This is a genomic window from Streptomyces sp. NPDC053542 (assembly GCF_044544685.1).
Taxonomy (GTDB): Bacteria; Actinomycetota; Actinomycetes; order Streptomycetales; family Streptomycetaceae; genus Streptomyces.
Window position 1 is genome coordinate 54,320 of the sequence record NZ_JBITXL010000015.1, and the last position, 57,671, is coordinate 111,990.

Here is a 57,671-nt window from a genome sequence, read left to right on the forward strand (position 1 = left end):
GTCGCCACGTATGCGCCCACCAGCGCGACCAGGGACATCGCGGCGAAGACGGCGGCGAAGGCGGCCGGGTGCCCGGCCGGATGCGCGGCGGCGGACGCACCGGCGTGCGCGCCGGGTTGAGTTGTGGCGACCGCGCCGCCGCCGAAGGCGAGGAAGAGGATGCCGCTGATGCCGACGAAGGTGATGTTGCCCAGCGCGTCGGACACCTGGAGCGAGGCGGAGTTCCGCCCCGCGTCCTCGGGGCGCGACAGCTTGAGCAGCAGCACGCTGCCGCTGGAGATCGTCAGCCCCATCCCGAACCCGGCGATGATCCAGGCACCCGCCACGACAACGGCGGGAACCGTCTCGACGAGCGCCAGCGGAACGAGCGCGACGGCCAGCGCCATCAGCAGCATCCCGAGACACATCAGCCGCTCACGGTAGGGCTCCAGCCGCGGGCGGCTCTGTACGTACGAGCCGAGCGCCCAGGTCAGCCCGCCGCCGGTGAGCGAGAGCCCGGCCAGCGTCGGGCTCAGCCCCCGCTGGGTCACCAGCATCAGCGGTACGAAGCTCTCCGCGGCGAGCAGCGCGCCGGCCGCGAGCCCGCGGATGAGGACGACGGAGGGCAGCCCGCGTGCGGCCCGGAACGTGCCCTTGGGGAGCAGCCGCAGGACGGACGGTACGAGGAGGGCCAGCCCGGCGGCCGCGGGCAGCAGCGCGAGCGGGCGCAGGTCCTGCCCGGCGTACTGCAGCAGTCCTGCCCCGGCGGCGACGGCGAGCGCGAGGAGGATGCGGCGGCGGTCCAGCGGCGCGGCCCCCTCGCCCTCCTCCGTCCGGGGCAGCTTCCGCAGCGCCGGAAGCATGACGGCGAGCGGCAGCAGCACCAGCACCGGTATGGACAGAAACACCCAGCGCCAGCCCAGCTGCTCGGTGACCGTCCCCGACACGACCGGCCCGACGATCACCGGCAGCACCCAGGCCGCCGAGAACGACGCGAGCACGGCCGGCCGCAGCCGCTCCGGATACGCCCGGCTCACGACCACGTACAGCGCGACGATCACCAGCCCGCCGCCCAGCCCCTGCACGGCGCGCCCCGCGACGAACGTCCACATCGTCGGCGCGGCCCCCGCCAGCACCAGTCCCCCGCCGAAGGTGAAGATCCCGCTGAACAGCGGCGCGAGCGGCCCGCTCCGGTCGCACCACGCGCCCGACAGCGCCATCGAGAACAGGCTCGCCGTGAAGTACGCGGAGAAGGCGAACGCGTACAGCTCGATCCCGTCCAGCGCCCGCGCGGCCACCGGCATCGCCGTGTTCACCGCGCTCGCCTCGAACGCGATCAGCGAGACGACGGAGATGATGCCGAGGGTGAGGGCCCGGTAGGCACGGCCCAGCACGCCGCTCCCGACGGGCGCGGCGTGCGACGGCACATCTGGTGCGGCGAGGTCACTGCAGTCACTGTCACGAGGCTCGGCGGTGGTCATCCCGCCACAGTAAGGGCCGCCGGCTTCCTACGCCCCTGTCATTCGCCCGAATTCCGCCTCCGCCGCTGGACCTACGACATGCCGGTACGAGCCGCCCGATCCGGGCACACATCCCCCATGCCCCACTACCGCTCGTACGACGGCATCGACCTGCACTACCGCGTCCTCGGCCCGGAGGAGCCCGAGTCCGGCCTGCCGCCCCTGATCTGCCTGGCCGGCGGCCCGGCGCGGGACGCCGCATACCTCGGCGACCTGGGCGGCCTCGACGCCACCCGCCAACTGATCATCCCGGACAGCCGCGGCACCGGCGACTCCCCGCCCGCCGAGGACCCCGCCGCGTACGCCTTCCCCCGCCTCGCCGAGGACCTGGAGGCCCTCCGCGCCCACCTCGGCCTGGAACGCTTCGCCCTCCTCGCGCACAGCGCCTCCGCGGCCACCGCACAGGCGTACGCGGCCGCCCACCCCCACCGCCTCACCCGCCTCGTCCTCGTCTGCCCCGGCTCCCGCCTCCAGGGCGAACTCCCCGACGACGCCCGCGAGATCTTCGAGTCCCGCGCCCACGAGGACTGGTGGCCGGACGCCTCCGTCGCCGTCCAGCGCCTCGCGGAGACCGGCGACATGGACGAGGTACGCGGCCTCCTCCTCCGCGCCGCCCCGCTCGCCTACGCCCACTGGGACGAGCCCCAGCGCGCCCACGCCGCCACCGAGGGCGCCCAGCTCAACCCCGTCCCCCGCGCCGGCTTCTGGCAGGCCGTCGACGACCGGGCCCGCGAAACCCTGCTGACCGCCCTCCGCGACGTCACCTGCCCCGTGCTGGTGGTGACCGGCGACCGCGACGCCCACTCCGGCATGCGCGCCGGCGAACTGGTCGCCGCCTCCTTCCCCCACGCCCACCTCCGCCCCCTCCACCTGGTCGGCCACTACCCCTGGGTCGACGACCCGCCCCGCTTCACCGCCCTGATCGACGGCTTCCTCCGCACCGGCGAACCCCCCACCACATGAACGGCAACATGAACGCGGTGTTTCCTCGCATTGCCTCGCATTGCTTCACATTGCCCCGCGTTACGCCGCATGACGGCTGCATGGCACCCCACCCCAAACCCTTGCCCCGCCCCCACACCCCCGCCCTACAGTCAAGACATCGCTCCACCTTGGCCGTGTGCCCGAGTGGCTCAGGGGCTCGCCTGCAAAGCGAGTTACGCGGGTTCAATTCCCGCCACGGCCTCCACTGTCAGTGCTCCGCCATAGTCTGGCCTCCTGCCGAAAGTCCTAGGGGGGGACAGATGCCGCAGGTGCCTGAGAGCCGACGCGTAGGACGGGTAGCCGTCAGCAAGTTGCGCTTGTTGCTGGAGGATCACGGCCACATCGTCCAAGAGATCGACGGCGCAAACGACCACGGCGAGGACTTGCACATCACCTTCGTCCAGGACGGGCAACGGACCAACGACTCGATTGCCGTGCAGGTGAAGGGTGGGACTTCGCACCGCACCCGCCGGGGCCACCGGGTCATGGTCGGTGACCATGCGGACAACTGGAGAAACAGCACCGTCCCGGTCCTGTGTGTGGTCCACGATCCGGAGCCCGATTCCCTGTTCTGGGCCAATGCCACCCGTCAGCTCCGCCGGGCCATGGCACAGCGCAAACCCCTAAAGTCCATCGTCATCAGCCGGGATTCCGTATTGAATGCCGCGACGGTGGACGGGTTCGTCAAGCAGGCACGCCGTTACGTCGCCCTGGAACGCGAAGGTCTCGGCAGGTGGGCTGACATGGCGGGAGTCGAGTTCGGCGAGAGAGACATCGTCAAGCCTTTCGAGAACGAGGCATTCGAGCCCATGGTCTTCTGGCAGCGCAGAGGCGAGCCGTTCGCCACCCTCTTGCATCATGACCTGGACTGGGAACCAGAGAAGATCACTCCTGACATGCTCGGCTTTGGTGTGGCTCCGGACCACTTGCCGCCTGAGATACGACCGACGGCGACCCGCCTCCTGCAAAACGTCCCCACGATTGGGAACGTGATCCTCGACATGGCGGAAGCCATGTGGCTGGCTGCGTGTTTCGACTCGACTGCGTGGTATCGCCGGTCCGAGACCGTCTGACCCCACTGCCCGACAGGTCAGGTGATGCCGCATGGCCCGTATCGAGTACTACGACGATTCCGATGCTCCGGAGCCGAACAGTCTGGTGGTGGCCGCCTCGGCCGTGGTGACCGATGACGCGGGGCGGATTCTGCTGCAGAGGCGGGCCGACAGTGGGTTGTGGGCTCTGCCCGGGGGTGGGATGGAGATGGGGGATTCGCTGCCCGGTACGGCCGTGCGGGAGGTGAAGGAGGAGACCGGGCTGGATGTGGAGATCACGGGGCTGGTCGGGACGTATACCGATCCGCGGCATGTGATCGCGTACAGCGATGGGGAGGTGCGGCGGCAGTTTGCCGTGGTGTTCATGGCGCGGGTGGTGGGTGGGGAGCTCGCGATGTCGGATGAGTCGACCGAGCTGCGCTGGGTGGGCCGGGAGGAGATCGCGGGGCTGGCCATGCACCATACGCAGCGGCTTCGGGTGAGCCACTATCTGGAGCAGCGGAGGGCACCGTATCTGGGGTGAGCACGGGCGCTCGGACATGATCGGCGGCGGGACGCGGTACCCACCCGTTGGACGTTCTGTTGACCAGCGGGAAGGACTGCGTGATGGGTGAGACGTATGGGCCTGGGGGGTCCAGTAGTGAGGCTGTTGAGGGGGTTGATGAGGAGGAGTTGGAGAGGCCGGTGAAGGACCGGCGGGAGGTGGAGGTCGCTCAGGAGGCTATTGGGGAGGATCCCCGGCATCCCCACCAGGCGCCGGACCAGCCGGGCGGGGAGGACGACGCGGAGGGCCCGTAGGCGCTCCGCGTCGGGCCTCGGCGGTCAGGTCAGGGGGGTGAGGGCCGCTGCCTGGGGGCGGATGGGGAGGCGGCCTATGGGGCGGCCGGTGGCGGCGCGGACGGCGGAGGCAACGGCGGCCGGGGCGGCGACCACGGGGGCCGCGGAGACCGGCTTGGCGCCGAAGGGGGCGACCACGTCGCGTTCCTCGACGAGTTTGACGATGCGGATGTCGGGGGCGTCGAGGGAGGTCGGGAGCGGGTAGCCGGTCAGGTCGGGGTGGCGGACGAGGCCGCGGGTGGTGCGGAGGTTCTCCATCAGCGCCGCGCCCAGGCCCTGGGTGACGCCCGCCTCGATGCGGGCGCGGAGCTGGGCGGGGTTGAGGACCCGGCCGACGTCCTGGGCGACGGACATCTCCACGACGCGGATGGTGCCGAGCTCGATGTCGACGTCCGCGACGCAGCGGATCGCGCAGAAGGCGAGGCCGACGAAGGCGTCGCCCTGGCCGGACTCGTCCAGCGGTTCGGTGGGGTGCGGGCGGCACTGGGCGGTGGCCCACAGCTCCTTGCCGTTCAGCGCCTCGGCGACGGTGGTGCTCAGTACGCCGTCGTACGAGGTGATCTTGCCGTCGGTGATCTGGAGCAGCTCGGTGGACATGCCGAACTTGTGGGCCAGGGGCTGGAGGAGTTGGGTGCGGACCATTTTCGCCGCGCGCTCGACCGCTCCGCCGGAGACCCACGTGTGGCGGCTGTGGCAGGCCGGGCCGGCCGGGGGCTGGTCGGTGTCGACCGCGGCAACGTGTACTTCTTCGACGCCCAGGGTCTCCTGGACGATCTGGCGGGCGAGCGTGGAGAAGCCCGAACTGGTCTCCACCGCCGCGCAGATGACGGTCGCCACCGAGCCGTTGACCTTGACCGTGGCCGTGGAGACCTCGTCCGCGCCCTCCGCGCCGAGCATGTGGACCATGCCGACGCCGTACCCGACGCCACGCCGCACCGCGGACGGATCGCCCGCGCCCTCCGGACCGCCCGGCAGCAGCCACTCCTCCTGCGGCGCGTCCTTCGGCAGGTCGGGCAGGGGCGCTTCCTGTACGGCACGCAGGAGTTCGGCGACCGGGGCCGGGCAGGTGACGGTCTGGGACGTGGGGAGGATGTCGCCGGTGGCCATGGCGTTGCGCAGCCGGATCTCGGCGGGCTCCATGCCCAGCTTGGCCGCCAGCTTGTCCATCTGGCCCTCGTACGCGGCGCACACCTGCATCGCGCCCTCGCCGCGCAGGTGCCCGGCGGGCGGGTTGTTCGTACGGACCGCCCAGCCCTCCACGAAGGCGTGCGGCACGACGTACGGGCCGCACGCGAAGGAGACGGCGGCGGCCAGCGCGTCGGCCGAGGTGTCGGCGTACGCGCCCGCGTCCATCAGGATCTGCGCCTCGACCTTGACGAGCTTGCCTTCGCCGTCGGCGTGGTGGCGGTAACGGAGGATGGTCGGGTGCCGGTGGGCGTGCGAGAGGAAGGACTCCTCGCGGGTGGCGGCGAGCTTGACCGGGCAGCCCGTACGCAACGCCAGGAGCCCGAGCGGGAGTTGGATGCCCGGGTCCTCGCGGTCCGCGGTCGCGCCGGGCACGCCCGTCACCACGACCTTGACCTTGTCCTGCGGCAGCCCGAAGCAGGCGGCGGCGAGGTCGCGGTCGGTGTGCGGGTCGGTGGCGGCGGTGTAGATCTCCACGCCGCCGTCCGGGCGGGGCACGGCCAGGCCCGCCTCGGCGCCGATCGGCGCCGGGTCCTGACGCCCGATCCGGTACAGCCCCTCGACGACCACATCGCCGGTCGCCTCCGGGTCGCCGAAGCGCAGCGGGATGTGCCGTACGAGGTTGCCGTCCGGGTGCAACGGCTCGGCCTCGAAGGCGAGTTGGGGGTCGGTGACCGGCTCCAGCACCTCGTACTCGACGGCGATGGCGGCGGCCGCGAGCCGGGCCGTGTCGGGGTGGTCGGCGGCGATCGCGGCGATCGGCTCGCCGTGGTGGCGCACCTCGTCCTTGGCGAAGACCGGCCGGTCGGGGGTGCCGCGCCCGTGCCCGGCGTCCCCGGGGACGTCCTCGTGCGTGACGACGGCTCGCACACCGGGCATCTCGGCGGCCTGCTTGGTGTCGATCGACAGGATGCGGGCGCGGGGGTGCGGGGACCGCAGGATCGCGGCCCACAGCAGGCCCTCGGCCCACAGGTCGGCCGCGTACGGGAAGGTGCCCTGGGTCTTGGCGGGGGCGTCGGCGGACGGCAGCGAGACGCCCAGGCCGTGCGGCAGCGGCTCGGCCTCGGCGGCCGGGGCGCTGCCGGGCGCGGGGCTGACGGTGACGGAGCCGGCGCCCTCGTGCGTGCCGGTCATGCGCGGCCTCCCGATTGCGGGTCGGCCCCCGGACCCTGGGTGTTCGGGTGGTGGGGGTGTTCGGGCTGGTGGGGCGAGTGCGGGTCAGGGTGCGGCTCGGCGTGCGGGTCGGGCTGCGCGCCGAGGCCCGGGTCCCCCAGGTCCTCGATCAGCGCGTTCCGGCCGTACGAGTCGTGCTCACGCTCGGCGGCGAGGGCGTCGCGGCCGTAGGAGTCGTGGTGACCGGCGAGCGCGTCCTGACCGTACGAGTCGTGGTGACCGGCGAGCGCGTCCTGACCGTAGGAGTCGTGCTGCCCGGCGAGCGCGTCGCGGCCGTAGGAGTCATGACCGTAGGCGTCGTGACCGGCGTACGGATCGCCGTTGTAGGCCGGGTCGCCGTTGTAAGCCGGGTCGCCGTTGTAGGCCGGGTCGGCGTACTGGTCGGGGGCGGGGCTGTACGGGTCCGGGGCGGCGCCGTAGGGGTCCGGGGCGCCGCCGTACGGATCGGCGGTGTACTCGCCCTGGGCGGCGTACTGGTCGGCGTCGGGACCGGCGTACTGGTCCGGAGTGGCGTACTGGTCGGGGGCGGGGGTGCCGCCTTCGGGGTACGTGCCTTCGGGGTACGTGCCTTCCGAGTACGTGCCCTCGGAGTAGCCACCGTCCGAGTACGGGCTCGCGGGGTCCGTCCGGCCGTAGGGCTGCTCGGCGGCGTGCGGTTCCCCCGCGTACGCTGCCGGGTCGGCCGGGCCTGCCTGGTGCGGGATGCGGGCGGCCGGCTCGTGCTCGTCCTGTACCTGGTCCGGAGCCTGGTCCTGGCTCTGGCCCTGGTCGTACGGCCGGTCGTGTTCCTGGTCGCGGTCGTCGGCGGCGGCCTGGACCGCCTCCGCACGGGAACGGGCGACCTCCTGCACGGCATCCAGGACGCCGCGGTACCCGGAGCAGCGGCAGAGGTTGCCGCACAGGGCCTGGCGGGCCTGCAGCTCGGTGGGGGCGTGGTTGCCCTCCAGGAGGTCGTGCATGGTCATGGCCATGCCCGGTACGCAGAAGCCGCACTGCACCGCGCCGGAGGCGGCGAGCGCGCGCTGCACATCGGAGGGCGCGCCGTCCTTGGCCAGGCCCTCGACCGTACGGACCTCGCTGCCTGCCGTGGTCGCGCCGGGCACCAGGCAGGACGCCACGAGGCGGCCGTCGACCTGTACGGAGCACGCCCCGCACTCGCCCTGGGAGCAGCCGTCCTTGGCCCCCGCGAGGCCGAGCCGCTCGCGCAGCACGTAGAGCAGGGACTCGCCGATCCAGGCGTCCGTGACCGGGCGGTCGACGCCGTTCACGGTGAGGACGTACGAAGTACGGGGGTGCTCCAGGTCGGCGTGCGGAGCGGCGTCAATGGGGGCAGCGGGGGCGGGGGCAGCGGCGGGCGCCTCCGCGGATGCCTCCGGCCCTTCGGGCTGCTCGGGTTTCTCGGATTCCTCGGACTTCTTGGGCTCCTCGAACTCCGCGGACTCGTCGGACTTCTCGGGAGCTTCGGAGACGGCGGACGCGGAGGACTCGGACGCGACGGACTCGGGCGCGGCGGACCCGGGCGCGGCGGACTCGGGCGCGGCGGGCGCCTCTTCCGGCTCCTCGGGGGCGGGGGCCTCCGGGCCCGTCGCTTCGGGAGCTGCGGGCACGTCGGCGTCGGCCTCGGCCTCGGCGTCAGCGTCGCTGTCTTCGCGGGTGGCCGCGTCGGTGGCCGCGTCGGTGGCCGCGCTCTCGGCGGCGGAACCGGCGTCCTCCGCCGGGGAGTTGGGCTCTGCGGGCGCTGCGGGCTCCGCGGGCTCCGCGAGCTCCGCCGGCGCCTCGGCCTCGGCCTGGACCTCGGCCTCGGCAGCGGGTGCCGCCTCCTCCGGGGCACTCGCCTCGGCAACCTGCGGCTCCTCGGCAAGCATCGGCGCCGGCGTCGGCTCCGGCGCGGCCTCGGGCACAGACTCGGCCACCGGCTCGGCGGCCCGCGCGTGCTCCTCCTCCGCCTGTGCGGATTCCGCCTGTGCGGACTCCGCCTCTGCGGACTCCGGGAGCGGCTTCGGGGTGGGCCGGGTGCCGGAGACGAGGGCGTCGGCCAGCGCGATGCCGTCCGCGATGCCGCCGCCACCCGGCGTGCTGAACAGGCTCTGGTACGACGGGGGTTGGCTGCTCTGGCCGGGGCTCGGCCACTGCTCGCCCTGGACCGGGGGCACGCCGTGGCCCGTGAAACCGGGGTGCGGGGCGTGCAGGTCGCCGGGCAGCGGCCACTGCACGCCGGTACCGGGCGCACCCGGCGCGTCGCTCACCCCGGGCGCGCCCGACGGCGCCATGCCCTGCGCGGCGGGATGCGGCCCCACGTGGTACGGCCCGACGTGCTGCGGAAGCATCTCCCCCGCGGAGAAGTCCCAGTGGCCGGTCGCGTCCGGCCCCTCGGCCGAAGGCTGCTGCGGCTGCTGCGGCTGCTGGGCCTGCTGCGAGTCCTGTGCCTGATGCGGCTGGTGGGCCTGGTGCGGCTGCTGGGCCTGCTCGGCTTCGTACACCGGGTAACCGCCGTGCGGGCCCTGGCGGTCGTCGCCGACCAGATACTCGCCGGACTCCTCCAGCACCTCGTCACCGGCGGTGGGGATCGTCCACCGGCCCGCGCCGCCCGCGCCCGCGACCGGCCACTCCACGGTGTCCGGCCCGTCGCTGTCCTTGTCCGCGGCGCCGCCGTGCCCCGTGGCACCGCCATGGCCCGCGGCGCCACCGTGCTCGGCGGAGCCGTACGGCATCGCCGCCGGCGCGTCCGCCGCCGGGTCCACGAACGGCATGGTCCACTGGCCGGTCGCCGCGGGGTCCATGCTCGCGCCGGCCGTCGGCGCCGCGTCGTACGGCGAGGCCCCCGCACCCGCGCCCGCACCCGCGATGCCCGACGTGTCCGGCGGGATGTAGCCGTGGCCGGGAGCCGCGAGCGGATCGGCACCGGCCTCGCCCTCCGGGCCCACGCCCGCGCCGTACGCGTCACCGGCGCCGCCGGCCGGCGCACCCTGGCCGCCCGCCGCGCCCTGCGCACCGTGCGTCCCGTAGATGGCCGCGCCGTACGCGCCGGAGGCGTAGCCGCCCGCGCCGTAAACGCCCGACCCGTACGCCCCGTTCAGCCCGTAAGCCTCCAGGTCGTCGGGCAGCTGGACGAAGGCCGTGGCCTCCTGGTCGTACTCGCCCTGCGGCAGCGGCTCCCAGCCCTGTCCGTGCTGGGGCTGACGCGGGGTGTCCCCGTCACTCATGCGCCGGCCTCGCTTCGCTCGGCTCGCTCGGCGGCCGCGCATGCCACGCGCGGGCGCCTCTTGTCGGTTCGCTCGCTGCGCTCACTCACGAGAGCGCCCTCCCAAGTGCTCGGCGCGCCAGTGCTGCCACCGTACGGCGCAGGTGCAGGGCGGCAGGGGGCAGGGTGGCCGCCTCCGTACCGTCCTCCGGAGGCGTGGGGTCCGGGATGCAGGCGGCGGCCACGTAGTCGCCGAAGGCGGTCAGCGCTTCGGGGGCCAGGCCGCGGTCGTTGTCCCAGTCGATGAGCGAGGCCACCCACTGCTCGGCGTCCAGCGGTCGCAGCGGCATCATCGCGACCGCGCCGACCGCGCAGCGCACGCCCCGGCGCGCGGGATCGAGCACCAGCGCGACGGATGCGGCCGCGCGCCCCGGCCCGGTCCGCCCGGTGGCCTTGAGGAACGTCTGCGGCGCGTGCAGCAGCGGCACGCGGACGAAGCCGACGATCTCGCCGGGGCGCAGCATCTCCATGCCCGCGAGCAGGTGGCTGACCGGGACCTCGCGGCGGGCGCCGCCCGGACCCGCGATGATCACGGTGGCTTCGAGGGCGGCCAGTACCGGCAGGGTGTCGCCGGTCGGCGCGGCCGTGACGATGTTGCCGCCGAGCGTCCCGGCATTGCGGATCTGCGGCGGTCCGGCGGCACGGGCCGCCGCGGCGAGGCCCGGGATCAGGGCCGCGAAGTCGGGGCGCCCCATGCGGGCGAGGGTGAGGCCGGCGCCGAGCAGCGCGTGGCCGTCCTGGTACTGCCAGCCGCGGATCTCGCTGATGCGGTTGAGGCCGACCAGCGCCGCCGGGCGCAGCAGCCCGGCGTTGACGGCGGCCATCAGATCGGTGCCACCGGCCACAGGCACGGCGGCGGGCATGGCGGCCAGCGCCGCCACGGCCTCGTCGAGCGAGGCCGGCAACGTCACGGAATGCGACGCCTGCGGTGCGTGCGTGGTCAACCCAGCTGCCCCTTCCCCGGTGTCCCGGCTGTGCTGTTCCGCCTCGCCGTACGGTACGTGCTCACGGCCCGGACGTGGCAACTCTGGCACATCTTCGCAGGCCCGCGACGCGAGGGTCCATGAAGGCAGGTTCCGTCACCGACCTGCGGGTTGGCGCTGGTTGGTCCTGGCACGTCCCGGACCTCCGAAGAGAGCGTATTGCCACCTTTCTCAAGCACTGTGCGTTACCGCACGTACCGCACGTGCCGTGCGCTTGACGCCACTTGACGTCTTATGACTGTCCGCAGGCAGGTTCTGTGCGGGTGTTCGACATTCCGGACCGGCATACCGGGCCGGCGTACCGGATCGGCGCACCGGATCGGCATGCGCGCGCCACGGCGTGGGTACACGGTGCCAGGGTCCCGGCCGTACCGCGCCCGCCTTTCGGGGGGCTCACACGTTTGGGGGCGGTCCGTCGATCGGGCGTCCGAGGCGCCGCCGCCGGGCAGCCGCGGGGCGCCGTGCGCCGACCTCCCGTAACTCCTCGCCGCACAGGCACGGTTACCCGCAGCAGCGGCGGGCCGCCGGAGCCGGCCGCCCGACACGCCACCTGCGGCCCACAATCAGCCGCGGGACACCACGACAGAGCTATCCATAAGGCGAGATGTCCGTCTCACCCAACTTTCAGCCCATCGTAAGGAATCCGCCATGCGCAAGAGACGCGTCCGCGCCGTCCTGCTCTCCGTCGCCGCCCTCGGCCTGCTGCCCCTGTCGGCAGCCGCGGCGCCGGCCGCCGCCGCGCCCCAGCGGGCGCCGGTCGGCGAGGCCAGCATCGTCATCCACCAGGGCACGAGCACCGGCGGCAGGGTGCTCGCCGCCGCGTACCTCCGCTGCTACCCCACCGGTGGCACCCATCCGCGCCCCTACTCGGCCTGCCGGGCCCTGACGCGTGCGGACGGCGACTTCCGGGCACTGGAGCCGGTCCGCCGACCCTGCACGATGGTCTACCGGCCGGTGACCGTCGTCGCGAAGAGCAGCTGGCGGGGCAGCGCCTCGTTCGTCGTGCGCGGCTACCCCAACCTGTGCGTGGCCGCCGCCGACAGCGGCGGGGTCTTCGACCTCAGCCGGCGCACGTACGGCTGACGCGACCTCGCGGAATGCGGAACGCCCGGCCCCTCCCCCCTGGGGAGCGGGCCGGGCGTCACCGTACGTACGGAGGACCGGGCCGGGGCTACTTCTTGCCGCCGCCCTTGCCGTCCTTGCCGCCCTTGTCCTTGTCGCCACCGGCGCCCATGGACTCGTAGATCTCCTTGCACATGGGGCAGACCGGGTACTTCTTCGGGTCGCGGCCCGGGACCCAGACCTTGCCGCAGAGCGCGACGACGGGCGTGCCGTCCAGCGCGCTCGCCATGATCTTGTCCTTCTGGACGTAATGGGCGAAGCGCTCGTGGTCACCGTCGCCGTTCGACACCTGCGGCGTCGGCTCCACGAGGGTGCCTGTACCTGCCCCGCGCTCGGGCTCAAGAGTGCTCATAACTGCCAAGGGTACTCACGCGCGCGCCGAACCGGGTGCCGCGGCCCGCCCGAACCCCCGCCGACGCCCGCGGCCTCAGTTCAGCGAAGGATCATCCGGATACGTCGCCACCATCGCGAGTTCGTTGCGCTGGCGGCGGAGGACGGCGCGCCAGAGGTGTTCGGGGGACGGGGAGGAGACGTCGCCGGGCTCGGATTCGACGACGTACCAGGCGCCTTCGACCAGCTCCTCCTCCAGCTGGCCCGGGCCCCAGCCCGCGTACCCGGCGAAGATCCGCAGCGAGCCGAGCTCGGCGGAGAGCAGCTCGGGCGGGGCCTCCAGGTCGACCAGGCCGATCGCGCCGTGGACGCGGCGCCAGCCCAGCGGGCCGTCGCCGTCCGTGTCGGCTCCGTCGGCGCCGACGTCCGCGGCCGGCGTGCCGGCGTGCTCGCCCGCCTCGCCCGGGACCACCGCCACGCCGAGCGCGGAGTCCAGCGAGACCGGCCCGCCCTGGAAGACCACGCCCGGCTCGCCGGCCAGCTCGGCCCAGGGCTGCAGGATGTCCGCCACGCCGACGGGCGTGGGGCGGTTCAGTACGACGCCGAGCGAGCCCTCCTCGTCGTGGTCGAGGAGCAGCACCACGGCCCGGTCGAAGTTCGGGTCGGCGAGCGCCGGGGTCGCGACGAGCAGCCGGCCGGTGAGCGAGGACACCTCGGTCATGGCGACATGATCCCGCACTTCGGGCCGGCGCGGGGCGCCAATGGCCGCACCGGTATGCACGTACTCCGGCCGGAGGGGACGCAGTACGACCCACCCGGCATCCGGGCCGTCTTGCACATCACGGTGCGTTCCGCCCGATAAACCGTACGTGTTGTGACAAAGCTATTACACGCGCCAGGGCCGCTCGACCCTACGGACTACCCCTGCACCGCCCTTACCATTTCAGCTTGGTCCCTGTCCGTCTCCAGGAACGCGAGATCCATGACCGACGACGTTTTGCTTGTCCACGGCGGCACACCGCTGGAGGGCGAGATCAAGGTCCGCGGCGCGAAGAACCTCGTGCCCAAGGCCATGGTCGCCGCGCTGCTCGGCAGTGAGCCGAGCCGGCTGCGCAATGTGCCCGACATCCGCGACGTGCGCGTCGTGCGCGGCCTGCTGCAGCTGCACGGCGTGACCGTACGCCCGGGCGATGAGTCCGGGGAACTGATCCTCGACCCGTCGCACGTGGAGAGCGCCAACGTCGCGGACATCGACGCGCACGCGGGGTCCTCCCGGATCCCGATCCTCTTCTGCGGCCCGCTGCTGCACCGCCTCGGCCACGCCTTCATCCCGGGCCTGGGCGGCTGCGACATCGGCGGCCGGCCGGTCGACTTCCACTTCGACGTGCTGCGCCAGTTCGGCGCGGTCATCGAGAAGCGGGCCGACGGCCAGTACCTGGAGGCCCCGCAGCGGCTGCGCGGCACCAAGATCCGGCTGCCGTACCCGTCCGTCGGCTCGACCGAGCAGGTGCTGCTGACCGCCGTACTGGCGGAGGGCGTCACCGAGCTGTCGAACGCCGCCGTGGAGCCCGAGATCGAGGACCTCATCTGCGTGCTGCAGAAGATGGGCGCGATCATCTCCATGGACACCGACCGGACCATCCGGATCACCGGTGTCGACAAGCTCGGCGGCTACAACCACCGCGCGCTCCCGGACCGCCTGGAGGCGGCCTCCTGGGCGTCCGCGGCGCTCGCCACCGAGGGCAGCGTGTACGTACGCGGCGCCTCGCAGCGCGAGATGATGACCTTCCTGAACACCTACCGCCGGGTCGGCGGCGCCTTCGAGGTCGACGACGACGGCATCCGCTTCTGGCACCCGGGCGGCCCGCTGAACGCCATCGCCCTGGAGACCGACGTACACCCCGGTTTCCAGACCGACTGGCAGCAGCCCCTGGTGGTCGCGCTGACCCAGGCGTCCGGCCTGTCGATCGTCCACGAGACGGTCTACGAGTCGCGCCTCGGCTTCACCTCCGCGCTGAACCAGATGGGCGCGCACATCCAGCTGTACCGCGAGTGCCTGGGCGGCTCGGCGTGCCGCTTCGGCCAGCGGAACTTCCTGCACTCGGCGGTCGTCAGCGGCCCCACCCGGCTGCAGGGCGCCGACCTGGTCATCCCCGACCTGCGCGGCGGCTTCTCGTACCTGATCGCGGCGCTGGCGGCACAGGGCACGTCCCGCGTGCACGGCATCGACCTGATCAACCGCGGCTACGAGAACTTCATGGACAAGCTGGTCGAGCTCGGCGCGAAGGTCGAACTGCCGAACGGCGCGCTCAAAAGCTGACCGCGGAACGGCTGAGCGTGCGGGGCCGGTGAACGGCTCCAGTGACGGCTCAAGCGCCTGACGCCGAAGGGCGGGCACCCTGGCCGGGGTGCCCGCCCTTCGGCGTTCTCAGGGCCGTACACGGGCCCTGCCGCGGTATGTACCAGCGGCCCGTACCCATGCGAAAGGCAGCCATCCGGCCGGGATGGCTGCCTCTCCTGGGATGCGGCCCGTGCTCCGTCGTCCCGGGAGCACGGTGCCGGATCACTTGCCCTTGGCGGCTTCCTTGAGCTTGGAGCCCGCGGAGACCTTCACGCTGTAGCCGGCCGGGATCTGGATCGGGTCGCCGGTCTGCGGGTTGCGCGCGGTGCGAGCGGCACGGTGGGTGCGCTCGAAGGTGAGGAAGCCGGGGATGGTGACCTTCTCGTCGCCCTTGGCAACGATCTCACCGACGGTCTCGGCGAGCGCGGCCAGAACGGCGTCGGCGTCCTTGCGGGTCACCTCGGCACGGTCGGCCAGAGCGGCCACCAGCTCACTGCGGTTCATGTATTACTCCCGTGTTCTTCTTGCCAATGGGCGTGCCACGCGGCGGAGCCGCATCAGGCACAGCGAAGCCGATGCTGCCAGGGCCCTCGGACAGTCCCCGGACCCGGGTCTGTGGTTCAGACCCTCGCGCCCGGTAACGCATCCTGCCCCCACCTGCGGCGGTAAAGCCAATCCGGCGCCCTGGAGGGTCACACGAAGAGCGCCATCGCTCCGAAAAGGTGACGCTACGGTGACGCTCCGCACCATGCTCGGGCCCGATCACCGAGTGGCGGCCAGCAATGCGCTGCCCGCCACCCTATGGGGGCCCTGAGGGCCCGGTGTCATGCGACGCGCCGTACTCAGGCCGTCGTGCCGCCCGTCACAGCCGTACCGGCGGCGTGCGCGGCGTCCCGGACGGCTCCGGCGACGGCGCCGGCGACCTTGTCGTTGAAAACGCTGGGGATGATGTAGTTCGCGTTCAGCTCGTCCTCCAGGACGACGTCCGCGAGCGCGCCGGCCGCGGCCAGCATCATCTCCTCGTTGACCGTACGCGACTGCGCGTCCAGCAGGCCGCGGAAGACGCCCGGGAAGACCAGCACGTTGTTGATCTGGTTCGGGAAGTCCGAGCGGCCCGTGGCCACGACGGCGGCGGTCTGCCGGGCCTCCGCCGGGTCGACCTCCGGGTCGGGGTTGGCGAGTGCGAAGACGATCGCGCCGTCGGCCATCCGGGACACGTCGTCGCCGTCCAGGACGTTCGGCGCCGAGACGCCGACGAAGACGTCCGCGCCGACGACGGCCTGCTTGAGGGTGCCGGTGATGCCCTCGGGGTTGGTGTTGTCCGCGATCCAGCGCAGCGGCGAGTCGGGGTCGGCGTCGACCAGGTCCTCGCGGTCCGCGTGCACGACACCGTGGATGTCGGCGACGACGGCGTGCTTGACGCCGGCCGCGAGCAGCAGCTTGAGGATGGCCGTACCGGCGGCGCCCGCGCCGGACATCACGACGCGGACGTCCTCGATGTCCTTGCCGACCACGCGCAGCGCGTTGGTCAGGGCGGCGAGCACGACGATGGCGGTGCCGTGCTGGTCGTCGTGGAAGACCGGGATGTCCAGGGCCTCGCGCAGCCGCGCCTCGATCTCGAAGCAGCGGGGCGCGGAGATGTCCTCCAGGTTGATGCCCGCGAAGCCGGGGGCGATGGCCTTGACGATCTCCACGATCGCGTCGGAGTCCTGGGTGTCCAGGCAGATCGGCCAGGCGTCGATGCCGGCGAAGCGCTTGAAGAGGGCCGCCTTGCCCTCCATGACGGGCAGTGCGGCCTTGGGGCCGATGTTGCCGAGGCCGAGGACGGCGGAGCCGTCGGTGACCACCGCGACGCTGTTGCGCTTGATGGTCAGGCGGCGCGCGTCCTCGGGGTTGTCGGCGATGGCCTGGCAGACGCGGGCGACGCCGGGGGTGTAGACCATCGAGAGGTCGTCACGGTTGCGGATGGGGTGCTTCGACGACATTTCGATCTTGCCGCCGAGGTGCATCAGGAACGTACGGTCGGAGACCTTGCCCAGCGACACGCCCTCGATCTCGCGCAGCTTCTGGACGATCTCGTCCGCGTGCGAGGTGGACGTCGCGGCGATGGTGACGTCGATCCGGAGTTTCTCGTGGCCGGAAGCGGTCACGTCGAGGCCGGTGACCGACCCGCCGGAGGACTCCACGGCCGTGGTGAGCTGGCTGACGGCGGTGCCGCTCGCGGGAACTTCCAGTCGCACCGTCATCGAATACGAAACGCTAGGCGCCGTTGCCATGGCCGACTTCCTCTGCTTTCCCTTGCTTCCCTATGCGCTGTCCCAGGAGCTCGGATGCCCTGCGCATCGTCCGATCGTCCCACCTACCGGCTGGTACACGGTAACCAGCCACAAGTTTCGGAAAGACACTTCCACAATACGAGAGCTGGTCAGCTCGGCGGAACCCCCCACTCCTTTGCCTGAAAAACGGCCTGAATAGGGAGGAAATCTGGCGTACCGCCCTTAGTATCTGGCGCGCAGCACCCCAAGACACACGCAAGGACGGGCAAAATGGCTCAGGGCACCGTGAAGTGGTTCAACTCCGAGAAGGGTTACGGATTCATCGCGCAGGAGGACGGCGGGCCGGACGTCTTCGTCCACTACAGCTCGATCAAGGGGGACGGATTCCGCAATCTGGAGGACACCCAGAAGGTGGAGTTCGAGATCGCCCAGGGGCGCAAGGGCCCGCAAGCAGAAGAGGTCCGCGTCATCGGCTGACCTTCCGGCCGAACCTCTGACACGGACCTCTCCGTGACGCTTTAGGTGGCACCGACCCGCCATGCTCGCCTCGCGGCAAGTGGTCGCTCGCAGCGACTATGGTTGGGCCCGGGGGCTTGGATCGGGCCGGTGCCACATACAGGCTAACAAACCTTCCCTGTAAGCGATTCCCGTCGCGGGAGTCCGCCGGAAATCCGTCCGGGGTCAGTCCCGCAGCAGGTCCGGCACCCCGTCCGCGTCCGGCTCGTCACGGGCCCCGGAGACCACCGTCAGCCGCTGCGTGGCCCGGGTCAGCGCCACGTACAGCACCCGCAGCCCGGCCGGCGACTCGTCCGCGATCTCGGCGGGCGAGACCACCAGCGTCGCGTCGTACTCCAGCCCCTTGGCCTCCAGCGAGCCCAGCGCCACCACCCGGTCGCCCAGGTCCGCGAGCCAGCCCCGGGCCTCCTCCCGGCGGTCCATGGCCACGACCACGCCCACCGTGCCGTCCACCTCGTCCAGCAGCCGGCGCGCCTCCTCCCGTACGGAGTCCCCCAGCCGGTCCCCCGCGACGGCGAACCGCGGCCGCAGGCCCGTGGAGCGCACCGCCTCCGGCGCGACCATGCCCGGCATGGCCAGCGCCAGCACCCGGGCCGCCAGCTCGGCGACCTCGGCGGGGTTGCGGTAGTTCACGGTGAGGGTGAAGCGGCGGCGCGGGCGGGTGCCCAGCGCCTCGTCCCGAGCCTCGCCGGCCTCGTCCGGGTCCGACCACGAGGACTGCGCCGGGTCGCCCACCACGGTCCACGTCGCGTGCCGGCCGCGGCGGCCGACCATCCGCCACTGCATGGGCGTGAGGTCCTGCGCCTCGTCGACGATGACGTGCGCGTAGTCCGTGCGCTCCTCCGCGAGCCGCTCGCGGCGGCTGCGCCCCGAGGAATTACGGTCCGCAAAGGTGGTCAGCTCCTCCAGGCCGGTGAGCTGGTCCAGCGGGTCCGCCTCACGGGGCCGGGCCGGGCGTGCCGGGGCGCCGAGGATCAGCTGCAGCTCGTCCAGGAGCGCGACGTCGTGGACGGAGAGCGGGCCCTGGCCCTGCGCGTCCAGGCGGCCGCCCAGCGAGCGGGCCAGCAGCCGCGCCTCGCGGTTCTGCAGCACCCGGCGCGACCAGCGGCCCAGCAGCTTCTCGTCGGTCATCGCGGCCAGCACCCGGCGCGGGGTCAGCTCCGGCCACCAGGCGTCCAGGAAGTCGGCGAAGTCCTGCTCGGTGGTGATGTCCTCGTCGAAGCCGGAGCGCGCCTCGGCGGCCAGCTCCGGGTCGCTGTAGCGGCGGTCGCCGCCGGTCTTCGCCCACAGCGCGTCCAGGATCAGCCGGCGGGCGCGCGGGCGCAGCAGGTTGACCGGCGCGGTACCGCCGAGCACGGCCTGCCGGATGCGGCGCAGCTCGGCGGCGTCCAGCTCGACGCGGGCCCCGAAGGCGACGACGCGGAGGCGGTCGGTGCGTACGGCCGGGGCCGCGTCCTCCTCGTCGTACCCGAAGGCCAGCTGGCCGTCCGGCTCCCCGGCCGGAGCGGCGTCCGCGGACAGCTCCAGGGCGCCCCGGGCCGCCTTGCGCAGCACCTTCACCATCCGCGAGGAGCCCTTGATGCGGGCCACCTCCGGCGGGTCGTACGCGGTGGCCTCCGCGCCCTCCACGAGGGAGCCCAGCGCGCGGATGGCGACCTGGCCCTCCTCGCCGAGCGAGGGCAGCACGCCTTCGGTGTAGGCGACCAGCAGCGGGGTGGGCGAGACGATGAGGATGCCGCCCGCGTAGCGGCGCCGGTCCTGGTAGAGCAGGTAGGCGGCGCGGTGCAGGGCGACCGCGGTCTTGCCCGTGCCGGGGCCGCCCTCGACCTCGGTGACGGAGGCGGCGGGCGCGCGGATCACCAGGTCCTGCTCGGCCTGGATGGAGGCGACGATGTCGCGCATGGAGTGGCTGCGGGCCCGGCCGAGGGCCGCCATCAGCGCGCCGTCGCCGACCGCCGGCAGCTCCTCGCCGGCCAGGGTGGCGGTGACCTCCGGGCGCATCAGGTCGTCCTCGACGCCGAGGACCTTGCGGCCCTTGGAGCGGATGACACGGCGGCGCACGACGCGGCCCGGGGAGACGGGCGTGGCCCGGTAGAACGGCGCGGCGGCCGGTGCCCGCCAGTCGATGACCAGGGGCGAGTAGTCCGCGTCCAGTACGCCCAGCCGCCCGATGTGCAGCGTCTCGGCGATCTCCGCGCGGTTGTCCTCGGTGATCGCGCCGTCGGCGGGCTCGACGGAGGTGTACGCGCCGTCCGGGCCGCGCTTGCCGTCCTTGCCCAGGAGCAGGTCGATGCGGCCGAAGAGGAAGTCCTCGTACTCGGAGTTGAGGCGGTGCAGATGGACGCCGGCCTGGAAGACCTGCGCGTCCCGCTCGGCGAGCGCGCCGGGCGTGCCGACCTGGCCGCGCTTGGCGGCGTCGGCCATCAGGAACTGCGCCTCGTCGATCTTCTCCTCGAGGCGCCGGTACACCCGGTCCAGGTGCGACTGCTCGCCCGCGATCTCGCGGGCGCGTACGGAGTCGCTGTCGGGTACTACGGAATCCGGCGCGTGCGTGGAGTTCTCCGGCGCGTGCGTGGCGTTCTGCGCGGCCACCCAGGCCCCCTTCTGCTGTGCGTAGGGCAGCCGTCAACCGTACGCGAAGCAGGTCGCGGGCGCACCTGTGAGGCGCGTGAAGGAGCCGGTCAGACGTCGACGGCGGCCAGCCGCTCGCCGTTCAGGGTGCGGATTTCGAAGCGGTCGATGTCGGCGCGGTGCAGGGCGGCGCCGCCATTGGTGTAGAGCGGCTGCCGGCTCCACTTCGTGGTGCCGCCCTTGATGCCGTACCCGTCGTAGGGCACCGCCCAGGTGGTCACGGTCTGCCGCTCGCCGTCCTTGCCGACCGCGATGAGGGAGCAGCTCAGCGGGCCCTTGACGTTGCCGAGGCGGAGGGCGACGGAGGTGCCCCAGGGCCGGTCGGTCATCGTCACGCCCGCGGTGACCTTGGTGACCGGGTCGACCGCGGTGTGCTTGCGGCCGCCGCTGTCGTACATCTGCTCGGCCGGGCTCGCGGTCTGCCGCGGCGGCCGCGGCTCGCCCCCGGTGACGGCCAGGGTGGCGAGCGGCCCGCCGACGATCAGCGCGGCGGCGGCCGCGACGAGCGCGAGGCGCCGTCGGCGCCCGCGCCGCCGGGTCGCGGCGACCTCGCCCAGCAGGCCGCTCAGGACGCGCCGGGAGGGCGTCGGGGCGAGTGTGGCCTCGGACGGCGGGGCGCCCGTGCCGTCGTCGGCGAGGCCCGCCAGCATCGGCGCCAGGCCCAGCAGGCCGTCCAGCTCGGCGGCGCAGCGGTCGCAGCCCGCGAGGTGTTCCTCGAAGCGGGCGGCGTCCGCGGCGTCCAGGACGCCGAGCGCGTAGGCGCCGACATCGGTGTGGTCCGCCGGCTCGGCGGGCGGATGGGGCCGGTTCACGCCGTCACTCCTCGTTCTTCCAGCGAGAGCTTCAAGGAGCGCAGCGCGTAGAAGACCCGCGACCGTACGGTCCCGGGCGGTACCCGCAGCACCTCCGCCGCCTCGTTGACCGTACGTCCCCTGAAGTACGTCTCGATCAGGGCCTCCCGGTGCGCCGGGCTCAGGTCGGCCAGCGCCTCGGAGATCGTCATCAGCCGCAGCGCGCGGTCGATCTCGTCGGCGGCGGGCAGCGTCTCCAGGGGCGCGGCGTCCACCTCCTGGGGGCGGGCCTGGCGGCTGCGGTGCCCGTCGATGACGATCCGGCGGGCCACGGTGACCAGCCAGGGGCGTACGGAGCCGGTCGCGCGCTGCAGCTGGTCGGCGTTGCGCCAGGCGCGCAGCAGGGTCTCCTGTACGACGTCCTCGGCGCGGTGCCGGTCGCCGGCCACCAGCCGCAGGACGAACGCGAGGAGCGGTCCCGCGTGCTCCTCGTACAAGGCCCGCATGAGCTCTTCGTCGGGCGTCGTCCGGTCGGCCACGACGGCATCCTTGCGCAACGCCACTCCCCGGTCGACAGTACGGACAGCTTTCGCTGACGGGCTGGTCCAGGGGAGTACGGACGCGGGGGCTCCGGTGTTCAGCCCGTGACGCGGGAGGCCGGTCCGAGGGTGGCGCGGCGGCGGTGGCGGGCCACCCGTTCGCGGTTGCCGCACACCTCGCTGGAGCACCAGCGCCGCCGGCGCCCGCGCGAGGTGTCCAGGTAGATCCGCGAGCACGCCTCGCCCTCGCACTGCCGCAGCTGGCCGCGGGCCACCGCGTCGGTCAGCATCGCGACGGCGTCCCGGGCGACCGCGGACATCAGTCCGGCACAGTCCGGCGGGCGGGCCGGGCGGCGCTCCAGTACGCCGTCCACGCGTACGGCACGGTCGGGCGGGGGCGGGGCCTCGGCGGTGGCGTTGAGCAGCGCCAGGTCACGGTCGGCCGCCCGGCCGCGGATCTCGTCGTGCACGATGCGCCGCAGCAGTTCGCGCAGCGCCCGGAAGCGCGCGACCCAGCTGCCGTCGACGGCGTCGAGCGCGGTGCTGCGCGGGACGACGCCCGCGCCGACGAGCCAGGCCCGCAAGTGGTCGGGGCCGAGGAGCCGTTCGGCCGGCGGCTCGCCGGCCGTGGCCACCAGGTCCAGGCAGATCCGCCCGCAGTCGAACCGCAGGTCGTAAGGGGCCGCCATGTGCCTGTCACTCCTTCGGGGACAACGTCTCCCTCCAGAGTGCCCGGCCCGGCGCCCGGCCGGAACCCTCGGTACCGTCCTCTCATGCGCGCCGCCGCCGGCCCGCCGGTACGGTCAACGCCCTTACGCGTCCGCGTACTTCGTCTCCGCGTGCGGGTCCAGGGACAGTCGGTAGCCGCGCTTGACCACCGTCTGGATCAGCTTCGGCGCGCCCAGCGCGACCCGCAGCCGGGCCATCGCGGTCTCCACCGCGTGCTCGTCGCGGCCCGCGCCGGGCAGCGCCCGCAGCAGGTCGCCGCGCGAGACCACCCAGCCGGGCCGTTTGGCGAGCGCGCGCAGCAGGGACATGCCGGCGGGCGGCACGGGCCGCAGCTCGCCGTCGATGAGGACCGCGTGCCCGCGGATCTCCACGCGGCGCCCGGCGACCGGCAACGGGCGGACTCGGCCCGGCAGTTCGTGGCAGAGCAGCTGCACGAGCGGGCCGAGCCGGAAGCGCTCCGGCTGGACCGTGGCGACCTCCTCGTTCTCCAGGGGCAGCGCGGTCACCGGGCCGACGCACGCGGGCAGTACGTCGTGCCGCAGCGCGTCCAGCACCTCGCCCCGGACGCCCCGCTCCTCGGCGCGGCGCAGCAGCGAAGCGGCGGCCGGGGCGCTGGTGAACGTCACCGCGTCCACCGTGCGCGCGAGGATGCCGTCCAGGAGGCGGTCGACGGGGCCGATGTCCTGCGGCGGCATCCAGCGGTAGACCGGGACGCCGACCACCTCGGCGCCCGCGGCGCGCAGCGACTCCACGAAGCCGGGCAGCGGCTCGCCGTGCAGCTGGACCGCGATCCGTTTGCCGGCCACGCCCTCCTCCAGCAGCCGGTCCAGCACCTCGGCCATGGACTCCGAGGCGGGCGACCACTCCTCGGTGAGGCCGGCGGCGCGGATCGCGCCGCGCACCTTCGGGCCGCGGGCGAGCAGCTGGACGCCGCCCAGCCGCTCCAGCAGCGGCGTGCCCAGGCCCCAGCCCTCGGCGGCCTCCACCCAGCCGCGGAAGCCGATGGCGGTGGTGGCCACGACGATGTCCGGCGCGTCGTCGATGAGCTGCTTGGTGGCGGCCAGCAGCTCGGCGTCGTCGGTGAGCGGCACGATGCGCAGCGCGGGCGCGTGCACGACCTCGGCGCCGCGGCGCTCCAGCAGCGTGCCGAGCTCGGCGGCGCGCCGGGCCGCGGTCACTCCGACCGTGAACCCGGCCAGCGGCAGCCCGCCGCCCCGCTCGCCGCCCTGCTGAGGCGGCCCGCTGTCGTCCCGCAGTTCGTTTCGCTGTCCGTCGTGCATAGTGGCTCTCGTCCCGCTTCGCAGTGTTGTGCGCCGGCTCAACGGCGGCCTGGCCTCACCGGCTCCGGGCCGCCCGTCCCGGGGCGGGCCAGTGGACCGGATGGGTTCTTGATGCTGCCAAGGGTCCGTGACGACCCGGGTTCACCGTTATTTCCCCAGTGTTACGCCCCGGAGGCCCCGGACGTTCCCTCCGGGGCCACTCCTCGGGTGCGGCGGGTCACACCTCCGCGTATGCCGGGCGCTGCGCCTCTTCGGTCGGCGAGTGCGGCTCCGGTGCCGGGCGCCGGAGGTATACGGCCCAGGTCACGGCCACGCACAGGGCGTAGTAGACGAGGAAGGACACGAAGGCGGGGGTGCCGGAACCGGCCGTCATGAACGCCTGCCGGAAGGCCAGGTTGATCCCGAGGCCGCCGAGCGCGCCGACCGCCCCGATCAGCCCCATCGAGGCCCCCGAGAGCCGCCGCCCGTACGAAGCGGCCGCCTCGCCGGTCAGCCCCTTGCGTACCGCCTTCGCCTGGAAGATCCCCGGGATCATCTTGAACGTCGACCCATTGCCCAGCCCGCTCAGCACGAACAGCGAGATGAACCCGACGAGGAAGAGCGGCAGCGACTTCAGCACCGACGCGTAGATCACGACGAGCGTCGCGGCACCCATCGCGGCGTAGTTCCACAGGCTGATGCGCGCGCCGCCGAAGCGGTCGGCGAGCTTGCCGCCCACGGGCCGGATCAGCGAGCCGAGCAGCGGCCCGATGAAGGTGAGCGAGGCCGCCTGCAGCGGCGTCTGCGCGAACTGGTTCTGCAGGACGAGCCCGAAGGCGAAGCTGTACCCGATGAACGACCCGAAGGTCCCGATGTACAGCACCGACATGATCCAGGTGTGCGGGTCGCGGGCCGCGTCCTTGGCGGCACCCGTGTCGTTCTTCACCGGCGCGAGATTGTCCATGAACAGCGCGCACAGCACCGCGGAGACCACCGCGAGCGGGATGTAGATCCCCAGCACGATGTGCGGCGAGGCGGCCCCCGCCGTCCCGATGACCAGCAGCCCCACAAGCTGGATCACTGGCACGCCGATGTTGCCGCCGCCGGCGTTCAGCCCGAGCGCCCAGCCCTTCTTCCGCAGCGGATAGAAGGAATTGATGTTGGTCATCGACGAGGCGAAGTTGCCGCCGCCGACACCGGTGAGCGACGCCACCAGGATGAACGTGAGGTACGACGTCCCCGGCTCCATCACCAGCCACGCGGCGGTGGTCGGCACCAGCAGCATCAGCGCGCTGATGATCGTCCAGTTCCGTCCCCCGAACTTCGCCACCGCGAAGGTGTACGGCACCCGCAGCACGCCGCCGACCAGCGTCGGCACGGCCACCAGGAAGAACTTGTCCGCCGGGTCCAGCCCGTACTCGGGCCCCATGAACAGGACCATCACCGACCACAGGCTCCACACGGAGAACCCGATGTGCTCGGACAGCACGGAGAACCACAGGTTCCGCCGCGCGATCCGCTCCCCCTTACGCTCCCAGAACGCCTCGTCCTCGGGGTCCCACTCCTCGATCCACCGCTTGCCCGTGCGTGCTGCCGTCATCGCGCCTCCCAGCTCTCAGGTTCCTCCGGTCCGAAGCTAGGGACGGCGCGTTTCGCCGCCGTGCCGCCAGGTGTCACCGACGCAATATCGCGCTCACCCGGGGCCGCGGAGCACGGTGAGTACTGTTCGGGGCACGCTGCGCGGCGCTCAGGCCGCCATCAGCCGGGCGTCCTCGGGCGGCAGCCAGGCGCCCTCGGGAAGGGTCAGCCAGCCGCCCTCCCGGCCCAGCTCGCGCGCCGCGGCCAGCAGCGCGTCCAGCCCCGGGTGGCGCAGCCCCCGCCGCCAGACCACCGACACCGGGGACAGCGGTACGGGGTCCACGAGGGGCCGCAGCACCATCCCGGGCACCTCGATGAACTCGACGCTGGCCAGTACGGACCAGCCGCGCTTCCGTACGACGCGGAGGAATTCGGCCGGGCCGTCGATCTCCGGGTACGGCGCCGCCGCCCGGATGCCGCGCCCCTCGAAGAGCCGCGCCGCCAGGGCGGTCCACTCCGCGGTGTGCGCGTTGCCCGCCCCGGTGTACAGCGTCTCCCCCGCGAGCGCGTCCACGGGCACGGCAGCGCGGGCGGCGAGCGGGTGCTCAGCGGGCAGCAGGACGGCCATCGGCTCGTACCGCACCGGGTGGTGGGCCAGCCGGGTCCGCACGCCGCGGGGCAGCCCCCCGACCCGCCCGAAGGACACGTCCAGGCCGCCGGTCAGCAGCCCTTCGGCGGCGCCGGTCAGGCCGCTGTGGAAGCGCGCGGCGAACTCCAGGCCGGGCGCCGCCGCCCGGGCCCGCTCCAGTACCCGGTGCGCGGTGCCCACGGGCGCGCCGACGTCGACGAGCAGCGGCTGCTCGGGCGCGGCCGCTCCGTGGAACGCCGCGGACAGCTCGTCGTGCGCGGCCAGCACGCGCTGCGCATACGGGAGCAGCCGCTCGCCTTCGGGGGTGAGGCGCACCTGACGGGTGGTGCGCAGGAACAGCACGGTGCCGAGGTCGCGCTCCAGGCGGCGGATGTCCCGGCTGAGGGCCTGCTGGGCGACGTACAGACGGGCGGCGGCACGGGTGAAGTGCAGCTCGTCGGCGACGGCCGTGAAGGCCCGCAGGAGTCGCGGCTCTATGTCGTGGGGCACGCGCCCATGGTGACAAAGACCAAGTGGCGGCACGGGGACCGTCCGGCCAACGGATTGACAACGGGAGACGGTGAATGCGTGGTGAAGAGGTGTTGGACGGTGCCAGGCGGCCTGCCCGACCGTGGACGGGTGATCCTCTTCCTCGCCTCCCGGCCCGTGACCGCCCCGCCCGTTCCCGCCCGCCCGCGCCGCCGCCCGCCGGCCGGCGTCCCGCGACTGCCGTTCCTCCGCCCGTACGCCCGGATCTTCGCCGTCCCCGGCACCCGGGCCTTCACCGCGGCCAACCTCATGGCGCGGCTCCCCATGGGCATGTTCAGCGTCAGCGCGGTCCTGATGATCGCCGGATCGCGCGGCTCGTACGCGCTGGCCGGGGCCGTGACCGCCACCGGGCTCGCCGCGACCGCCGTCGTCGGGCCCTGGACCGCGCGGCTGGTCGACCGGTACGGACAGGCCAGGGTCGCGCCGCCCGCCGCGCTGCTCGCGGTGGCCGGCTCGCTCGCCCTCGTGCTGTGCGTACGGCTCGACGCGCCCGCCTGGACGCTCTTCGCCGCGTACCTCTGCACGGCCACCACGCCCAACACCGGCGGCATGTCCCGCGCCCGCTGGGCGCACCTCTTCCGCGCCGACCCCCGCGCCCTGCACACCGCGAACTCCTTCGAACAGGCGGCGGACGAGGCGTGCTTCATGCTCGGCCCGGTGCTCGCGGCCTTCCTGTGCACGGCGCTGTTCCCGGAGGCGGGCACGCTCACCGGGGCCGGGCTGCTGCTGACCGGTGTGCTGCTGTTCGCCGCGCAGCGCCGTACGGAGCCGCCGACCGCGCCCCGTACGGACCGTGCCCGCTCCCTGTTGCGCAGCCCCGGCCTGCCGCCGCTCCTGCTGACCTTCCTCTGCACGGGCGCGGTCTTCGGGTCCCTGGAGGTCGTCACGATCGGCTTCGCCGACGGGCACGGGGTCCGGGCGGCGGCGGGCGGCATCCTGGCGCTGCAGGCGGCCGGGTCGTGCGCCGCGGGCCTGCTGTACGGACTGCTGCCGCCCTCGGGGCGGCCCGCGGCGCGCTTCACCGGCTGCGTGGCGGCCATGGCCGCCCTGATGCTGCTCCCGCTCCTCGGGGCGGCGAGCGGCAGCCTCGCGGTGCTGGCGGGCGCTCTGCTGGTGGCCGGGATGGCGACCGCGCCGACCATGGTCACCGGCATGGGCCGGGTGCAGGCCCTGACGCCCGCCGGCCAGGTCAACGAGAGCCTGACGCTCGCCGTGACCGCCCTGCTGGCCGGCATCGCGGCCGGCTCGGCGGCGGGCGGCTGGGCCACGGACCATCTGGGCCCGGACGGCTCCGGATACGCCGTACCGGCCACCGCGGCGGCGCTGGCGGCGGCCGTGGCGCTGCTGGGACGCCGCCGGGCGGCCCGGCGGAGCTGATGCCGCGCCGGGGCCGCGCACTGTCCGCGGCACCCCCTAGCGTCGGCCCCATGACCGCTGACCGATCGCACACCGAAACCGGCGCCGCCGTCTCCCCGTCCCGTATCGACATCCCCGACGCCGACCTCACCGACCTGCGCGAACGCCTCGCCCGCACCCGCTGGCCCGATGAGCTGCCGGGCGTCGGCTGGAGCCAGGGCGTGCCGCTGGAGTACCTCAAGGACCTCACCGCCTACTGGTGCGACCGGTACGACTGGCGGAAGCACGAGGCCGAGCTGAACGGCATCCCGCAGTTCACCACCGTCATCGACGGCACGACCGTGCACTTCCTCCACGTCCGCTCCGGCGCCCCGGACGCGCTGCCCCTGGTCCTGCTGCACGGCTGGCCCGGCTCGGTCGTCGAGTTCCTCGACCTCATCGGACCGCTCACCGAGGCCGGTTACGACGTCGTCGCGCCCTCCCTGCCCGGTTACGCCTTCTCCCCGCCGCCCCGGCAGCCCGGCTGGGGCGTCCAGCGCATGGCCGCCGCCTTCGCCGGACTGATGCGGCGGCTGGGGTACGCGCGGTACGGGGTGCACGGCGGCGACTGGGGCGCGATGATCGCCCGCGAGTGGGGCCGGCTGCACCCGGAGGCGGTGGCCGCGGTCCATCTGACGCTGCTGCCCTCGGCCGTGGCCACCGCCGAGCCCACCGAGGAGGAGCGCGCGGGCCTCCTCGAGGACCAGCTCGCCGAGGTGCACGCCTCTCTGGAGCGACGCGCGCAGGTCCAGAAGGAGGAGATGGGCTACGGCATGCTGCAGTCCACCCGTCCGCAGACCCTCGGGTACGCGCTCACCGACTCCCCCGTGGGCCAGCTCGCCTGGATCACCGAGAAGTTCAAGGCGTGGACCGACTCCCGGGACACGCCCGAGGAGGCGGTCGGCCGCGACCGCCTCCTGACCAACGTGATGCTCTACTGGCTCACCGGCACCGCCACGTCCTCCGCCCGCCTCTATTACGAGGCGATGCACTCCGGGGCGGGCTGGGGCGGGAACACGGTGCCGTCCACCACCCCGACCGCCGTCGCGGTCCTCCCCGCCGACCTCGCCCTCCCGGTACGCCATCTCGCGGACCGGTCGGACGCGGTGGTGCGCTGGACGGAGTACCCGCGCGGCGGCCACTTCCCGGGCCTGGAGGTGCCGGACCTGCTGCTGGACGACCTGCGGGAGTTCTTCCGCGCCTTCCGGTGAGCCGGCCGCTTTCCGGTGGGACGGGCGCCTTCCGGTGAGCCGGGCGGGGCCTGCGCGCGGGCTCAGGCGCCCAGGCCCCAGCCCCTGCCCATCTCGTACGCGGCGCAGAGGTTCACGTCGAGCATGTAGGCGCCGGCCGTGCCGCACTGCGCGGGGCCGGTACCGGGGTCCAGCGGCTGCCCGTGCCCCATGCCGGTGATCTCGTACGTCTCCACGGCCACGGCGCCCGCCGCGTCCCGGTACACCGCGTGCGGATAGCCGCCCACCGTGTCCTTCGCGTCCGCCGTCTGATCGGTGCCGTGCACGTTCGTCCACTGCTCGACGAGATCGGCCATGTTCACCGGCTTGACGGTCGTGTCGGACGTGCCGTGGAAGACCGTGAGCCGGGGCCAGGGACCGGTGTATCCCGGATTCTGGGCCCGTACCCGGTCGCCCCACTGCGCGGGCGTCTGCGCGGCGCCCACGTACATGCAGACGTACGGCGAGCCCGCCGCCTGCGCGCAGCCGTACGGGAGGCCCGCGACCACGCCGCCCGCCGTGTACATCTCCGGGTACGCGGCCATCATGACCGCCGTCATGCCGCCGCCGGCCGACAGCCCGGTGACGTACGCCCGGGAGCCGCCGGCGTCGGCGAGCTGGCGGGCGGTCATCTGCTGGATGGAGGCGGCCTCGCCCCGGCCGCGCTCGATGTCGCCCGCCTGGAACCAGTTGAAGCAGTTGTTGAGGTTGTTGGCGCTGGTCTGGCCCGGCAGCACCACGGAGAAGCCCCAGCGGTCGGCGAGCTCGGTCCAGCCGCTCTGCCGGCCGTACGTGGCGGCGTTCTGGGTACAGCCGTGCAGCGCGACGACCACGGGGCGGCCGGCCGGCAGCCCCTCGGGCACGTAGCGGTACATCCGCAGCGCCCCGGGGTTGGTGCCGAAGCCGGTGACCTCCTCGAGGGTGCCGGTGGCCGCGTGGGCCGGGCCCGACGGCAGGAACAGGGCGGCCAGGACGGCCGCGAGCAGGGTGCTCAGCGCACCTTTGATTGTCTTGTACATGCCCGAGGACGGTAGGAGCGCGCCGCGGTGCCCGGTATGGCGCGGGACGCCACATCCGGCGGCTCCGCCATGGGCCCGGCATGACGAAAGCCCCGCTGCCTGACGGCAGCGGGGCTTCGCCCACATGGGACGTCGGGGGCCTGAGCCCCCGCTCGGTGGAGATGGCGGGAATCGAACCCGCGTCCAACGGTGCAGAATCAGGGCTTCTCCGAGCGCAGTCCGCTGCGATTTTCTCGGCCCCGGAGATCACGCGGACAAGTCTCCGACGGGCTCAGTCACTGTTTGATGTCTCCACAGAACCCCGTGACCGGGCTCAGTGGATAAGACCCCTAGCTGATGCCAGGAACCGGGTCGGGATCATCCCCGGGCTGACACTTCGCAGGTCGCTACTTAGGCAGCGAGGGCGAAGGAATCGCGCTTGGTGTTGGCGATTATTGGTTGCGACATATGGTTAACGAGATCATTGCCGCTTCCTCGGCTCGCTTCCCCTGCTTCGACATCCGCTGTCGAAACCGATCATCCCCATGTTGTTTTTTCAAAGGTGGCCCCCCGCTCGCGCGGGAGTCCGTGCACCCCGTCCTGCGGGGTACATGTGCCATCGTACGGGAACAACGTGGCACCGTGCCAGCATATTCCCAGCGGCTTTCGCCGGGCCTTCCGCGCAGGTCAGGCCCGCTGCCGCCGGCGCACCGCCGAGATCGCGCGGTCCGCCTCGCGACGGTCCTGCTGCTCGCGCAGGGTCTGCCGCTTGTCGTACTCCTTCTTGCCCTTGGCCAGCGCGATCTCGACCTTCGCGCGGCCGTTCAGGAAGTACAGCTGGAGCGGGACGATCGTGTGGCCCGTCTCCTGGGACTTCGACGCCAGCTTGTCGATCTCCTCGCGGTGCAGCAGCAGCTTCCGCTTGCGGCGCGCCGCGTGGTTCGTCCACGTGCCCTGCGCGTACTCGGGGATGTGCACGTTGTGCAGCCACGCCTCGCCGCCGTCGATCTGGACGAAGCCGTCCACCAGGGAGGACCGGCCCTGCCGCAGCGACTTCACCTCCGTACCCGAGAGCACGAGGCCGCACTCGTAGGTGTCGATGATGAGGTAGTCGTGCCGCGCCTTCTTGTTCTGCGCGATGAGCTTGCGCCCGGCCTCCGCGGCCTGCCGCTTCGCCTTCGTGTTCGCGTTCGCCTTAGCCATAGTGCGGCCATTTTCGCACTACGACCCGCCTCCGAGGCCACTCATTACTGTCCTGGCCCGGCTCTCCGCCCGGTCGTCGGCGGGGATGTCGGGGACGATGCCGCGGCCGTCGACGCCTCGCCCCGACGGCGTGCGGTAGTGGCCGACGGTCAGCTCGGCGACCGAGCCGTCCGGGAGCTTGCTGGGCATCTGGACCGAGCCCTTGCCGAAGGTCGGCGAGCCGATCACCACCGCCCGGCCGCGGTCCTGCAGCGCCCCCGCCAGCAGCTCGCCCGCGCTCATCGTGCCGCCGTCGACCAGCACGACCAGCGGCGACTTCGTGGCCCGGCCGCGGTCGGCGTAGAGCGCGCGCTGGCTGCCGCGCACGTCGTACGTGGCGACCAGGCCGCCGTCGAGGAACGCGGCGGACGCCGTGACCGCCTCCGCGACCAGCCCGCCGGTGTTGCCCCGCAGGTCCAGCAGGATGCCGCCGGGCGGCGCCGAGCGGACCGCCTCGCGCACCTCCTCGCCGGTGCCCTTGGCGAACGCCTCGACCTTGATCCGGGTCATGCCCCCGGGCGCCGCCGGCCGCTCGACCGTGACGTTCGCCGTGCGCAGCCGGGCGCGGTGCAGCGTCGCGGACCAGTGCAGGTCCGCACGCTGGAGCTGGAGCCTCACGGGCGTACCGGGGGCCGCGGCGGCCCGGGGGTGCGGCCCGTCACCGGCGTCGCCGCGCAGCCGGGCCACGACCTCGGTGACCGGGCGGTGCCGGGTGGGGTGGCCGTCGACGGCGAGCAGCGCGTCACCGGGCGCGATGCCGGCCCGCGCCGCGGGGCTGTCGGGGCGGACGCGGGAGACCCGGACGTGGCCGCCCTCGGCGTGGCGCAGCCAGAGGCCGACGCCGACGTACTCGCCGTCGAGCTGCTGTCTGAAGTCCTCGTACTCGCCCGCGGTGTAGACCGTCGACCAGCGGTCGCCGCTGCGGCTGACCACGTCGGCGGCGGCCTGGGTGCCGGACTTGCCGGCCTTGAGCGCCTCGCTGGCGGCCTCCTCGACGGCCTCGCGGTCCGCCGTGCCGTTCCCGGCTGAGTGGTCGTCAGCGACAGTACGTACCGGTATCCGGTGCCCCGTCCCTTCTCGGCCTTCGCCGCTCCAGCTACCGGCTGCCGCGCCGGTGCCGAGCACGCTCGCGATGGCCAACGTCAGGGCCGCCCCGCGGCGGATGCGGCGGGGCCGGACAAAGTGCAATCGGCCCGACATGCCGGTGAGTCTAGGCCAGAAAGAAGCGCCGTACGGGCAGTTGCCCGTACGGCGCTCTTGGCATAACTCACACCTTCAGATACTTGCGGAGCGCGAAAAACGCGGCGAGCGCCGGCATCAACAGGCCGATGAGCAGGACCAATGGGAGGACCGCCACCACGGAGTCCCAGCCGATGAAGTTGATCACTTGGATCTTCTCCGCCAGCCAGTTGTTCACGAGGATGAACTTGCCGCCGACGATCAGGACACACGCGAACGCGGCGCCGATCAGGCCGGCGATGGCGGCCTCCAGGATGAACGGCATCTGGATGTAGAAGCTGGAGGCGCCCACCAGCCGCATGATCCCGGTCTCCCGCCGCCTGCTGAACGCCGACACCCGTACGGTGTTGACGATCAGCAGCAGCGCAACGACCAGCATCAGCCCCATCACGCACAGCGCGGCGATGTTCATGCCGTTGAGCAGGTTGAACAGCGGCTCCACGGTGTCCCGTTGGTCCTGGACCTCCTGGACGCCGGGCCGCTCGCTGAAGGCCGATTTGATGACCGCGAACTTGGTCGGGTCCTTCAGCTTGACCCGGAAGGACTCGGGCAGCTGGTCGGGGGTGACGAGGCCCGCGACGGGCGTGTCGCCGAACTGCTCCTTGTAGTGCTTGTACGCCTGGTCACTCGACTCGTACTGGACCTTCTCGACGATCGGCAGCCGGTCCAGCTCGGCGCGGATGTCGTTCTTCTGCTGCGTGGTGGCCGCACCCTTGGCGCAGTTGGCGCCGGAGTCGGCGTCGTTCTTGTTGCAGAAGAAGATCGAGACGTTGACCTTGTCGTACCAGTAGCCCTTCATCGTGCTGACCTGGTCGCGCATCAGCAGCGAGGCGCCGAAGAGGCCGAGCGAGAGAGCCACGGAGACGATGACGGCGAAGGTCATCGTGAGGTTTCGGCGGAGACCGACGCCGATCTCCGACAGGACGAACTGGGCGCGCATGGCGTCCTTTCAGTACTGGGGGCCGTACACGCTTAGTGCTGGTAGCCGTACACGCCGCGCGACTGGTCGCGTACGAGCCGGCCCTTTTCTAGTTCCATGACCCGCTTGCGCATCTGGTCGACGATCTGCTGGTCGTGGGTCGCCATGACCACCGTCGTGCCGGTGCGGTTGATCCGGTCCAGCAGCTTCATGATGCCGACGGAGGTCTGCGGGTCGAGGTTGCCGGTCGGCTCGTCGGCGATCAGCAGCATCGGGCGGTTGACGAACGCCCGGGCGATCGCCACGCGCTGCTGCTCACCGCCGGACAGCTCGCCCGGCATCCGGTCTTCCTTGCCGCCCAGGCCGACGAGGTCGAGCACCTCGGGGACGGTCTTGCGGATCTGGCCGCGCGGCTTGCCGATGACCTCCAGGGCGAACGCGACGTTCTGCCCGACGGTCTTGTTCGGGAGCAGCCGGAAGTCCTGGAAGACGGTGCCGATCTGGCGCCGCATCTGCGGGACCTTCCAGTTGGACAGCTTCCCGAGGTCCTTGCCAAGGACGTGCACCGCGCCATGGCTGGCCCGCTCCTCGCGCAGGAGCAGCCGCAGGAAGGTGGACTTACCGGAGCCCGAGGACCCCACCAGGAAGACGAACTCGCCTCGTTCGATCTCGAGCGAGACGTCCCTGAGCGCGGGGCGGTTCTGCTTCGGGTAGGTCTTGGAGACGTTGTCGAATCGGATCACTGATGCACCACGGTCGACCTGGGTAGGGGCACGGGTTGCCGAGTTGCGGCTCCCGTCGGTGAGCGTGACCATACGCGAAGCACGAGCCGCGGCGCAGTCGGCGTCCGGTCTTGGTGCGTTTATTCACGGCACCTACGGGGACAAAACGAGCACATTCCGGCTCCGGAAGAGGGCCCGCTCACGGCCTGAATACGCTGTGCGCTGCAAGGATTCCGGTACGCGCGCCGTGGGACCGGCGAGCTGGCACAGTAGAAGAGGGAACCAATGCGCCGGCCCGCGCGTTGGAGCTGGTGAGAAGGAGGTCGCATGACGTACGACCGACTGGTGTGCGCCAACTGCGCGGCCCCCGTGAGCGAGGGCCGCTGCCCGGTGTGCCGGGCCAGCAGGGAGCGGCTGCAGCAGCAGAGCGGCCTGACCGGGCTCTTCGCGCAGGTCACCCCGGCGACCCTTGTGGTGCTGCTGGTGGCGCTGGTCGCGGTGGGCCTGTTGGCGACGGGTGGGCTGACCCCCGGCTGATCCCGAGAGATCACCTGATCCCGAGAGATCACCTACGGACTGGACAGATACGCGAGCGAGACGCATACGCAAAGGGGCCCGGCGCGGGTTGCGCCGGGCCCTCTGCTGTGCGTCACGCTGCTGCGGCACGTTTTACGGTGCCGCGCCGGGCCTGGATCAGGCCGCGGCGGCACCGCCCTTGTTGATCAGGCGCGGCATCATGCGGAAGCCGATGCCACCGGCGATCATCGTCGCCGCACCGATCAGCAGGAAGGTCGTACCGGACGAACCGGTTTCGGCCAGCTCGCCGTTGGCCTGCTGCTGACCGCCCTTGGGCGTGTCCTGGGCCTGACCGGGCGTGTTGGCGATGTCTTCCTTGGAGTCGCCAGGCTGCTCGACCGGCTTGGTGCCCTCGTTGTCGGTACCGGTGCCCTCGTCGCCGCCGCTGACGTCGCCGGTGCTGCCGCCGGTGGCGCCGTTGTCGCCACCGTTGTCGCCGCCGTTGCCGCCACCGGTGCTGTCGTCGCCACCGTTGCCGCCGTCGCCGCCACCGATGCCGTTGTCGCCACCGTTGCCGCCGTCGCCGCCACCGATGCCGTTGTCGCCACCGTTGCCGCCGTCGCCACCGCCGATGCCGTTGTCGCCGCCGTTCTGGCCGCCGTTGTCGTCACCGCCGATCGCGCCGCCGTTGTCGTCGCCGCCGATGACGCCGCCGTTGTCGTCGCCGCCGTTCTGGCCGCCGTTGTCCTCGCCGCCGATAACGCCGCCGTCGCCGCCGCCGTTCTCCTCGCCGCCGTCGGCACCGGCGATCAGGCCACCGGCGCTCTCGTCGCCGCCGTCCTGGCCGGCGTCCTGGCCGCCGTTGTCGTCGCCGTCGTCGCCGCTGCCGCCGAAGATGCCGCCGATGAGGCCGACACCGTCGTCGCTCGTGGCGTTCGGCTGGCCCGCCTCGGTCGCCGAAGCGGCACCCGTCACGGTCAGCGAAGCGCCCAGCGCTATCACCGCACCGGCCGCAACGCGCGCCACGCGCACCCGCGTCTTCTTGGTCATCTGGTTGCTACCCCCAGTAGCTCATGTGTCATTGGGGCATTTCTGTGCGGGGCGAGGCCGATGGGGGTACGCGACTCGCGGCCCGCTTCGCGGGCGGTTCGCTCGATCCCCCGTTTCACACGCGCCCCAGACATACGCATGCCGCGCACTACCCTTCCCAGATCCCAACGGACCGTCAAGGTCAAATAAAGAGCGGATGACCGTATTGCGGGGCTTTATGGGGCTCGGCGGCGTACGACTGTAACCAAATCACCACAACAAAAAGCAACCGCCGCCCCGAAGGCGACGGTTGCTGCGGGAGTTCCCGGCTTACTTCCCCTGCTCCTGCTGCTTGCGCCAGCGGATGCCGGCCTCCAGGAAGCCGTCGATGTCGCCGTCCAGCACCGCCTGCGGGTTGCCGACCTCGAACTCCGTCCGCAGGTCCTTGACCATCTGGTACGGGTGCAGGACGTACGACCGCATCTGGTTGCCCCAGGAGTTGCCGCCGTCGCCCTTGAGGGCGTCCATCTTGGCCTGCTCCTCCTGGCGGCGCCGCTCCAGCAGCTTCGCCTGGAGGACGTTCATGGCGGTGGCCTTGTTCTGGATCTGCGAGCGCTCGTTCTGGCAGGAGACCACGATGCCGGTGGGGATGTGCGTCAGGCGGACCGCGGAGTCGGTCGTGTTGACGCCCTGGCCGCCGGGGCCGGACGAGCGGTACACGTCCACCCGCAGGTCCGACTCGTCGATCTCGATGTGATCGGTCTGCTCGACGACGGGCAGCACCTCGACGCCGGCGAACGACGTCTGGCGGCGGCCCTGGTTGTCGAACGGGGAGATCCGGACCAGGCGGTGCGTGCCCTGCTCCACGGAGAGCGTGCCGTAGGCGTACGGCACGTTGACGGCGAAGGTGGTCGACTTGATGCCGGCCTCTTCGGCGTACGAGGTCTCGTACAGCTCCGTCTTGTAGCCGTGCCGCTCGGCCCAGCGCAGGTACATGCGCTGCAGCTTCTCGGCGAAGTCGGCGGCGTCGACGCCGCCCGCCTCGGCACGGATGTTCACGACGGCCTCGCGGGAGTCGTACTCGCCGGAGAGGAGCGTCCGCACCTCCAGCTCGTCGACCGCCTTGCGGACCGCGGTCAGCTCGGCCTCTGCCTCGGCCTGGGTGTCCTCGTCGCCCTCGTCGGCGGCCAGCTCGAACAGCACCTCGAGGTCGTCGACGCGGCCTCGCAGCTCCTCGGCCTTGCGCAGCTGCCCCTGGAGGTAGGACAGCCTGCTGGTGACCTTCTGGGCGTTCTCCACGTCGTCCCAGAGGTCGGGGGCCGCTGCCTGCTCCTCGAGCACAGCGATATCGGCCCTCATCTTGTCGAGGTCCAGGACGGCCTCGATCGACCCCATGGTCGAGGAGAGGGACTTCAGCTCTTCGGATACATCGACGACTGCCACGACTCCAGCCTAACGGCTGGGGGAGCCGACGTGAGCCGTGGCCGTCTCCGGCCGTCTTTGTACGGTCCCGGGCGGACCGGGCGGTGGGCCCCTGCGGCGCCGTCTCGGTTGCTCGCGCAGTTCCCCGCGCCCCTTACGGGGCGCTTCGTGCGCTACGGGACGTCCGGAGCTGTCTGCTCCGTGCCCGGGCGGGCGTCGTCCGGGGTGTCGTCGCCGGAGACGAGCCAGGTGGTCAGGCCCGCTACGGCCACCAGGCCGGCCGCCGCGACGCCGAGCCGGACGCGGCGCTTGCGTACCCGGTGCCGGGCCGAGCCCGCCCGGCGCTCGCCCGCGGCGCGCGGCGTGCGGGCCGTGCCGTGCGCCCCGCCGGCCAGCTCTTCGGGGCCCGGTACGCGCATGCTCGTGTGCGTGTCCCGGTTGGAGTCCGGGGCCGCGCCGTGGACCAGCGGCACCGCGCCGCGGACCCGGCCGCCGTCCTCGGGCGCCGCCGGGTGGTACGGGCCGTCCTCCCGGACCGCGTCCTGGCCGGCCGTCTCGTCCGCCTCCTCCTCGCTCTCCGGCTCGTCGATGTCCAGCGGCGGGATGCCGACCAGCGAGGGCTGGATCTCGCGCAGCCGGGCCGCCAGCTCGGGGGCGCGCAGCCGGGAGGCGGGGGCCTTGGCCAGGCACTGGACGAGCAGCTGCCACAGCTCGTCCGGGATGCCGGGGAGCGGCGCGACCCGCTCGGTGACGTGCCGGCGCAGCACCGCGCCGGGATGCCCGCCGCCGAAGGGGGTGAAGCCGGCGAGCAGCTCGTACAGGACCGTGGCCAGCGCGTACACGTCCACGGACGCACGCGGCGGCAGGCCCTCGATGATCTCCGGGGCGAGGTAGTCGGGGGTGCCGATGACGCGGGTGGAGCGGGTGCGGCGCGGCGAGTCGACCAGCCGGGCGATGCCGAAGTCGGTGAGCAGGGCGGGGTGCGCGCCGCCCGGGCCGAGCGGGCCCTCCATGTCGAGCAGGACGTTCTCGGGCTTCACGTCGCGGTGCACGATGCGCGCGGCGTGCGCGGCGGCCAGGCCCTCGGCGACGTCGGCCACGATGGCGACCGCGGCCTCCGGGGCGAGGCGGCGCTGGGCGTCCAGCCGGGTCCGCAGGTCGGTACCGCGTACGAGGTCCATCACCAGGGCGAGGTCGTTGCCGTCCACGACCAGGTCGCGGACGCCGACCACCCGCGGGTGGTCCAGGCTGAGCAGGGCGGCGCGCTCCTGTACGAAGCGGCCGACCAGCTCCTGGTCGGAGGCGAGGTCCTCGCGCAGCAGCTTGATCGCCACGGCCCCCTCGGGGCCCTCGCCCAGCCACACCGTGCCGGCGCTGCCGCGACCGAGGATCTGGTGGGCGGTGTACCGGCTGCCGATCTTCCGTGCCAAGACTGCTCCGACGGGTCTTGTCCGACAGGTGACGGCCCGCGGCGCGGATGCGCGGGGGCCGCGGCCCGGGGCGCGGGGCGCCCGGGGCCGGTGCTGGCGACAAAACTACGCGGACGGCGGCGCTTTCGGCGCCCCGGACGCCGTCAAGCGCCACTTCTCCGCCGGAAAATCTGCCGGGATGTCGACAAATCTCCAGGGTCGCCCGCCCGGAGGACGGGTGGCGGGCCGGCGGGTCCGAGTGCGGCGGGCGGCTACTGGCCCACCGACTTCTTGGCCTCGCCGATCGTGGACATCCAGTCCGAGACGTCGGTCCACCACTGGCTGATCTGGTTCCAGAAGCTGCGGCCCTGGCCGATCCAGTCCTGGAGCGGGGTCAGCTCCCAGATGAGCCAGCAGCCGACCACGATCAGCAGGATCATGATCAGACAGCCCTTGAGGCAGCCGAGGCCCGGGATGCGCACCGGGTTGGCGCTGCGCCGGCGCGGCTCGCGCTCGCGGCGGCGGGGCTCCGGGGCGGGCGGCCGCTGCGGTTCGTACCGCTGCGGCGGGGGCTGCCGGCGCTGCGGCTGCTGCTGGTACGGAGGCGGCTGCTGCCGGCCGTACTGCTGCTGCGGGGGCTGCTGCTGGTACTGCGGGGGCGGCGGCTGCGCGGGCCGGCGCTGGGGACGGTGGCGCAGCGGGTCGTCCTCGGGGCTGAGGTACTGGACCTGGGTCTGCTCGTTCCGGTCCCGGGCGGCGCGCAGCTGGTTCTCCCAGGGGTGCGGTCCCTCGGGCTGCTGCGGGTCGCCGCCGGGCGGGCCCGGCGGTACGGGCGGCATGGCGCGCGTCGCGTCGGCGCTGCCCGGCGGCTGCCCGGAGTCGGCGCCGAAGCCGGCGGCCGCGGCACCGGCTGCGGCACCGGCCGCGCCCGCCGCACCGGCCGCGCCCGCTCCCGTGGTCGGCATGACGTTCGTCGCCGCCGAGGGGTCGTACTGGCCGCCGCCCGCCCCGGTGGAGGGCAGGACCTGCGTGGCGTCCGCGTCGCCGCTGCCGCCGCCGGCACCGGTGTCGGGGACCGGCGCGGGCGCCGGGTCGGGCGCGAGCAGCGCGGCGACGCCGAGCGCGGCCTCGGCCTCGGCGGGCGAGGCGTGCACGCCGATGCCGGCCGCGACCACGCGCAGCGCGCGGGCGAGGTTCTCGGCGCTGGGCCGCTCCTCCGGGCGCTTGCGCAGACAGCGCTCTATGACGGTCCACAGCGGCTCGGGGACGCTGCCGGGGCGCTGCGGGTCCTCGCTGAGGTGCCGGTGCAGCACTTCGAGGGCGGTCGCGCCGGCGAACGGCGGACGGCCCGTGACCAGCTCGTACAGCAGGATGCCCGCGCCGTAGATGTCGACGGCGGAGGTCTGCGGGCGGCCCTCGGCGGACTCCGGCGCGACGTACGCGGGCGTACCGACGAACTCCTGGGTGCGGGTCAGCCCCGGGGAGTCCGCGAGGCGGGCGATGCCGAAGTCGGTCAGCATCGGGTGCATCTCGGCGGCGCCCTCGGCCCCGGCGAGCAGTACATTTGCGGGCTTGAGGTCACGGTGCACGACGCCGTCGGCGTGGCTGGCGGCCAGCGCGTCGGCGATCTGCGCGGTCAGCAGCGCGGCCGCGACCGGGCTGAACGGACCGTTCTGACGCAGGTATTTGTGCAGGTCAGGGCCGTCGACCAGATCCATGACCAGGGCCAGCAGATCGCCCTCGACGACCAGGTCACGGGTCCGGACGATGTTCGGGTGGGTGAGCCGCAGCAGGACGGAGCGCTCGCGCAGGAAGCGCATCACCACGTCCGGGTCGTGCGCCAGCTCCTCCTTGAGGACCTTGATCGCGACCGTCTCGCCGGGCTGTCCGGCCACGGCCGCCTCGGCGCCTGCCGCCTCCCGCTGGCTGGCACGCCAGACGGTGCCCGTGGCGCCGCGTCCGAGCGGCTCCTCGAGCAGGTACTTGCTGCCTACCGGCCGCACGTCATGCGCTCCCTGGTCGTCACTGAGCAGCTGCCTGATCTGCGCTGTCTGTCGGGCTGTGGGGGATGTGAGGCCGCTGGTCGTACGCACGGCCCCGTCCGCCCCACCATAGTGCCGTGTTTCGCGGCGGCGGCCGGGCGGATCCCGTGGTCCGGGGCGCGGCCGGCCGGCCGGTCCGGTCGGGACCCGGCGGGGCTCCCCGGGAAGACGCCGCTCATGCCCGGATGGTTGCCCTCCCACCCGATCACTGACCGGTCCCAGGGCGATCTTTGGCCGATCATGCGTCGCAAGCAGCCACTTTTGCATACATCGGTGACCGAACAAGATCACTGAACGACAGTCGCCACGCGTCTTGTCGGTGGCAGGTGCGAGGATGCTCTCCAGCACGGCAGCGGTGGGGACGGGGGCGCTGCGCCGCGGCGTGCGGCGTGCGCATGCACGCGGACTTGGACTTGTACGTGCCGACGTGTCCGGGCGCGGTGGGGGGAGGTACTGGGCCCCGCCGCATTGCCGGGCGGAAGGGACCGTTGACGGCGATGCAGATCCGGCTGACCGTCCTCGGGCCGCGCAGCGGCCACTCCACCCGTGCCTGCGACGTGCTCGTGACGGCCCCTGCCGGTACGGCGCTCGCAGCGGTGGCCAGCAGCCTCGCGGCCGCCGTCGCGGGGGCCGGCGCGGACGTCGGCGGTGGCGGCGCCGGCAGCGGCCCCGTCGTGCTCTACGCGGGCCAGGAGCGGCTCGACGTCCAGCGGGCCGCGCTCGGCGAGCCGCCGCTCATAGACGGTGCGGTCCTCTCCCTCCAGGGGCCGGGGCCGGCCCCGGCGCACGGCCTGCCGGCCGGCCCGGCCCGGCTGCGGGTCGTCTCGGGCCCGGACGCCGGCGGCGTCCACCTGCTGCACGGCGGCCAGATCCGCATCGGCCGCTCCACGGACGCGGACGTGCCGCTGGACGACCCCGACGTCTCCCGGATGCACTGCGCGGTCACGGTGGCGCCGGACGGCGCGGTGACCGTGGCCGACCTCCGCTCGACGAACGGCACGGCCGTCGACGGCGCCGGCCTCGACGACCGCCCGGTGCCGCTGCCGCCCGGCGCGCTGCTCCGGATCGGCGAGTCGGCGCTCCGCCTGCAGCCCTCCCCCGGCGCCCCCGACCCCGTCCTCGCGGCCACTCCGGACGGCGAGGGCCAGTTGCGCGTGCATCCGGCGGGCGCCGGCGCCCCGGCGTCCGAGGACGGCGCGGGCCCGGATCACCCCGCGCACGGCCACGACCCGGCGCCGGGCGGCACCGGTCCGTACGGCGCGGTGGGCCACGGCGCGGAGGCGCAGGCGGCGATCCCCTCCTCCAGAGCGGGAGCCCACGACGCGCCCGCCGCGGGTCCGTACGCCGCGGGCACCCCCGGCGCGGAGGCGTATGCCGCGGGCGCACGGTCGGCGGAGGCGTACGCCCTCGACGACCGGGCGCCGAGGCGCGCCCCGGAGAGCTCCCGCACCACCGCCGGGCTCCACGAGCAGCAGCACGGATCGCCGTACGCGGAAGTCCCGTACCACCCCGAAACGCCGTACGCCCACCCCGCTCACCCCGCCGACCTCGGGGACAGCGCCGGCAGCGCTCCCGCCTCCGGGCGCCGGGGCACCCCCCTCCGCGGGACCCCCACCGCCGACGCCGGTTCGGCCGCCACCCACGGCGGCCGGCAGAGCCTGGCGCCTCCGGAGCCGCCCGCGTACGCGGAGGCCGAGGACTCCGCGTCCCGCAAGCCCACCCGCCGCGGCGGCTGGGGCGCGTGGGCGCGGCGGCTGGCCGGCGGGCGGGGCAGCGCCGAGGAGGCGGCGGAGGTGGCGGCCGCGCGGCAGGCGGCCGGGTACGGCCCCGGCCCGCAGCCCGCGGCCGGTGCGGCCCCCGGTGCCCTGCCGGGCGACGCCCGCACCCCGGCCGCGTACGGCCGCTGGCCGGACGCCGCCACGATCCTGCTGACCGCGCTCGGCCCCGGCCCCCGCCTGTGGGAGCGCGACGCCGCGCATCCGGACGCGCTGACCGTCCGGCTCGGCACCGCCGACCGCGACAGCGGCCGCAGCGCCGTGCCGGTGACCGTCGCGCTGCGCTCGGCCGGATCGCTGGGCCTGGCCGGGCCGCGCCCCCGCCTCTCCGGCCTGGCCCGGGCCGCGATCGCCCAGTTCGCGGCGCTGCACGCGCCGGGCACGCTGGAGATCGTCCTGCTCGCCGCCGACCGGGCGCGCGGCACGGCGGAGCGCCTGGAGGAGTGGTCCTGGCTCGGCTGGCTGCCGCATGTGCGCCCGGCGCACGGCCAGGACTGCCGGCTGCTGCTGGCGTACGACAAGGAGCAGGCGGAGGCGCGCACGGCCGAGCTGGTCCGCCGCCTGGACGACGGGCCGCTCGGCCCCGGCTGGGCGAGCGCCGACCGGTCGGCGGTGGGCGCCGCCGCGGCCCGGCACCAGGGCCCGTACACGCTCGTGATCGCCGACGGCGACCCCGGCACGGCCGGGCTGCGGGAGACCGTGGCCCGGCTGGCGGCGGGCGGCCCGTCGGCCGGCATCCATGTGCTCGCGCTGGCCGAGACCCCGGCCGCCTCGCCCCTGTATCCGCTCACGGCGACGTACGAAGCGGCCCGTGCCGCGTCCCCGGCCTTCGGGGAGTGCGGCGCGGTCGCGGTGCTCAGCGGCGACGTGGCCACGGCGCTGCGCGTCGTCCAGCCCACGGCCCCGCTGGCCCCGTCCGCCACCATCGCCGTCAACGGCGTCCCGCAGAACGGCTCCGGGGCGTACGCCTCGGGGGCGAACGGCACGGTCGCGACGGTGGACGCGGTCTCCGCGCCGTGGGCCGAGCGGTTCGCGCGCGCCCTGGCACCGCTGCGGGAGGCCGACACGGCGCGCGCGTACCGCAGTGCGCGCAGCGCCGCCGTGCCGCTGCCCGACAGCGCCCGGCTGCTGGACGAGCTGGGACTGGCCCGTGCCACGCCCGCGTCCCTGATGGCCCGCTGGGCGGCCGCGGCGGACAGCGAGGAGCCCGTGGCGGCCGCGGTCCTGGGCGCGGGCCCGCACGGCCCGGTGCACGCCGACCCGGCCGCCGACGGCTGCCACTTCCTGCTGGAGGGCGGCCCGGGCACGGGCAAGACCGAGCTGCTGCGCTCGATCGCCGCCTCGCTGGCCGCCGCCGACCGCCCGGACCTGCTCTCGCTGGTCCTGGTCGACGGCGCGGGCACGGAGCGCGGTGACGGCCTGCGGCTGTGCACGGACCTGCCGCACGTCACGGCGCATCTGGCCGCCGCCGACCCGGTACGGATGCGGGAGTTCGCGCAGGCGCTGGTCTCGGAGCTGAAGCGGCGCGCCGAGATACTGGGCGGCACGGGCTTCGCCGAGTGGCGCGCCAAGCATGTGGCCGCGCCCCGGGTGGTCGCCCCGCGCCGGTCCGCCGAGGGCCGTACGGCAGCGGCCGCGGGCGCCGCCGCCGAGGTCCCCGGCTCCGCGGCGCCCGGCATGCAGGAGTCCGGCCTGCTGGACACGCCGGCGACGCACACGCTGCGGCTGCGTCCCCGGGAGCGTACGCAGGGCGCGCCCGGTGCCGAGGCGGCCGAGCGCCCGGCGGCGGGCGAGGGGCTCGCGGCCGTGTCGCCGATGACCCGGCTGTTCGTGATCGTCGACGACTTCGACGCGCTGGTCGCGCCGGCGCTGGGCAGTACGGGGCGGCCCGCCGCCGGGTCGGTCGTGCGGGCGCTGGAGGCGGTCGCCCGGGAGGGCGCCGCGCTCGGCGTGCACCTGATCGCCTCGACCGGCCATCCGGAGCGCACGGCGGCCACCGCCACCGCCGAGCGGGCCGGGCTGCGGGCTCGGCTCGGCGCGGAGGGCGACCCGGACGAGGAGCCGCTGCCCGTCGGGCGCGGCCGGCTGTACCGAGCGGCCGACGGCTCCACCACGCCCTTCCAGGCGGGCCGGGTGACGGGCCGGATACCCCGGACGTCGACGCTGCGGCCGACGGTCGTCCCCCTGGAGTGGCACCGCATGGGCGATCCGCCGGCCCGCCGTCCGCTGCGCGAGCTGGGGAACGGCCCGACCGACCTGGCCCTGCTGGCCAGCGCGCTGCAGAAGGCCGCCCGGTCCCTGCCGTGACACAACGCCGCGACATATAACGCGGCGACACACAACGCGGTGACATACAACAAATCGGTCGCCGTACGGACAAGAGGAGTCACCCACTGCGATAACGGCACGGTCACGACGGGGAGTTGCGGTCGAACGCGGTATTGCTCGGGCCTCCCGGCACGGGTAGGACTGTCGCACGGCCAACGGGAGGGCGACGGATGCGTCACGCAACGCTTCGTACGGCAACGGCACTTGTCGCGGTGGGTGCGCTGGCACTGACCGGCTGCGGCGGCGACAGCGGCAAGAAGAGCGAGGGCAAGGGCGGCGGCGAGAGCGCGCCCACCGTCCGGCTGCCGAAGCTGAGCGGACAGACCCTCCAGGTGACGGCCGTGTGGACCGGCCCCGAGCGGGAGAACTTCACCAAGGTCCTGGACGAGTTCGAGAAGCGCACGGGCGCCAAGGTGGAGTTCGTGCCCAGCGGCGACGACATGGCCGGGTTCATCGGCTCCAAGGTCGCCGGCGGCGGCGCGCCGGACGTGGCGATGCTCCAGCAGGTCGGCGTGCTCCAGGAGTTCGCCAAGAAGGGCTGGGTCAAGCCGCTCGGCCCGGCCGCCAAGAAGGAGCTGTCGGAGAACTTCTCCAAGGGCTGGCAGGATCTGGGCAGTTACGGCGGCAAGAGCTACGGCGTGTACTTCAAGGCCAGCAACAAGTCGCTGGTCTGGTACAACACCCAGGCGTTCGAGAACGCGGGGGTGTCCGAGCCCAAGGACTGGAAGGGCTTCCTGAAGACCGCGCGCACGCTCGCGGACTCCGGCGTGGAGCCGGTCTCGGTGGGCGGCGCGGACGGCTGGACGCTCACCGACTGGTTCGAGAACGTCTACCTCTCGCAGGCCGGGCCGGAGAAGTACGACCAGCTGGCCAAGCACGAGATCAAGTGGACCGATCCGTCGGTGAAGCAGGCGCTGACCACGCTCGGTTCGCTCTTCGGCGCCAAGGGGCTGCTCGCGGGCGGCAACTCCGGTGCGCTGCAGACGGCGTTCCCGCAGTCGGTGACGCAGACGTTCAAGGACGAGCCGAAGGCCGCGATGGTCTCCTCGGCCGACTTCGCCGCCGCCAACATCGGCGAGACCAAGGCGAAGGTCGGTACGGACGCCAAGGTCTTCCCGTTCCCGGCGGTCGGCAAGGAGTCGCCGGTGGTGACCGGTGGCGACGTGGCGGTGGCGCTGAAGGACAACAAGGCGTCGCAGGCGCTGCTGACCTTCCTGGCGTCCCCGGACGCCGCCCGGATCTGGGCGGGCCAGGGCGGCTTCGTCTCCGCCAACAAGAAGCTGGACCCGGCCGTCTACCCGAACACCGTGTTCCGGGAGATCGGCAAGGCTCTGGTCGCGGCCGGTGACGACTTCCGCTTCGACATGTCCGACCAGGCCCCGGCGTCCTTCGGCGGCAAGCCGGGGCAGGGTGAGTGGAAGGCCCTGCAGGACTTCCTGAAGAACCCGAAGGACGTCGCGGGTACCCAGGCGCAGCTGGAGAAGGACGCCGCCAAGTCGTTCGGGAACTGATGCCATGACCTCCGGAGGCACGGCGGCCGCCGCGCAGGCGTCCGGCAAGGGCACGAGAAAGCCCGGCAAGAGCGTGACGGGGACGCGCCCGTGGATCGCGGGCGTGTTCCTCCTCCCGGCGCTGCTGCTGCTCGGCGCGCTGGTGGTCTATCCGATCGGGTACTCGATCTGGCGCAGCCTCTTCGACACGTCGGGCAGCGGCTTCGTGGGCCTGGGCAACTACGTCGAGATGTTCACCGACGACCGCATCCGCACGGCGCTGAAGAACAACGTCATCTGGGTGGTGGTCGCGCCGACCGTGTCCACGGCGCTGGGCCTGATCTTCGCCGTGCTGACCGAGCGGGTGCGCTGGGGCACCGCGTTCAAGCTGGTCGTCTTCATGCCGATGGCGATCTCCATGCTGGCCGCGGGCATCATCTTCCGGCTGGTGTACGAGCAGGACCCGGAGCGCGGCGTCGCCAACGCGGTGTGGGTGGGCGTGCACGACACCTTCGCCGAGCCCGCGCCGTATCCGGGGGCCAATCCGCGGCCGAACGGCGACCTCACGGCATCCGGCGGCGGCGCGTTCACCGCCAAGGAGCCGGTGAAGACCGGTACCGCGGTGAGCCTGCCGCTGGTGGCGGTGCAGCCGGACGACCTCAAGGGCGCGCAGCGCGCGAAGCCCGCGGCGCCGCGCCCCGGGCAGATCACCGGCACCGCGTGGCTGGACTTCACGCGCGGGGGCGGCGGCACGCCGAACAGGATCGACAAGCAGGAGAAGGCGCTGGCCGGCCTGAAGGTCGAGGCGGTGAAGGGCGGCAAGGTCGTGGCGTCCGCGACCACCGCGGCGGACGGGACGTACGCGCTGCCCGCGCGCGCCGAGGGGGCGAAGCTGCGGCTGCCCGCGTCGAACTTCGCCGAGGCGTACAACGGCGTCGACTGGCTCGGCCCGGCGCTGGTGACGCCCGCGATCATCGGCAGTTACGTCTGGATGTGGGCGGGCTTCGCCATGGTGCTGATCGCGGCGGGCCTGGCGAGCGTGCCGCGGGAGCTGCTGGAGGCGGCCCGGGTGGACGGCGCGAACGAGTGGCAGGTCTTCCGCCGGGTGACGGTGCCGCTGCTGGCGCCGGTCCTGGTGGTCGTCCTGGTCACACTGATGATCAACGTGCTGAAGATCTTCGACCTGGTGTACATCATCGCGCCGGGCGCCAGCCAGGACGAGGCGAACGTGCTGGCCCTCCAGCTGTACCAGTCGTCCTTCGGCCCGGACGCGCAACTGGGCATCGGCTCCACCATCGCGGTGTTCCTGCTGCTCCTCGTCTCACCCGTACTGATCGTCAATATCCGGCGTCTGCGGAAGGAGCGGCAGCGATGACGGCGGTGGCCGACGAGCCGGTAGGCGCCCGGCAGTCCCTGGCCGCGCGGCTCGCGGCCCGTACCGGCGGCGGCGTGCTGCGGGTGTTCCTGATCCTGGTCGGGCTGTTCTGGCTGATGCCGACGGTCGGGCTGCTGATCTCCTCGCTGCGCGATCCGGCGGACATCGCGGAGAGCGGCTGGTGGCAGGTGTTCACCCAGCCCGCGCAGCTCACCTGGTCCAACTACAGCCAGCTGCTGGGCAACGCCAAGATCATGGACTCGCTGGTGACCACCGCGCTGATCACGGTCCCGGCGACGGTCCTGGTGGTGGTCATCGGGGCGCTGGCGGGCTATGCGTTCGCCTGGATGGACTTCCCGGGCCGGGACGCCTGTTTCATGGTCGTGGTGGGGCTGCTGGTGGTGCCCGTACAGGTCGCGCTGATCCCGGTGGCGAGGCTCTTCGGGGCGGTCGGACTGTTCCAGACGACGGCCGGCGTGGTGCTCTTCCATACGGCCTTCGGGCTGCCCTTCGCCGTGTTCCTGCTGCGGAACTTCTTCGCCGAGATCCCGCGCGAGCTGCTGGAGGCCGCCCGGCTGGACGGGGCGAGCGAACTGCGGCTGTTCACCCGGGTGGTCATGCCGCTGGGCGGCCCGGCCATCGCGTCGCTGGGCATCTTCCAGTTCCTGTGGGTGTGGAACGACATGCTGATCGCGCTGATCTTCGCGGACAGCGGCAACCCGCCGATCACGGTGGCGCTCCAGCAGGAGGTCCGCCAGTTCGGCAACAACATCGACGTACTGGCCCCCGGTGCCTTTGTGTCGATGATCATCCCCCTGGTGGTCTTCTTCGCCTTCCAGCGGCAGTTCGTGTCCGGCGTGATGGCGGGCGCGGTCAAGTAGGGGCGAGCCGGCGGCGGCTCACTCGAACGGGTGCGAGTCCTCTGCCACCCGGGCGTAACCGGCGGCCGCGCCGCATGAGGGCGCGGCGCGGCCGGGAACGATCGCTGACCGACAGCGCAGCCGGCCGCCGACTCATGGAAGTGCCCTTGCCACGGTTCAGCGTCATCGTTCCCGCTTATCAGGTCCAGGCGTATCTGCCGGAATGCCTGGAGTCCGTCCTCGCCCAGGAGTGGCCGGACTTCGAGCTGATCGCGGTCGACGACGGGTCGCCGGACGGCTGCGGGGCCCTCATCCAGGACTTCGCCCGCCGCGACCACCGGGTACGGCCCGTGCACCTGCCGGCCAACACCGGCCTCGGCCCGGCCCGCAACGCCGGCATCGCCCACGCGCGCGGCGACTACCTGCTCTTCCTGGACGGCGACGACACGCTCACGCCCGGCGCCCTGCGGGCCGTCGCCGACCGGCTGGCCGCGACCGGCGACCCGGACGTGCTGGTCTACGACTACGCCCGCACCACCTGGTCGGGCACCGCGGCCCGCAACCAGTACGCCCAGCTGCTCGCCGAGCACGGCCCGCCGGCCTTCCGGCTCGCCGACCGGCCCGCCCTGCTGCGGCTGCTGATGGTGGTGTGGAACAAGGCGTACCGCCGGGACTTCGTCCAGCGGCAGGGGCTCACCTTCCCGCCGGGGTACTACGAGGACACGCCCTGGACGTTCCCGGCGCTGGCGACCGCGGAGTCGATCGCGGTACTGGACCGGGTCTGCGTGCACTACCGGCAGCGGCGCCGGGGCAACATCCTCGGCACCACGGGGCGCGGCCACTTCGACATCTTCGACCAGTACGACCGGGTGTTCGCCTTCCTCGACTCCCGCCCGGAGCTGGCCCGTTGGCGGCCGCTGATGGTCCGCCGGATGACCGACCACCTCACGGCCGTCTACACGGCGCGGGGGCGGCTGCCGCGCGACAGCCGGGCGGAGTTCTTCCGGCGGGCCGCCGCGCACTGCCGCCGGTACCGCTGCGCCGACCCGGCCACCAGCGCTGACGACGGGGCTGTCGACGGCGCCGACGGCGGCCCGCCGCGGCTCGCCGTGCGGGTCCGGCACGGCCTGGTACGGCTCGGCTGGCACCGCCCGTTCCGGCTGCTGGCGGGCGCGCAGCGGCTGCGCCGGGCCACGGCGCGCCACGCCCGGTGGCTGCTGCGGCGGACGCGGCGCGCCGCGCTCGGTCTCCACTACCGGCTCCAGCGGCGGCTGCCGGTACGGCCCGACCACGCGGTCTTCACCGCGCACTGGCACCGCGGCTACGCCGGCGACCCCGCCGCCATCGAGGCCAAGCTGCGCGAGCTGTGCCCGGGGATGCGCACGGCGTGGGTGGCGGCGCCCGGGTACGAGGACACCGTGCCCGGGGGCGTGCGGTGGCTGCGGCCCGGCACCGCCGCGTACTGGACCGCGCTGGCCCGCTCGAAATACCTGGTCAACAACGTGCACTTCGACGGGCGGCTGGCCAAGCGGCCGGGCCAGGTGCTGCTGCAGACGCACCGCGGCACCCCGCTCAAGCACATGGGCCTGGACCTCCAGGAGCGCCCTGCCGCGGCCCGCGGCACCGACTTCGCGCGGCTGCTGCGCGGCGTGGACAGCTGGGACTACAGCCTCTCCGCCAACCGCCACGCCACCCTGACCTGGGAGCGGGTCTACCCGGCCGGCTACACGACGCTGGAGTACGGGCAGCCGCGCACCGACCGGTTCCTGCGCGCCACCGCCCAGGACGTGCTGCGCATCCGTACCGAGCTGGGCATCCCGCCGTCCGCCACCGCGATCCTGTACGCGCCGACCCACCGCGACTACCGGCGCTCCCGGCGCCCCGCGCTGGACCCGCACCGGCTGCTGCGGGAGCTCGGCCCCGGCTTCGTGGTGCTGGTACGTCCGCATTTCTCCTCGCTGGAGGGCCCCGCGTACGCCGCGGACGTGCCGTGGGGGCGGTCCGGGGACGGGGTGATCGACGTGAGCGGCCACCCGTGCGTGGAGGACCTCTGCCTGGCCTCGGACGCGCTGGTCACCGACTACTCCTCGCTCATGTTCGACTACGTGAACCTCGACCGGCCGGTGGTGGTCCTCACCGACGACTGGGAGGCGTACCGGGCGGCCCGCGGCACCTATTTCGACCTGCTCAGGCACCCGCCGGGCCCGGTGGCACGCAGCGAGGAGGAACTCATCCGCATCTTCGCGAGTCCCGCATGGCACGGACCCCGTTCGGCCGCTCTGCGGGCCACTTTCCGTTCACTTTTCTGCCCCTACGATGACGGCCACGCCGCGGAACGCGTGGTACGCCGTGTGTTCCTCGGGGACGAGGGGTCACCTCCCGATGCCGTACCCCTCCATGAGCGCCGGCCCGCGCCCTCCCCCCAGCGGGCCCGCCGTCTCGCGGTGCCGCAGCCGGTGCCCGGGCCCACAACAGCACACGCGTCGCATGTCGCCATCGAATCCCCCGACCGTCTGGAGACGGACCGCACATGACTGCCCTCACCGCAGACCAGAGTGCCGAACAACTCCCGCGACCTACCCGCCTGGCCGACGTCAAGGGCTGGTTCTTCACCGCCGACCAGCTCATGTTCGACTGGTTCCTGGCCCGCCAGGAACGCCGCAAGGAACCGGGCGACCTGCTGGAGCTCGGTGCGTACATGGGGAAGAGCGCCATCTTCATGGGCGCCCGGCTGCGTGCCGGTGACCGCTTCACGGTCTGCGACCTCTTCGACTCCCCCGCCGAGGACGCCTCCAACTCCAAGGAGATGGCGAAGTCCTACGCCACGCTCACCCGCCGCGCCTTCGAGGCCAACTACCTCTCCTTCCACGACGAGCTGCCGCACCTCGTGCAGGGCCTGTCCTCCGTGATCCGCGCGCACGTCGAGGACGCCAGCTGCCGCTTCGCGCACATCGACGCCTCGCACCTGTACGAGCATGTGCACGGCGACATCCTGGCCGTGCGGGAGCTGCTGCGCCCGCACGGCGTGGTCGTGCTGGACGACTACCGGGCCGAGCACTGTCCTGGCGTGGCCGCGGCCACGTGGCAGGCGGTGACCACCGGCGGGCTGAAGCCGCTGTGCATCACAGGCACGAAGTTCTACGGCACCTGGGGCGACGCGGAGCCGGTGCGCGGCGAGCTGCTGGAGTGGCTGCGCTCGCGCGACGATCTGTGGCACGAAGTGCAGGAGGTTGCGGGGCAGCCGTTGATCCGGATGTCGGTGAAGGGTGCCAAGGAGCCGGCGCACCCGGTTTCTCGGCACCGGGTGCGGCCCGGGGTGCCGCGGGGCGCGGGCCCGCATGCCGCGGGACGTGGGGGGCCGAAGGGACGGAGCGCGCTGCGGCGGGTGGCTGTGAATGTGCTGCCGCCGGTGATCACCAAGGCGATCGTGGGGGCCCGTAACCGGAGGCGCTAGGCGCCGTAGGAGCTGGCCTTGTCACCCGGCTGTCGCGCCGTGCTGGTTGCTCGCGCAGTTCCCCGCGCCCCTTGCGGGGCGCGTCACCTCACGCCTGTGCGCAGGGCTCGGCCTCGCCGCCGAGTTCCGCCTCGTGCGGGGTCGGGGCGACGGTGCGTTCGGCCAGCGGGATCACCGGCAGGAGTGTCTGCTCGCCGAGGAAGACGCGGCGTACGACGCGCTCCGCGGCCAGGCCGTCGTCGTACGGGCAGAAGCGTTCCCGGAACGCGGCTCGCAGCTCCGCCGAGCGGTCGTCCGCCCAGCGGCCGGAGCGGAAGAGCTCGGCGATGGCCTGCTCGTCGGCGGCGATGTGGCCGGGGGTGTCGCCGGGCTCGCCGGAGAGCAGGTCGAAGTAGACGCCGCGGGCGTGCCGGTACGCCTCCCAGTCCGAGGAGTGCACGACCACCGGCCGGTCGAGCCCCGCGTAGTCGAACATCAGCGACGAGAAGTCGCAGAGGAGCGCGTCGGAGGCCAGGGCCAGGTCCTCCACGGACGGGTGCCGGGAGACGTCCAGGATGCGGCCCGCCTCCTCCAGCGCGGCGAGCCGCGAATCGGCGCCGTAGAAGTAGTGCGTACGGACCAGGAGCTGGTAGCCCTCGCCGAGCGCCTCGGCGAGGCGCTCCAGGTCCAGCGGCGGGTTGAAGCCGCGCTCGTAGTCGCGGTGGGTGGGCGCGTAGAGGATCGCGGTGGTGCCGGGCGCGATGCCCAGCCCGGCGCGGATCCGTCGCACGTCCTCCGCGGTGGCGGTGAAGTACCGGTCGTTGCGCGGGTAGCCGGTGGGCAGCGTCTCGTAGTCGCTGGGGTAGACGCGCTGCCACACCTCGGTGGAGTGCGGGTTCGAGGACAGGCAGTAGTCCCACTGGTCGGCGTGGTCGAGCATGCGCAGGAAGCTGACGCCCTGCGCCGCGGCCGGGTGCCGGCGCAGGTCCATGCCCATCTTCTTCAGCGGGGTGCCGTGGTGGGTCTGGACGTACACCTGCTCGGGGCGCTTGTGGACGGTGCCGGAGAAGTTGGCGTTGTTGACGAGGTACTTGGCGCGGGCCAGCACCTCCCAGTACCGGCGCGAGTTCACCAGTACGGTCTCCACGCCCGGCGGCACGTCCTCGCGGTGCCGGCGGTCCACCACCCACACGCCGCGCAGGTGCGGCGCCAGCTCGCGAGCTTTCGCGTGGATCGCCGCGGGGCTGCACAGCACGCCGCGGTTCCAGTAGGCGGCGTAGACCACGAGGTTCTCGTCGATGGGGCGGCGCAGCTGGAGGCCGTAGTAGCGGCGGTAGACGCTGCGCGCGGTGCGGTGCCGGCGGGCGCGCAGCGTCTTGGCGGTGCGGTGCCGAAGCGTTCCGGCACGCTGCAGGGAGCGGTAGACGGCGTAGGAGTTCAGGTGCGTGGGCAGCTCCGCGCCGGCCGGGCGGTGCCGGCGCAGCAGGCGGGCCGCCTGCCGGTAGAAGTCGGGCCGGTCCCCGGCGCGCACCCGGCCGTCGTCCTCCATGATCCGCAGCAGTCGGCCGGCGGCGTGCGCGAACAGCACGCCGCGGGCCGCCTCGGTGCCGCCGCCCAGCCCGGTCCCGGTCAGCGCGCGGAACACCGCGTCGTACCGGCCGATGACCGCGAAGTGGTGCCGTCCGGGGACGGTGGAGGCGCTGCCCCGGCGGCGCTTGCGCCAGGTCACGCACACCTGGTCCAGGCAGGCGATCCGGGCCGCCGCCAGCAGGGCATCGAAGACCACGGGCACGTCGTCGTAGGGGCCGTCGGCGAACGCGAAGCGGTGCGCCTCCCACAGGTCGCGGCGGACCGCGCGGTTCCACGGCGCCGGCAGTACGGCCAGGCACTCCGGCACGTCCTCGGCGGTGAAGACCGTGTCGGCGTGCGCCTCCAGGAACTCCCCGTCGGCGCTGCCGTGCCGCTTCTCCCAGACGTCGATCCGGTCGTGGTCGAAGAGCAGCACATCGGGCTCGCCCGCCGCGCGCAGCCGCGCGTCGATCGCGGCCAGCGCGCCGGGCGCGAGGAAGTCGTCGCCGTCGAGGAAGAGCAGGTACTCGCCGGTGGCGCGGCCAACGCCGGCGTTGCGGGCCGGGCCCACGCCGCCGGGGCTCTCCAGGTGCAGTGCGATGACCCGGTGATCGGCCGCCGCGTACGCGTCGATGATCGCTCCGTCGCCGCCGTCCGAGCAGTCGTCGACGGCGATCACCTCCACCCCTTCGAAGGACTGCGTGAGCACGGAGTCCAGGCAGTGGCGCAGGAAACCCTGCACGCCGCGGGCGGGGACGATGACGCTGAAGCGGGGCATGGCCATCCAGGGGTCGGTACACAGGGTGCAGCAGCAGCGTAGGCGGACGATCACGCTCCGTCCGGTTCCTCCGCCGGGGCCGGTCACTCGATCAGCGCAGCAAATGTGACGGGTGAGTCCGCATGGGGTTGGACTGGTGTCCCGTGCGTCCCCTGGAAAAGGTCTGGTCTGCTCCATGGATCCCCGGCTCACCGTCGTCATCCCGATCTACAACGTGGAGGAGTACCTCCACGAGTGCCTCGCGTCCGTGGCCGCCCAGACCCTGCGGGAGCTGGACGTGGTGATGGTCGACGACGGCTCCACCGACTCCGGGCCGGAGCTGGCCCGGGAGTTCGCCGCGCGCGACCCGCGCTTCCGGCTGGTGACGCAGGAGAACGGGGGGCTGGGGCACGCCCGCAACACCGGTGCCCGGCACGCCGATCCGCGCACCTCCTACCTCACCTTCATGGACAGCGACGACGTGCTGCCGCCGCGCGCCTACGAGGGCCTGGTCTCCCTCCTCGACGAGTCCGGCTCGGACTTCGCGACCGGCAACGTCTACCGGCTGACCACCGAGGGCCGCAGCCAGGCGTGGCAGCACAAGACGATGACCCGCACGGTCCTGGGCACCCACATCAGCCGGGACCTGACCCTGCTGGCCGACCGGGTGGCCTGGAACAAGGTCTTCCGGCGCACCTTCTGGGACCGGCACCGGCTGGCCTTCCCCGAGGGCGTGCTCTACGAGGACACCCCGCTCACCATCCCCGCGCACTTCCTCGCCGAGGCCGTCGACGTCCTCCACGAGCACGTCTACTACTGGCGCATCCGCGAGGGCTCGATCACCCGCCGCCGCACCGACGTGAAGGGCGTACGGGACCGGCTCGCCGCCGTCGACGGCGTCAGCCGCTTCCTCGCCGACCCGGACCGCACCCGCTGGACCGCGCACAAGCGCGACTACGACCGGTCCGTCCTCCTGGACGACCTGCAGTACTTCATCGACGCGCTGCCCATGGCGGGCGAGGAGTACCACCGGGTCTTCATGACCGGCGCCCGGGACTTCCTCAGCCGCATCGACCCCACCCTGTACGCCGAACTCCCCGTCGAGCAGCGCATGAAGTGGACGCTGATCCGGGAGGGCCGGCTGGAGGACCTGCTGCGGCTGCTGGAGTACCAGCACCGGAACAACTCCGGCTTCCACGTCGCGGGCCCGCCGCTGCGCAAGCGCGCGGTGCTCTCCGTCGGCGGCGGCCGGCCGATCCCGCTGCCGCCGGAGGTCACCCGGCTCACCTCCCAGGACCTGCCGGTACGGGCGCGGCTGCGGGAGGCGGTGTGGCAGGACGGCAAGCTGGTGCTGCGCGGCTACGCCTACATCCGCAACATCGCGGCTCCCGGCCGGCTGAGCTGTCTGAAGGCGGCGGTGCTGATGTCGGGCAAGCGCCGGATCGTCCTGCCGGTGCGGTCCGTGCCCGCGCCGGAGGCCACCCACAACTCCCGGCAGGAGCAGCACTGTTACGACTGGTCGGGCTTCGAGATCACAGTGGATCCGAAGCGGCTGGCCAAGGGCGGAACGTTCAGGCCGGGCCAGTGGAAGGTGGGCATCGTCGTGGCCGGGGCCGGGGTGGTCCGGCCGGCCGCGCTGCGCGCGCTGGACACCGGTTCCGGCGCGTCCCCGCTGCCGCACGAGGTGGCCGACGGGATGCGGGTGGTGCCCTGGTACAAGGACGGACGGCTGCATCTGTCGGTGGAGCGGACCGTGCGGCGGCTGGCCGGGCAGCGCCCGGTGGGCGACGGCGCGGCCGAGCTGACCGTGCGGGACGCCTCGGCCAACGCGCCGGTGGCGCTGCGGCTGACCTGCCGCGGCACGGACGAACGCCTCGAACGGCCCCTCACGGAGGCGGACATCACCGCCGAGGGCACGGGCCACCGCCTCACCCTGCGCATCGACCCGGCCGAGCTGGCCGGACCGGCCACGGACGAGGCCGCCACGGGTGCCGGGCAGGAGGGCGCCGCCACCTGGGATCCCGTACTGGTCTACGCGGACGGCAGGACGGCCCGGATCGCGGCCGACCCCACGGCGCCGGCCGGGAGGCAGGTCGACGGCGGCGGCCGGGAGCTGGTGGTCACCGCCACCGCTGCCGGCAACCTCGTGCTGCACCTCCGCGCCCCCGAGCCGTTCGCCGACCGGCTCGCGTGGCGGCCCGACGGGTCGCTGGAGGTCGCGGGGCGCCTGCCGGGCGCGGCCGGGCGCGTAACGCCCCTCGCGGCCGTGCTGCGGCACAGCCGGTACGCCGCCGAGGCGGTCTTCCCCGCCACCCGGGACGGCGAGCGGTTCACGGCCGTACTGCGGCCCGCCGCCGTCCCCACCTGCGGCGGCGACCGGCCGCTGGGCGAGGGCCGCTGGTACCTCTTCCTGCGCACGGCGGACCCGGCGGGCACCGCCGACGCGGTCGGCCCGGGCGCCGAGTACGACACGGAAGCGGCGGACGACACGGCCGCCGGGACGATCAGCGACGCGGTCGGCCCGGACACCGGCGGCGGCCGGCACGGCGCGGGTGATCTGCCCGTACGGCTGTGCCCCACGCTCTTCGCCGCGCTGCCCGCGGCCTGCCCGGCGGCGCCCCGGCCGCTCACCGTGGACCGCCGCTTCCACGACCGGCTCTTCGTCGAGGCGGGCCCCGCGGTGCCGGACGCGGACCGCGGCCCGTACCGGCAGCGGCTGCTGCGCGAGGAGCACTACCCGCGGCGCCGCTCCCGCCCGCTGCGCGAGACGGTCCTGTTCAGCAGCTTCGACGGGCGCTGCGGCGGCGACTCACCGCGCGCCCTGCACCGGGAGCTGGCGCGCCGCGACCCGGGCGCCGAACACCTGTGGGTGGTCCGCGACGCCCGTACGCACGTGCCCGAGGGCGCCCGACCGGTGCTGCTGGGCAGCACTGAGTGGCACGAGGCGCTGGCCCGCAGCCGGCGCATCGTCACCAACACCCACCTCCCGGAGTGGTTCGTCCGCCGGCCGGGCCAGCGGGTCCTGCAGACCTGGCACGGCACCCCGGTCAAGCGCATCGGCACCGACCTGGCCGGCACGCTCTGCGCCGACCTGGTCCACCTCTGGCCGCAGCCGCGCCGCGGCCACCAGTGGAGCGTGCTGCTCTCCCCCAACGCGCACAGCACGTCCCTGCTGGGCCGGAGCCTGGGGTACGAGGGGGAGATCCACGAGACCGGCCTGCCGCGCACCGACGTACTGGTCAACGGAGACCGCGACAAGCCGGCCCGGCGGGTACGGGAGCGCATCGGCATCCCCGCGGACAAGAAGGTGGTGCTGTACGCGCCGACGCAGCGGGACGACAAGGCGTACGACGCGGACCACTACCAGCTGCACCTGCCGCTGGACGTCGCGCACGCCAGGGCGGCGCTCGGCGGCAGCCACGTCCTGCTGCTGCGCAGCCATCCGCTGGTCGCCGACAGGGTGCCGGGCGGGGCGGACGGCTTCGTGCGGGACGTGACCGACTTCCCGGACGCGATGGAGCTGCTGCTGGCCGCCGACGTGCTGGTGACGGACTACTCCTCGCTGGCGGTGGACTTCGCCAACACCGGGCGGCCCATCCTGTTCCTGACGCCGGATCTGGAGCACTTCCGGGACACCGTGCGCGGCTTCACCTTCGACTTCGAGGCCGAGGCGCCGGGG

41 protein-coding genes, 1 tRNA gene and 1 other RNA gene (2 of these 43 running past the window's edge) are annotated in these 57,671 nt (G+C 73.2%); 17 read left to right on the plus strand and 26 right to left on the minus strand.

Annotated elements, in window-relative coordinates; translation table 11 throughout:
* On the minus strand, positions 1 to 1,460 hold the 5' portion of the coding sequence (locus ACIGXO_RS32850; protein ID WP_399794199.1) for an MFS transporter. The gene continues 52 nt to the left of window position 1, outside the view; the window shows 1,460 of its 1,512 coding nt (coding positions 1–1,460); the start codon lies at positions 1,458 to 1,460; its stop codon lies beyond the left edge, outside the window.
* Between the two features lie 117 nt (positions 1,461 to 1,577).
* On the opposite strand from ACIGXO_RS32850, the gene ACIGXO_RS32855 reads away from it, so the two are divergent.
* The 4 genes from ACIGXO_RS32855 (at position 1,578) to ACIGXO_RS32870 (ending at position 4,058) form a co-directional block, all read left to right on the plus strand.
* Complete coding sequence (locus tag ACIGXO_RS32855) at positions 1,578 to 2,462, plus strand: alpha/beta fold hydrolase (RefSeq protein ID WP_399794201.1); 885 nt, start codon at positions 1,578 to 1,580, stop codon at positions 2,460 to 2,462.
* A 151-nt stretch (positions 2,463 to 2,613) separates the two neighbouring features.
* Positions 2,614 to 2,688: transfer RNA gene (locus ACIGXO_RS32860), tRNA-Cys, on the plus strand.
* A gap of 55 nt (positions 2,689 to 2,743) precedes the next feature.
* Positions 2,744 to 3,556 (plus strand): DUF4365 domain-containing protein, encoded by an 813-nt coding sequence (locus ACIGXO_RS32865; protein ID WP_399794203.1) that lies wholly within the window; start codon positions 2,744 to 2,746, stop codon positions 3,554 to 3,556.
* Between the two features lie 31 nt (positions 3,557 to 3,587).
* On the plus strand, positions 3,588 to 4,058 hold the full coding sequence (locus tag ACIGXO_RS32870) for an NUDIX domain-containing protein (protein WP_399794205.1): 471 nt from the start codon (positions 3,588 to 3,590) through the stop codon (positions 4,056 to 4,058).
* A 299-nt stretch (positions 4,059 to 4,357) separates the two neighbouring features.
* On the opposite strand, the gene ACIGXO_RS32875 is transcribed toward ACIGXO_RS32870, so the two are convergent.
* The 3 genes from ACIGXO_RS32875 to ACIGXO_RS32885 all read right to left on the minus strand — a co-directional run bounded on the left by ACIGXO_RS32875 (position 4,358) and on the right by ACIGXO_RS32885 (position 10,915).
* Positions 4,358 to 6,691 (minus strand): xanthine dehydrogenase family protein molybdopterin-binding subunit, encoded by a 2,334-nt coding sequence (locus ACIGXO_RS32875; RefSeq protein WP_399794207.1) that lies wholly within the window; start codon positions 6,689 to 6,691, stop codon positions 4,358 to 4,360.
* Positions 6,688 to 9,933, minus strand: coding sequence for a 2Fe-2S iron-sulfur cluster-binding protein (locus tag ACIGXO_RS32880; protein ID WP_399794209.1), 3,246 nt, complete (start codon positions 9,931 to 9,933; stop codon positions 6,688 to 6,690). The genes ACIGXO_RS32875 and ACIGXO_RS32880 overlap by 4 nt, the downstream gene beginning before the upstream one ends.
* Before the next feature lie 85 nt (positions 9,934 to 10,018).
* A complete protein-coding gene (locus ACIGXO_RS32885; RefSeq protein ID WP_399794211.1) occupies positions 10,019 to 10,915 on the minus strand; it encodes an FAD binding domain-containing protein in 897 nt (298 codons plus the stop codon).
* 687 nt (positions 10,916 to 11,602) lie between these two features.
* On the opposite strand from ACIGXO_RS32885, the gene ACIGXO_RS32890 reads away from it, so the two are divergent.
* A complete protein-coding gene (locus ACIGXO_RS32890; protein ID WP_399794213.1) occupies positions 11,603 to 12,037 on the plus strand; it encodes an SSI family serine proteinase inhibitor in 435 nt (144 codons plus the stop codon).
* Positions 12,038 to 12,125: 88 nt separating this feature from the next.
* On the opposite strand, the gene ACIGXO_RS32895 is transcribed toward ACIGXO_RS32890, so the two are convergent.
* Positions 12,126 to 12,428, minus strand: a complete 303-nt coding sequence (locus ACIGXO_RS32895; protein WP_030250340.1) for a DUF3039 domain-containing protein — start codon at positions 12,426 to 12,428, stop codon at positions 12,126 to 12,128.
* Positions 12,429 to 12,503: 75 nt separating this feature from the next.
* The gene (locus ACIGXO_RS32900) at positions 12,504 to 13,127 is read right to left on the minus strand and encodes a YqgE/AlgH family protein (protein WP_399794216.1); all 624 of its coding nucleotides are present in this window, start codon (positions 13,125 to 13,127) and stop codon (positions 12,504 to 12,506) included.
* Between the two features lie 261 nt (positions 13,128 to 13,388).
* Here ACIGXO_RS32900 and murA point away from each other — a divergent pair, with 261 nt between their 5' ends.
* A complete protein-coding gene (murA, locus tag ACIGXO_RS32905; protein ID WP_031063319.1) occupies positions 13,389 to 14,726 on the plus strand; it encodes a UDP-N-acetylglucosamine 1-carboxyvinyltransferase in 1,338 nt (445 codons plus the stop codon).
* A 243-nt stretch (positions 14,727 to 14,969) separates the two neighbouring features.
* Here the strand turns inward: murA and ACIGXO_RS32910 are convergent, their stop codons facing one another.
* Together ACIGXO_RS32910 and ACIGXO_RS32915 are read right to left on the minus strand one after the other, a co-directional pair.
* Positions 14,970 to 15,251 (minus strand): HU family DNA-binding protein, encoded by a 282-nt coding sequence (locus tag ACIGXO_RS32910; protein WP_003954777.1) that lies wholly within the window; start codon positions 15,249 to 15,251, stop codon positions 14,970 to 14,972.
* Positions 15,252 to 15,589: 338 nt separating this feature from the next.
* Positions 15,590 to 17,023 (minus strand): NAD-dependent malic enzyme, encoded by a 1,434-nt coding sequence (locus tag ACIGXO_RS32915; protein ID WP_399794218.1) that lies wholly within the window; start codon positions 17,021 to 17,023, stop codon positions 15,590 to 15,592.
* A gap of 270 nt (positions 17,024 to 17,293) precedes the next feature.
* Between ACIGXO_RS32915 and ACIGXO_RS32920 the strand changes: the two genes are divergently transcribed.
* The gene (locus ACIGXO_RS32920) at positions 17,294 to 17,500 is read left to right on the plus strand and encodes a cold-shock protein (protein WP_399794220.1); all 207 of its coding nucleotides are present in this window, start codon (positions 17,294 to 17,296) and stop codon (positions 17,498 to 17,500) included.
* A 204-nt stretch (positions 17,501 to 17,704) separates the two neighbouring features.
* Here ACIGXO_RS32920 and ACIGXO_RS32925 read toward each other — a convergent pair whose 3' ends face one another.
* The 7 genes from ACIGXO_RS32925 to ACIGXO_RS32955 all read right to left on the minus strand — a co-directional run bounded on the left by ACIGXO_RS32925 (position 17,705) and on the right by ACIGXO_RS32955 (position 26,204).
* Positions 17,705 to 20,131 (minus strand): HelD family protein, encoded by a 2,427-nt coding sequence (locus ACIGXO_RS32925; RefSeq protein WP_399794222.1) that lies wholly within the window; start codon positions 20,129 to 20,131, stop codon positions 17,705 to 17,707.
* Between the two features lie 89 nt (positions 20,132 to 20,220).
* Positions 20,221 to 20,982 (minus strand): anti-sigma factor family protein, encoded by a 762-nt coding sequence (locus ACIGXO_RS32930; RefSeq protein WP_399794224.1) that lies wholly within the window; start codon positions 20,980 to 20,982, stop codon positions 20,221 to 20,223.
* Entirely contained in the window at positions 20,979 to 21,467 is a 489-nt protein-coding gene (locus tag ACIGXO_RS32935; protein ID WP_245654258.1) for a sigma-70 family RNA polymerase sigma factor, read from the minus strand. The genes ACIGXO_RS32930 and ACIGXO_RS32935 overlap by 4 nt, the downstream gene beginning before the upstream one ends.
* A 131-nt stretch (positions 21,468 to 21,598) precedes the next feature.
* A complete protein-coding gene (locus ACIGXO_RS32940) occupies positions 21,599 to 22,189 on the minus strand; it encodes a CGNR zinc finger domain-containing protein (protein WP_399794226.1) in 591 nt (196 codons plus the stop codon).
* 123 nt (positions 22,190 to 22,312) lie between these two features.
* Positions 22,313 to 23,509, minus strand: a complete 1,197-nt coding sequence (locus tag ACIGXO_RS32945) for a uroporphyrinogen-III synthase (protein ID WP_399794227.1) — start codon at positions 23,507 to 23,509, stop codon at positions 22,313 to 22,315.
* Between the two features lie 217 nt (positions 23,510 to 23,726).
* Positions 23,727 to 25,088: a nitrate/nitrite transporter gene (locus ACIGXO_RS32950; RefSeq protein ID WP_399794229.1), complete on the minus strand. Its 1,362-nt coding sequence runs from the start codon at positions 25,086 to 25,088 to the stop codon at positions 23,727 to 23,729.
* Between the two features lie 147 nt (positions 25,089 to 25,235).
* Positions 25,236 to 26,204 (minus strand): LysR family transcriptional regulator, encoded by a 969-nt coding sequence (locus ACIGXO_RS32955; protein WP_399794231.1) that lies wholly within the window; start codon positions 26,202 to 26,204, stop codon positions 25,236 to 25,238.
* A 129-nt stretch (positions 26,205 to 26,333) separates the two neighbouring features.
* Between ACIGXO_RS32955 and ACIGXO_RS32960 the strand changes: the two genes are divergently transcribed.
* Together ACIGXO_RS32960 and ACIGXO_RS32965 are read left to right on the plus strand one after the other, a co-directional pair.
* Positions 26,334 to 27,620 (plus strand): MFS transporter, encoded by a 1,287-nt coding sequence (locus tag ACIGXO_RS32960; RefSeq protein ID WP_399794334.1) that lies wholly within the window; start codon positions 26,334 to 26,336, stop codon positions 27,618 to 27,620.
* Positions 27,621 to 27,670: 50 nt separating this feature from the next.
* The gene (locus tag ACIGXO_RS32965) at positions 27,671 to 28,849 is read left to right on the plus strand and encodes an epoxide hydrolase family protein (RefSeq protein ID WP_399794233.1); all 1,179 of its coding nucleotides are present in this window, start codon (positions 27,671 to 27,673) and stop codon (positions 28,847 to 28,849) included.
* 62 nt (positions 28,850 to 28,911) lie between these two features.
* On the opposite strand, the gene ACIGXO_RS32970 is transcribed toward ACIGXO_RS32965, so the two are convergent.
* The 6 genes from ACIGXO_RS32970 to ftsE all read right to left on the minus strand — a co-directional run bounded on the left by ACIGXO_RS32970 (position 28,912) and on the right by ftsE (position 34,008).
* Entirely contained in the window at positions 28,912 to 29,886 is a 975-nt protein-coding gene (locus tag ACIGXO_RS32970; RefSeq protein WP_399794235.1) for an alpha/beta hydrolase family esterase, read from the minus strand.
* A 153-nt stretch (positions 29,887 to 30,039) separates the two neighbouring features.
* Positions 30,040 to 30,410: a transfer-messenger RNA gene (ssrA, locus tag ACIGXO_RS32975) on the minus strand.
* 142 nt (positions 30,411 to 30,552) lie between these two features.
* The gene (smpB, locus tag ACIGXO_RS32980; RefSeq protein ID WP_399794237.1) at positions 30,553 to 31,068 is read right to left on the minus strand and encodes an SsrA-binding protein SmpB; all 516 of its coding nucleotides are present in this window, start codon (positions 31,066 to 31,068) and stop codon (positions 30,553 to 30,555) included.
* Between the two features lie 18 nt (positions 31,069 to 31,086).
* Positions 31,087 to 32,307, minus strand: coding sequence for a S41 family peptidase (locus ACIGXO_RS32985; protein ID WP_399794239.1), 1,221 nt, complete (start codon positions 32,305 to 32,307; stop codon positions 31,087 to 31,089).
* A 67-nt stretch (positions 32,308 to 32,374) separates the two neighbouring features.
* Positions 32,375 to 33,286: a permease-like cell division protein FtsX gene (gene ftsX / locus ACIGXO_RS32990; protein ID WP_030250383.1), complete on the minus strand. Its 912-nt coding sequence runs from the start codon at positions 33,284 to 33,286 to the stop codon at positions 32,375 to 32,377.
* 32 nt (positions 33,287 to 33,318) lie between these two features.
* Entirely contained in the window at positions 33,319 to 34,008 is a 690-nt protein-coding gene (ftsE, locus tag ACIGXO_RS32995) for a cell division ATP-binding protein FtsE (RefSeq protein WP_030614506.1), read from the minus strand.
* 306 nt (positions 34,009 to 34,314) lie between these two features.
* Between ftsE and ACIGXO_RS33000 the strand changes: the two genes are divergently transcribed.
* Positions 34,315 to 34,524, plus strand: a complete 210-nt coding sequence (locus tag ACIGXO_RS33000) for a hypothetical protein (protein WP_351601800.1) — start codon at positions 34,315 to 34,317, stop codon at positions 34,522 to 34,524.
* Between the two features lie 156 nt (positions 34,525 to 34,680).
* Here the strand turns inward: ACIGXO_RS33000 and ACIGXO_RS33005 are convergent, their stop codons facing one another.
* The 4 genes from ACIGXO_RS33005 to ACIGXO_RS33020 form a co-directional block, all read right to left on the minus strand.
* Positions 34,681 to 35,553 (minus strand): hypothetical protein, encoded by an 873-nt coding sequence (locus tag ACIGXO_RS33005; RefSeq protein ID WP_399794243.1) that lies wholly within the window; start codon positions 35,551 to 35,553, stop codon positions 34,681 to 34,683.
* Between the two features lie 309 nt (positions 35,554 to 35,862).
* Entirely contained in the window at positions 35,863 to 36,975 is a 1,113-nt protein-coding gene (gene prfB / locus ACIGXO_RS33010; protein ID WP_399794245.1) for a peptide chain release factor 2, read from the minus strand.
* A 152-nt stretch (positions 36,976 to 37,127) separates the two neighbouring features.
* Complete coding sequence (locus ACIGXO_RS33015; protein WP_399794247.1) at positions 37,128 to 38,384, minus strand: serine/threonine-protein kinase; 1,257 nt, start codon at positions 38,382 to 38,384, stop codon at positions 37,128 to 37,130.
* A 251-nt stretch (positions 38,385 to 38,635) separates the two neighbouring features.
* On the minus strand, positions 38,636 to 40,366 hold the full coding sequence (locus ACIGXO_RS33020) for a serine/threonine-protein kinase (protein WP_399794249.1): 1,731 nt from the start codon (positions 40,364 to 40,366) through the stop codon (positions 38,636 to 38,638).
* A gap of 536 nt (positions 40,367 to 40,902) precedes the next feature.
* Here ACIGXO_RS33020 and ACIGXO_RS33025 point away from each other — a divergent pair.
* From ACIGXO_RS33025 to ACIGXO_RS33050, 6 genes are all read left to right on the plus strand, one after another.
* On the plus strand, positions 40,903 to 44,487 hold the full coding sequence (locus ACIGXO_RS33025; protein ID WP_399794251.1) for an FHA domain-containing protein: 3,585 nt from the start codon (positions 40,903 to 40,905) through the stop codon (positions 44,485 to 44,487).
* 191 nt (positions 44,488 to 44,678) lie between these two features.
* Positions 44,679 to 46,019, plus strand: a complete 1,341-nt coding sequence (locus ACIGXO_RS33030; RefSeq protein ID WP_399794255.1) for an ABC transporter substrate-binding protein — start codon at positions 44,679 to 44,681, stop codon at positions 46,017 to 46,019.
* Between the two features lie 4 nt (positions 46,020 to 46,023).
* Positions 46,024 to 47,373: a carbohydrate ABC transporter permease gene (locus ACIGXO_RS33035; protein WP_399794258.1), complete on the plus strand. Its 1,350-nt coding sequence runs from the start codon at positions 46,024 to 46,026 to the stop codon at positions 47,371 to 47,373.
* Entirely contained in the window at positions 47,370 to 48,254 is an 885-nt protein-coding gene (locus tag ACIGXO_RS33040; protein WP_399794260.1) for a carbohydrate ABC transporter permease, read from the plus strand. The genes ACIGXO_RS33035 and ACIGXO_RS33040 overlap by 4 nt, the downstream gene beginning before the upstream one ends.
* A gap of 146 nt (positions 48,255 to 48,400) precedes the next feature.
* Positions 48,401 to 50,767, plus strand: coding sequence for a CDP-glycerol glycerophosphotransferase family protein (locus ACIGXO_RS33045; RefSeq protein WP_399794262.1), 2,367 nt, complete (start codon positions 48,401 to 48,403; stop codon positions 50,765 to 50,767).
* Positions 50,764 to 51,687, plus strand: coding sequence for a class I SAM-dependent methyltransferase (locus ACIGXO_RS33050; protein WP_399794264.1), 924 nt, complete (start codon positions 50,764 to 50,766; stop codon positions 51,685 to 51,687). Before ACIGXO_RS33045 ends, ACIGXO_RS33050 begins: the two co-directional genes overlap by 4 nt.
* Before the next feature lie 88 nt (positions 51,688 to 51,775).
* Here ACIGXO_RS33050 and ACIGXO_RS33055 read toward each other — a convergent pair whose 3' ends face one another.
* Positions 51,776 to 54,019: a CDP-glycerol glycerophosphotransferase family protein gene (locus ACIGXO_RS33055; protein WP_399794266.1), complete on the minus strand. Its 2,244-nt coding sequence runs from the start codon at positions 54,017 to 54,019 to the stop codon at positions 51,776 to 51,778.
* Positions 54,020 to 54,188: 169 nt separating this feature from the next.
* Between ACIGXO_RS33055 and ACIGXO_RS33060 the strand changes: the two genes are divergently transcribed.
* Positions 54,189 to 57,671, plus strand: partial view of a CDP-glycerol glycerophosphotransferase family protein gene (locus tag ACIGXO_RS33060; RefSeq protein WP_399794268.1) — the 5' portion only. 156 nt of this gene lie beyond the right edge of the window; only the first 3,483 of its 3,639 coding nucleotides appear in the window; its start codon is at positions 54,189 to 54,191; its stop codon lies off the right edge, out of view.

What these genes read in the sequence shown, in the direction of transcription:
- ACIGXO_RS32855 (WP_399794201.1), top strand. Translation starts at nt 1,578, where the DNA reads ATGCCCCACTACCGCTCGTACGACGGCATCGACCTGCACTACCGCGTC.
- ACIGXO_RS32865 (WP_399794203.1), top strand. Translation starts at nt 2,744, where the DNA reads ATGCCGCAGGTGCCTGAGAGCCGACGCGTAGGACGGGTAGCCGTCAGC.
- ACIGXO_RS32870 (WP_399794205.1), top strand. Translation starts at nt 3,588, where the DNA reads ATGGCCCGTATCGAGTACTACGACGATTCCGATGCTCCGGAGCCGAAC.
- ACIGXO_RS32875 (WP_399794207.1), bottom strand. Translation starts at nt 6,691, where the DNA reads ATGACCGGCACGCACGAGGGCGCCGGCTCCGTCACCGTCAGCCCCGCG.
- ACIGXO_RS32880 (WP_399794209.1), bottom strand. Translation starts at nt 9,933, where the DNA reads ATGAGTGACGGGGACACCCCGCGTCAGCCCCAGCACGGACAGGGCTGG.
- ACIGXO_RS32890 (WP_399794213.1), top strand. Translation starts at nt 11,603, where the DNA reads ATGCGCAAGAGACGCGTCCGCGCCGTCCTGCTCTCCGTCGCCGCCCTC.
- ACIGXO_RS32895 (WP_030250340.1), bottom strand. Translation starts at nt 12,428, where the DNA reads ATGAGCACTCTTGAGCCCGAGCGCGGGGCAGGTACAGGCACCCTCGTG.
- ACIGXO_RS32900 (WP_399794216.1), bottom strand. Translation starts at nt 13,127, where the DNA reads ATGACCGAGGTGTCCTCGCTCACCGGCCGGCTGCTCGTCGCGACCCCG.
- murA (WP_031063319.1), top strand. Translation starts at nt 13,389, where the DNA reads ATGACCGACGACGTTTTGCTTGTCCACGGCGGCACACCGCTGGAGGGC.
- ACIGXO_RS32910 (WP_003954777.1), bottom strand. Translation starts at nt 15,251, where the DNA reads ATGAACCGCAGTGAGCTGGTGGCCGCTCTGGCCGACCGTGCCGAGGTG.
- ACIGXO_RS32915 (WP_399794218.1), bottom strand. Translation starts at nt 17,023, where the DNA reads ATGGCAACGGCGCCTAGCGTTTCGTATTCGATGACGGTGCGACTGGAA.
- ACIGXO_RS32920 (WP_399794220.1), top strand. Translation starts at nt 17,294, where the DNA reads ATGGCTCAGGGCACCGTGAAGTGGTTCAACTCCGAGAAGGGTTACGGA.
- ACIGXO_RS32935 (WP_245654258.1), bottom strand. Translation starts at nt 21,467, where the DNA reads ATGCGGGCCTTGTACGAGGAGCACGCGGGACCGCTCCTCGCGTTCGTC.
- ACIGXO_RS32940 (WP_399794226.1), bottom strand. Translation starts at nt 22,189, where the DNA reads ATGGCGGCCCCTTACGACCTGCGGTTCGACTGCGGGCGGATCTGCCTG.
- ACIGXO_RS32945 (WP_399794227.1), bottom strand. Translation starts at nt 23,509, where the DNA reads ATGCACGACGGACAGCGAAACGAACTGCGGGACGACAGCGGGCCGCCT.
- ACIGXO_RS32950 (WP_399794229.1), bottom strand. Translation starts at nt 25,088, where the DNA reads ATGACGGCAGCACGCACGGGCAAGCGGTGGATCGAGGAGTGGGACCCC.
- ACIGXO_RS32965 (WP_399794233.1), top strand. Translation starts at nt 27,671, where the DNA reads ATGACCGCTGACCGATCGCACACCGAAACCGGCGCCGCCGTCTCCCCG.
- ACIGXO_RS32970 (WP_399794235.1), bottom strand. Translation starts at nt 29,886, where the DNA reads ATGTACAAGACAATCAAAGGTGCGCTGAGCACCCTGCTCGCGGCCGTC.
- smpB (WP_399794237.1), bottom strand. Translation starts at nt 31,068, where the DNA reads ATGGCTAAGGCGAACGCGAACACGAAGGCGAAGCGGCAGGCCGCGGAG.
- ACIGXO_RS32985 (WP_399794239.1), bottom strand. Translation starts at nt 32,307, where the DNA reads ATGTCGGGCCGATTGCACTTTGTCCGGCCCCGCCGCATCCGCCGCGGG.
- ftsX (WP_030250383.1), bottom strand. Translation starts at nt 33,286, where the DNA reads ATGCGCGCCCAGTTCGTCCTGTCGGAGATCGGCGTCGGTCTCCGCCGA.
- ACIGXO_RS33000 (WP_351601800.1), top strand. Translation starts at nt 34,315, where the DNA reads ATGACGTACGACCGACTGGTGTGCGCCAACTGCGCGGCCCCCGTGAGC.
- ACIGXO_RS33005 (WP_399794243.1), bottom strand. Translation starts at nt 35,553, where the DNA reads ATGACCAAGAAGACGCGGGTGCGCGTGGCGCGCGTTGCGGCCGGTGCG.
- ACIGXO_RS33025 (WP_399794251.1), top strand. Translation starts at nt 40,903, where the DNA reads ATGCAGATCCGGCTGACCGTCCTCGGGCCGCGCAGCGGCCACTCCACC.
- ACIGXO_RS33030 (WP_399794255.1), top strand. Translation starts at nt 44,679, where the DNA reads ATGCGTCACGCAACGCTTCGTACGGCAACGGCACTTGTCGCGGTGGGT.
- ACIGXO_RS33035 (WP_399794258.1), top strand. Translation starts at nt 46,024, where the DNA reads ATGACCTCCGGAGGCACGGCGGCCGCCGCGCAGGCGTCCGGCAAGGGC.
- ACIGXO_RS33040 (WP_399794260.1), top strand. Translation starts at nt 47,370, where the DNA reads ATGACGGCGGTGGCCGACGAGCCGGTAGGCGCCCGGCAGTCCCTGGCC.
- ACIGXO_RS33050 (WP_399794264.1), top strand. Translation starts at nt 50,764, where the DNA reads ATGACTGCCCTCACCGCAGACCAGAGTGCCGAACAACTCCCGCGACCT.
- ACIGXO_RS33055 (WP_399794266.1), bottom strand. Translation starts at nt 54,019, where the DNA reads ATGGCCATGCCCCGCTTCAGCGTCATCGTCCCCGCCCGCGGCGTGCAG.